General features: G+C 59.2%; 51 protein-coding genes and 2 pseudogenes (2 of these 53 running past the window's edge). 23 read left to right on the forward strand and 30 right to left on the reverse strand.

The genetic code is table 11. From position 1 onward, the window contains the following. From CKW32_RS02170 to CKW32_RS02185, 4 genes are all read right to left on the reverse strand, one after another. Positions 1–1,043 carry the 5' portion of a glucan biosynthesis protein gene (locus CKW32_RS02170; protein ID WP_095183936.1) on the reverse strand. Its footprint begins 589 nt before the window's first position, so the window shows 1,043 of its 1,632 coding nt (coding positions 1–1,043); the start codon lies at positions 1,041–1,043; its stop codon lies off the left edge, out of view. A gap of 232 nt (positions 1,044–1,275) precedes the next feature. Then, positions 1,276–2,670: an ATP-binding protein gene (locus CKW32_RS02175; RefSeq protein WP_095183937.1), complete on the reverse strand. Its 1,395-nt coding sequence runs from the start codon at positions 2,668–2,670 to the stop codon at positions 1,276–1,278. After that, complete coding sequence (locus CKW32_RS02180) at positions 2,667–4,481, reverse strand: DAHL domain-containing protein (protein WP_095183938.1); 1,815 nt, start codon at positions 4,479–4,481, stop codon at positions 2,667–2,669. Before CKW32_RS02180 ends, CKW32_RS02175 begins: the two co-directional genes overlap by 4 nt. Before the next feature lie 10 nt (positions 4,482–4,491). Further along, positions 4,492–5,415, reverse strand: coding sequence for a cytochrome-c peroxidase (locus CKW32_RS02185; protein WP_371260767.1), 924 nt, complete (start codon positions 5,413–5,415; stop codon positions 4,492–4,494). A 380-nt stretch (positions 5,416–5,795) separates the two neighbouring features. On the opposite strand from CKW32_RS02185, the gene CKW32_RS02190 reads away from it, so the two are divergent. The 3 genes from CKW32_RS02190 to CKW32_RS02200 are packed head-to-tail and all read left to right on the forward strand — an operon-like array spanning position 5,796 to position 8,088. Further along, positions 5,796–7,112, forward strand: coding sequence for an HD domain-containing phosphohydrolase (locus CKW32_RS02190; protein WP_032891839.1), 1,317 nt, complete (start codon positions 5,796–5,798; stop codon positions 7,110–7,112). Positions 7,113–7,143: 31 nt separating this feature from the next. After that, complete coding sequence (locus tag CKW32_RS02195; protein ID WP_095183939.1) at positions 7,144–7,557, forward strand: NUDIX domain-containing protein; 414 nt, start codon at positions 7,144–7,146, stop codon at positions 7,555–7,557. A gap of 24 nt (positions 7,558–7,581) precedes the next feature. Next, the gene (locus CKW32_RS02200) at positions 7,582–8,088 is read left to right on the forward strand and encodes a GNAT family N-acetyltransferase (protein WP_032891836.1); all 507 of its coding nucleotides are present in this window, start codon (positions 7,582–7,584) and stop codon (positions 8,086–8,088) included. Positions 8,089–8,204: 116 nt separating this feature from the next. Here the strand turns inward: CKW32_RS02200 and metR are convergent, their stop codons facing one another. Further along, positions 8,205–9,122: a transcriptional regulator MetR gene (metR, locus tag CKW32_RS02205; protein ID WP_032891832.1), complete on the reverse strand. Its 918-nt coding sequence runs from the start codon at positions 9,120–9,122 to the stop codon at positions 8,205–8,207. Positions 9,123–9,304: 182 nt separating this feature from the next. Here metR and CKW32_RS02210 point away from each other — a divergent pair, with 182 nt between their 5' ends. The 5 genes from CKW32_RS02210 (at position 9,305) to CKW32_RS02230 (ending at position 12,898) form a co-directional block, all read left to right on the forward strand. Further along, entirely contained in the window at positions 9,305–10,324 is a 1,020-nt protein-coding gene (locus CKW32_RS02210; protein WP_032891831.1) for an alpha/beta fold hydrolase, read from the forward strand. 54 nt (positions 10,325–10,378) lie between these two features. After that, entirely contained in the window at positions 10,379–11,032 is a 654-nt protein-coding gene (locus CKW32_RS02215; RefSeq protein WP_095183940.1) for a DsbA family oxidoreductase, read from the forward strand. Between the two features lie 179 nt (positions 11,033–11,211). Continuing rightward, positions 11,212–12,132 (forward strand): arginase family protein, encoded by a 921-nt coding sequence (locus CKW32_RS02220; protein WP_095183941.1) that lies wholly within the window; start codon positions 11,212–11,214, stop codon positions 12,130–12,132. After that, entirely contained in the window at positions 12,129–12,509 is a 381-nt protein-coding gene (locus CKW32_RS02225; RefSeq protein WP_032891828.1) for a transporter, read from the forward strand. Before CKW32_RS02220 ends, CKW32_RS02225 begins: the two co-directional genes overlap by 4 nt. Continuing rightward, positions 12,506–12,898, forward strand: a complete 393-nt coding sequence (locus CKW32_RS02230; RefSeq protein WP_032891827.1) for an EamA family transporter — start codon at positions 12,506–12,508, stop codon at positions 12,896–12,898. The genes CKW32_RS02225 and CKW32_RS02230 overlap by 4 nt, the downstream gene beginning before the upstream one ends. 52 nt (positions 12,899–12,950) lie before the next feature. Here the strand turns inward: CKW32_RS02230 and CKW32_RS02235 are convergent, their stop codons facing one another. Further along, positions 12,951–13,706, reverse strand: a complete 756-nt coding sequence (locus CKW32_RS02235; protein ID WP_095183942.1) for a MipA/OmpV family protein — start codon at positions 13,704–13,706, stop codon at positions 12,951–12,953. A gap of 226 nt (positions 13,707–13,932) precedes the next feature. Between CKW32_RS02235 and CKW32_RS02240 the strand changes: the two genes are divergently transcribed. From CKW32_RS02240 to CKW32_RS02265, 6 genes and pseudogenes are all read left to right on the forward strand, one after another. Continuing rightward, on the forward strand, positions 13,933–14,631 hold the full coding sequence (locus CKW32_RS02240) for an MtnX-like HAD-IB family phosphatase (RefSeq protein ID WP_032891825.1): 699 nt from the start codon (positions 13,933–13,935) through the stop codon (positions 14,629–14,631). Next, a complete protein-coding gene (locus CKW32_RS02245; RefSeq protein ID WP_032891824.1) occupies positions 14,624–16,018 on the forward strand; it encodes an aspartate aminotransferase family protein in 1,395 nt (464 codons plus the stop codon). Before CKW32_RS02240 ends, CKW32_RS02245 begins: the two co-directional genes overlap by 8 nt. Beyond that, positions 16,015–16,845 (forward strand): annotated as a pseudogene (locus CKW32_RS02250) (alpha/beta hydrolase); the annotation flags it as partial. The gene CKW32_RS02245 and the pseudogene CKW32_RS02250, both read left to right, overlap by 4 nt. A gap of 942 nt (positions 16,846–17,787) precedes the next feature. Next, entirely contained in the window at positions 17,788–18,915 is a 1,128-nt protein-coding gene (locus CKW32_RS02255; RefSeq protein WP_095183943.1) for a GNAT family N-acetyltransferase, read from the forward strand. Beyond that, positions 18,912–20,681 (forward strand): HAMP domain-containing sensor histidine kinase, encoded by a 1,770-nt coding sequence (locus CKW32_RS02260; RefSeq protein WP_095183944.1) that lies wholly within the window; start codon positions 18,912–18,914, stop codon positions 20,679–20,681. The genes CKW32_RS02255 and CKW32_RS02260 overlap by 4 nt, the downstream gene beginning before the upstream one ends. After that, the gene (locus CKW32_RS02265) at positions 20,671–22,068 is read left to right on the forward strand and encodes a sigma-54 dependent transcriptional regulator (RefSeq protein WP_095183945.1); all 1,398 of its coding nucleotides are present in this window, start codon (positions 20,671–20,673) and stop codon (positions 22,066–22,068) included. The genes CKW32_RS02260 and CKW32_RS02265 overlap by 11 nt, the downstream gene beginning before the upstream one ends. Before the next feature lie 124 nt (positions 22,069–22,192). Here CKW32_RS02265 and CKW32_RS02270 read toward each other — a convergent pair whose 3' ends face one another. The 11 genes from CKW32_RS02270 to CKW32_RS02320 all read right to left on the reverse strand — a co-directional run bounded on the left by CKW32_RS02270 (position 22,193) and on the right by CKW32_RS02320 (position 34,617). Then, entirely contained in the window at positions 22,193–22,531 is a 339-nt protein-coding gene (locus CKW32_RS02270; protein WP_095183946.1) for a GlpM family protein, read from the reverse strand. Then, on the reverse strand, positions 22,531–23,868 hold the full coding sequence (locus CKW32_RS02275) for a sigma-54 dependent transcriptional regulator (protein WP_032891818.1): 1,338 nt from the start codon (positions 23,866–23,868) through the stop codon (positions 22,531–22,533). The genes CKW32_RS02270 and CKW32_RS02275 overlap by 1 nt, the downstream gene beginning before the upstream one ends. Beyond that, a complete protein-coding gene (locus tag CKW32_RS02280) occupies positions 23,865–25,766 on the reverse strand; it encodes an ATP-binding protein (RefSeq protein ID WP_032891816.1) in 1,902 nt (633 codons plus the stop codon). Before CKW32_RS02280 ends, CKW32_RS02275 begins: the two co-directional genes overlap by 4 nt. 170 nt (positions 25,767–25,936) lie before the next feature. After that, positions 25,937–26,671: an amino acid ABC transporter ATP-binding protein gene (locus CKW32_RS02285; protein WP_032891813.1), complete on the reverse strand. Its 735-nt coding sequence runs from the start codon at positions 26,669–26,671 to the stop codon at positions 25,937–25,939. Then, positions 26,668–27,339 (reverse strand): amino acid ABC transporter permease, encoded by a 672-nt coding sequence (locus CKW32_RS02290; RefSeq protein WP_032891811.1) that lies wholly within the window; start codon positions 27,337–27,339, stop codon positions 26,668–26,670. The genes CKW32_RS02285 and CKW32_RS02290 overlap by 4 nt, the downstream gene beginning before the upstream one ends. Further along, positions 27,339–28,085 (reverse strand): amino acid ABC transporter permease, encoded by a 747-nt coding sequence (locus tag CKW32_RS02295; protein ID WP_095183947.1) that lies wholly within the window; start codon positions 28,083–28,085, stop codon positions 27,339–27,341. Before CKW32_RS02295 ends, CKW32_RS02290 begins: the two co-directional genes overlap by 1 nt. A gap of 193 nt (positions 28,086–28,278) precedes the next feature. After that, complete coding sequence (locus CKW32_RS02300; RefSeq protein WP_032891807.1) at positions 28,279–29,205, reverse strand: glutamate/aspartate ABC transporter substrate-binding protein; 927 nt, start codon at positions 29,203–29,205, stop codon at positions 28,279–28,281. A 314-nt stretch (positions 29,206–29,519) separates the two neighbouring features. Beyond that, a complete protein-coding gene (glpD, locus tag CKW32_RS02305; protein ID WP_095183948.1) occupies positions 29,520–31,058 on the reverse strand; it encodes a glycerol-3-phosphate dehydrogenase in 1,539 nt (512 codons plus the stop codon). Positions 31,059–31,336: 278 nt separating this feature from the next. Beyond that, entirely contained in the window at positions 31,337–32,092 is a 756-nt protein-coding gene (locus CKW32_RS02310; protein ID WP_032891803.1) for a DeoR/GlpR family transcriptional regulator, read from the reverse strand. 83 nt (positions 32,093–32,175) lie between these two features. Beyond that, positions 32,176–33,681 (reverse strand): glycerol kinase GlpK, encoded by a 1,506-nt coding sequence (gene glpK, locus CKW32_RS02315; RefSeq protein ID WP_032891801.1) that lies wholly within the window; start codon positions 33,679–33,681, stop codon positions 32,176–32,178. Positions 33,682–33,762: 81 nt separating this feature from the next. Beyond that, complete coding sequence (locus CKW32_RS02320) at positions 33,763–34,617, reverse strand: MIP/aquaporin family protein (protein ID WP_032891800.1); 855 nt, start codon at positions 34,615–34,617, stop codon at positions 33,763–33,765. Positions 34,618–34,944: 327 nt separating this feature from the next. Here CKW32_RS02320 and ybaK point away from each other — a divergent pair, with 327 nt between their 5' ends. Beyond that, on the forward strand, positions 34,945–35,415 hold the full coding sequence (ybaK, locus tag CKW32_RS02325; RefSeq protein ID WP_032891799.1) for a Cys-tRNA(Pro) deacylase: 471 nt from the start codon (positions 34,945–34,947) through the stop codon (positions 35,413–35,415). Positions 35,416–35,550: 135 nt separating this feature from the next. Here the strand turns inward: ybaK and CKW32_RS02330 are convergent, their stop codons facing one another. Next, positions 35,551–36,660, reverse strand: a complete 1,110-nt coding sequence (locus CKW32_RS02330; RefSeq protein ID WP_095183949.1) for an ABC transporter ATP-binding protein — start codon at positions 36,658–36,660, stop codon at positions 35,551–35,553. Next, entirely contained in the window at positions 36,657–37,577 is a 921-nt protein-coding gene (argF, locus tag CKW32_RS02335) for an ornithine carbamoyltransferase (protein WP_032891794.1), read from the reverse strand. The genes CKW32_RS02330 and argF overlap by 4 nt, the downstream gene beginning before the upstream one ends. A 433-nt stretch (positions 37,578–38,010) precedes the next feature. Between argF and CKW32_RS02345 the strand changes: the two genes are divergently transcribed. Both CKW32_RS02345 and grxD read left to right on the forward strand, forming a co-directional pair. Next, on the forward strand, positions 38,011–40,119 hold the full coding sequence (locus CKW32_RS02345; RefSeq protein ID WP_095183950.1) for a molybdopterin oxidoreductase family protein: 2,109 nt from the start codon (positions 38,011–38,013) through the stop codon (positions 40,117–40,119). A gap of 77 nt (positions 40,120–40,196) precedes the next feature. Continuing rightward, positions 40,197–40,535, forward strand: a complete 339-nt coding sequence (gene grxD, locus CKW32_RS02350; protein WP_032891789.1) for a Grx4 family monothiol glutaredoxin — start codon at positions 40,197–40,199, stop codon at positions 40,533–40,535. Positions 40,536–40,614: 79 nt separating this feature from the next. Here the strand turns inward: grxD and bfr are convergent, their stop codons facing one another. Together bfr and CKW32_RS02360 are read right to left on the reverse strand one after the other, a co-directional pair. Further along, a complete protein-coding gene (gene bfr / locus CKW32_RS02355) occupies positions 40,615–41,085 on the reverse strand; it encodes a bacterioferritin (protein WP_017526353.1) in 471 nt (156 codons plus the stop codon). A gap of 201 nt (positions 41,086–41,286) precedes the next feature. Beyond that, positions 41,287–41,505, reverse strand: coding sequence for a bacterioferritin-associated ferredoxin (locus CKW32_RS02360; protein WP_010564137.1), 219 nt, complete (start codon positions 41,503–41,505; stop codon positions 41,287–41,289). A 243-nt stretch (positions 41,506–41,748) separates the two neighbouring features. On the opposite strand from CKW32_RS02360, the gene CKW32_RS02365 reads away from it, so the two are divergent. Next, positions 41,749–42,351, forward strand: coding sequence for a peroxiredoxin (locus tag CKW32_RS02365; RefSeq protein WP_003172097.1), 603 nt, complete (start codon positions 41,749–41,751; stop codon positions 42,349–42,351). 66 nt (positions 42,352–42,417) lie between these two features. Here CKW32_RS02365 and rnt read toward each other — a convergent pair whose 3' ends face one another. Together rnt and pyrC are read right to left on the reverse strand one after the other, a co-directional pair. Then, the gene (gene rnt / locus CKW32_RS02370; protein ID WP_032891788.1) at positions 42,418–43,089 is read right to left on the reverse strand and encodes a ribonuclease T; all 672 of its coding nucleotides are present in this window, start codon (positions 43,087–43,089) and stop codon (positions 42,418–42,420) included. Continuing rightward, on the reverse strand, positions 43,086–44,132 hold the full coding sequence (gene pyrC, locus CKW32_RS02375) for a dihydroorotase (RefSeq protein ID WP_032891786.1): 1,047 nt from the start codon (positions 44,130–44,132) through the stop codon (positions 43,086–43,088). The genes rnt and pyrC overlap by 4 nt, the downstream gene beginning before the upstream one ends. 156 nt (positions 44,133–44,288) lie before the next feature. On the opposite strand from pyrC, the gene CKW32_RS02380 reads away from it, so the two are divergent. From CKW32_RS02380 to CKW32_RS02390, 3 genes are all read left to right on the forward strand, one after another. Further along, on the forward strand, positions 44,289–45,197 hold the full coding sequence (locus tag CKW32_RS02380) for an OmpA family protein (RefSeq protein WP_095183951.1): 909 nt from the start codon (positions 44,289–44,291) through the stop codon (positions 45,195–45,197). 129 nt (positions 45,198–45,326) lie between these two features. Beyond that, positions 45,327–46,544 carry an argininosuccinate synthase gene (locus CKW32_RS02385; protein WP_012722490.1) on the forward strand — a complete coding sequence of 406 codons (1,218 nt, stop codon included), beginning with the start codon at positions 45,327–45,329 and terminating at the stop codon, positions 46,542–46,544. 625 nt (positions 46,545–47,169) lie between these two features. After that, on the forward strand, positions 47,170–47,802 hold the full coding sequence (locus CKW32_RS02390) for a response regulator transcription factor (protein WP_032891784.1): 633 nt from the start codon (positions 47,170–47,172) through the stop codon (positions 47,800–47,802). Between the two features lie 83 nt (positions 47,803–47,885). On the opposite strand, the gene CKW32_RS02395 is transcribed toward CKW32_RS02390, so the two are convergent. The 5 genes and pseudogenes from CKW32_RS02395 to metG form a co-directional block, all read right to left on the reverse strand. After that, positions 47,886–48,068: a PA3496 family putative envelope integrity protein gene (locus tag CKW32_RS02395; RefSeq protein WP_032891782.1), complete on the reverse strand. Its 183-nt coding sequence runs from the start codon at positions 48,066–48,068 to the stop codon at positions 47,886–47,888. Positions 48,069–48,175: 107 nt separating this feature from the next. Then, positions 48,176–48,814 (reverse strand): endonuclease III, encoded by a 639-nt coding sequence (gene nth, locus CKW32_RS02400; RefSeq protein WP_095183952.1) that lies wholly within the window; start codon positions 48,812–48,814, stop codon positions 48,176–48,178. A gap of 720 nt (positions 48,815–49,534) precedes the next feature. Further along, positions 49,535–49,900 (reverse strand): annotated as a pseudogene (locus tag CKW32_RS28760) (RnfABCDGE type electron transport complex subunit B); the annotation flags it as partial. 17 nt (positions 49,901–49,917) lie between these two features. Then, positions 49,918–50,088 carry a hypothetical protein gene (locus tag CKW32_RS02410; protein ID WP_177434246.1) on the reverse strand — a complete coding sequence of 57 codons (171 nt, stop codon included), beginning with the start codon at positions 50,086–50,088 and terminating at the stop codon, positions 49,918–49,920. 117 nt (positions 50,089–50,205) lie between these two features. Further along, positions 50,206–52,257, reverse strand: a complete 2,052-nt coding sequence (gene metG / locus CKW32_RS02415) for a methionine--tRNA ligase (protein ID WP_095183954.1) — start codon at positions 52,255–52,257, stop codon at positions 50,206–50,208. Positions 52,258–52,429: 172 nt separating this feature from the next. Here metG and apbC point away from each other — a divergent pair, with 172 nt between their 5' ends. Beyond that, complete coding sequence (gene apbC / locus CKW32_RS02420) at positions 52,430–53,524, forward strand: iron-sulfur cluster carrier protein ApbC (RefSeq protein ID WP_095183955.1); 1,095 nt, start codon at positions 52,430–52,432, stop codon at positions 53,522–53,524. 498 nt (positions 53,525–54,022) lie between these two features. On the opposite strand, the gene fdxA is transcribed toward apbC, so the two are convergent. Further along, positions 54,023–54,346: a ferredoxin FdxA gene (gene fdxA / locus CKW32_RS02425; RefSeq protein ID WP_095183956.1), complete on the reverse strand. Its 324-nt coding sequence runs from the start codon at positions 54,344–54,346 to the stop codon at positions 54,023–54,025. A gap of 142 nt (positions 54,347–54,488) precedes the next feature. Further along, positions 54,489–57,068: a DNA mismatch repair protein MutS gene (gene mutS / locus CKW32_RS02430; RefSeq protein ID WP_095183957.1), complete on the reverse strand. Its 2,580-nt coding sequence runs from the start codon at positions 57,066–57,068 to the stop codon at positions 54,489–54,491. 98 nt (positions 57,069–57,166) lie between these two features. On the opposite strand from mutS, the gene CKW32_RS02435 reads away from it, so the two are divergent. Beyond that, positions 57,167–57,208 carry the 5' portion of a hypothetical protein gene (locus CKW32_RS02435; RefSeq protein WP_143499311.1) on the forward strand. Its footprint extends 891 nt past the window's final position, so the window shows 42 of its 933 coding nt (coding positions 1–42); it begins with the start codon at positions 57,167–57,169; its stop codon lies off the right edge, out of view.

Consider the following 57,208-nt stretch of genomic DNA (forward strand, 5'->3'; position numbering starts at 1 on the left):
TAATTCACGCCATCGAGGTAGTGGTCAAAATTGCGGTCACGTTGTAACAGGCCGAAGCCCTTCGGTTGATGGTCGCTGAACGCCGAAACCACAGTGCGCGGCGGGTTGTTCAGAGGGCGCCAGATGCGCTCGCCGTTGCCGGTCCAGAGCGCCAGTCCGTCGCTGTCGTGGACTTCGGGGCGCCAATCTGCGGCGGTTCGCTTGGCGGTTTCACTGAACCAGAACATCGAAGTCAGCGGTGCAATGCCCAGCCGGCGGACGCTCTTGCGCAGGAAGAACGTACAGTCGACGTCCATGATCACGCCCTGCGTGCGGTCGATCACGAAACGGTAGGCGCCGCAGATACTGGGCCCGTCGAGCCGCGCAAAGAGGGTTATGGACGTGGCGTGCAGGTCCTTCGGCGGTTCGAACCAGATCTGGGTGAAGGCAGGAAATTCTTCAGCCTTGCCGGCCTCAGCCACGTCCAGGGCAATCGCCCGTGCCGACAGACCGTACTGGTACAACTCGCCGATAGCCCGGAAGTACGATGCGCCAAGAAAGGCCACCCAGTCGTTCTGTTGCCACGGGAGTTTGGTCTGGTTGCCCAGACGGCTTTCCTGGATGCGAAAACCGGCGAATCCACTGTTACGGGGCAAGGCGTGGGCCGGGCTGTCGCCGGGCATGTCGAAGTTCGCCGGGTCGTAAACGATCTCGCGGGCGACGCCGTTGTCCAGCGCATACACCCTCACCGGTGTGCGAAAAAATGATCCCAGATGGAAGAAGGTCACGGGAAACTGCCCCGGCCCCTTGGCAAACAGAGCCAACTCGGGTTTGAAGCGGATCTGGCCGTGGGCGGCGTAGTCGAGTTTCGTCAACAGCGCGTCCGAGTCCGTGTTGGGATAACGGTAGGGTTTCAAGGCATCGACTTGTGCCTGTTCGATCAAGCCGTCGAAGGAAAAGGGGCCGGCCTGATCGGCACTGTCGGCAGCCAGGGCGCCCTTGCCCAGATGCGTGAGCAGGGCGGTCAGCGAAGCGTACGCCAGGAACTCGCGACGTGTGGACATGGTGACCATTCCTTGGACGAAGAGGAGCCATCTTCACGATCAACACGCCGCCGGCCTGCAACCGTGTTGCTTGCCAGGAGTTTCGAGGGGGGGAAGGTGGCTGTCTACTGTCAGAAATAACAGGTCCCAGAGGCAGCTGAGGAGCGGGGCAGGCGCGCGGCGCTTGTCATCAGCGCTTATTCAATAGGTCCTCGTTTGGGGCGAGTCCGGAAAAAACGAGACGTGAGGCTGATTACGATGGCGTGTCCCGCGCCACCGTCTGCCGAATCGGCAACACCACGCGAAACGTCGTGCCCTTACCCAGCTCGCTGCTGACGGAAATATCACCACGGTGTTTCTTGACGATGCCGTAGGAGAGCGACAATCCCAAGCCCGTCCCTTCGCCCACCGGCTTGGTGGTGAAGAACGGATCGAAGATCTTTTGCAGCGCGTGCGGTGGAATTCCGCAGCCGTTGTCTGCCACTTCCAGCCAGATGTTTTCGCCCTCCACGCCGTTGCTGATGGTTATGGTGCCGCGCTCCGGCCCCATGGCTTGTGCGGCGTTGATCACCAGGTTCATCACCACCTGATTGAGCTGCGAAGCCAGGCATTCGATGTCCGGCAGCGGCGCGTAATGCTTCACCACATCGGCCTTGTACTTGAGTTCACTGGCGACGATGTTCAGCGTCGAGTCGATGCCTTGTTGCAGATTGGCAAATTGCCAAGTCTGATCGTTGTCCACCCGCGAGAAGTTCTTCAGGTCTTTGACGATCTGGGCCACACGACCTATGCCCTCCTTGGATTCGCGGATCAGGAGTGGAATGTCTTCCTTGAGAAAATCCAGCTCCAGCTCGTTGCGCAAGGCCTTCAGTTGATCGCGTTGTTCACCCGGTGCGAGGCTTTCCTCGGCCTGGCGGTAAGCGTCCAGCATCTGTTGCAGCTGGTTGAAGTAGGTGTCGAGGCTGCTGAGGTTGGACGAGATAAACCCCACCGGGTTGTTGATCTCATGGGCCACACCCGCCGCCAGTTGCCCCAGGGACGCGAGTTTTTCCGACTGCACCAGCTGGCTTTCCAGCTGCTTGCGCTCGTCGATTTCCAGTTGCAGCGCCTGGGTGCGTTGCTCCACCAATTGCTCCAAGTGGATGGTTTTCACCGAGGCGCGCCGGGCCATGTCCCATTTGTTAGCCAGGGTGTTGGCCATCTGCTGGACTTCGATATTGTCGAAAGGCTTTTTCAGGATCAGCAAGCGATCGTGGCCATGCAGGCGATACAGCAGGTCATCCCAGGAATAATCCGAATACGCGGTGCACACCACCACCTGCAGGCCGGGGTCGATTTTCCACAACTCCTCGATGGTTTTGGCCCCGTCCCACCCCTGAGGCATGCGCATGTCCACAAAGGCCAGCGCGTAGGGTCGTTGCTCTGTCATCGCGGTGATGAGCAGTTGCAGGCCTTCTTCGCCGCCGTAGGCCGAGTGCAGCTCGAAGGTTTGCACCGTGGGTTTGCTGGTGTCGCCAAACAGCGCCGACTCCATCTCATCCAGCGCCTCGTTCGACTCGACAGCGGGCATCAGGATCTTGCGAAAGTCGTCGTGAATCGAGGGGGTATCGTCGATCAGCAAAATACGCCGGTTAGGGGGCTGGTTCATGGCGGGCTTCCGGCAAGGGTGAGAGGGATTTTCAAGGTGAACACCGCGCCCAGGCCCGGCCCGTCGCTGTGGGCGCTGAGCTGGCCGTTCATTTCCACTGCGGCCAGGGCGCAGCTGTGCAGACCGAAGCCGTGGCCTTCCTTGCGGGTGGTGAAACCGTGGGTGAAGATCCGGGTCATGTTTTCGGCGGGGATGCCTTCGCCCTCGTCCTTCACGCTTATCTGCAAGGTGCTGTCCTCCAGTTGTTGCACCGCCAGGGTCATCTGTCGTGGCCGTTCGGTGAGGTTGGACATGGCGTGCTTGGCGTTGCTGATCAGGTTGACCATGATCAACAGCAACCGGTGTTTGTCCGCCATGATCTCCGGTACCCGCCCATATTCCTTGACCACCGTGACGTTGTGGCGGCTAAGCGAACCGGCGTTCATGCGCAAGGCGTCCTCCATCAAATCGCTGATGTGCACCGGTTCCATCAGCGTGGACACGCCGGCATAGGATTGCTGGGTGGAGACGATGTCCTTGATGTGGTCGACGCTTTTGCTCAGTTGCGCCAGCTCATCGGTCATAGCCTGTTGTTCGACGGCAATGGCGTCCACCAGTTGGTTCAGGTAGCCCGGCAGCAGCTTGCCTTTTTCATCCAAGGTCAGGAAGGCGCCGAGGTCTGCCTGGTGCTCGTTGATCAGTTGCATGGCCTTGCCCAGGCCCAACGCCTTGCTGCTGCGCAGTTTGCGGGTGACCAGCTCGGCGGAGATATTCACGCTGTTGAGCACGTTGCCAACGTTATGCAGCACGTTGGTGGCGATCTCCGCCATGCCAGCCTGGCGCGCGCTGTCCAGCAGTTCGCTCTGCGCATCCTTGAGCTGCTGGGTGCGGCGTTCCACCCGTTGTTCCAGGGTTTCGTTGGCGGCCTGCAACGCTCGGTTGACTCGATTGATCTCGGCAAAACTACGCAACAGGCGCACGGCCAGGTAGAGCAGCAGCACCACCAGTAACGTCGAGAAAACCAACAGGTAGCGGTGATATTGATGGTCGATCAGGTCAGATGCTTGCTGGTCCTGATCGAGGTGGGTGGTCAAGTCGTCCAGGCGCTCGGCCACGGGTATGGAGGCAATGTGTTCGAGCAGGCTGTTGACCACCGGCTGCTCACGCAGAATCAGCGAAATGTGGTTGCTGAGGATGTCTATCGGGCCCTGGAACTCAGCGGGCAGGCTCTCCTTGTTGATTGTCAGCTTGCCCAACCCCACCAGAATATCTGCGGCGCGATCGTCGCTGGTGACCTGGGCGAATTCGAGGCTACTGAGCAACAGGTCGTAAATGTCGGTGGCCACATCCTGCAGTTGCAGGCGGCCTTCATTGTCAATGCGATTGAACTGGGCCTGGATGTCGTCCTCGGCTGTTGGCAAAAACGCGAGGGAATTGCGCAGCACCGCGTTGTGGGACTTGAACTGGTCGACCAGCCTGGCTTTTTCCTGGATCGCCGCCTGATAAGCCTCCTGGCTGGTTTGCCAGCGACTCAGGTCTTGCGGGTCGTGGTAGGTATCGCGGGTATTGAGTTCGGCCCAGAGCCGGGTCATTTCCGTGAGTGGGGTGACCAGCGGATCGTAGTTGTGAGTGATCGCGATCCGCGCCTTAAGCACTTCGCTGTCCCATTGGGCGTTGAGCTGCTGCAACTGGCGGATCAGATCCCTCGATTGGGTGTAGCCGGCGGTCTGGTCGCGTGAGGATTTGAGGTACAAAAACACCAGCGTAGAGGCCAGCAACAGGGTGATCAGGCCAAGCAACACTTGGCTGGTGCGACGGCGGGAGGGGGTCATGACGGTATGCTCATAGGGGCTTGCCTGCCCATTCGCCGGTCAGGGTCTTGAGAAACTGGATAATCAGGTCTTTGTCTTCCTGGGAAGGGTTGCGCCCCAACTGGTACTTGAACATCACATCCACCGCCGCTTCCAGGGTCTTGGCCGAGGCATCGTGGAAGTACGGCGCGGTGACGGCCACGTTGCGCAGGCTGGGCACCTTGAACACGTGGCGATCTTCTTCGTCCAGGGTCAGCAGGTAGCGCCCCAGGTCGGACTCCACCGGGTTGCCGCGCGCCTTGAAGTAATCACCCATCACGCCGAACTTCTGGAACATGTTGCCGCCGATATTCACGCCCTGGTGACAAGCGATGCAGCCGTAATCCTTGAAACGCTGGTAGCCGTATTTTTCCTCGATCGTGAGAATCTCCGTGTTGCCCAGCAGGTACTGATCGAACCGCGAGTTAGGGGTGAGCAGCGTGCGTTCATAGGTGGCCAGGGCGTTTTGCACATTGTCGACGGTGACGCCGTCGGGGTACGCCTGCTTGAAGGCGCTCTGGTAGGCGGGCACGTCTGACAGTTTCTGCACCACGGTTTTCCAGTCGCTGCCCATCTCCACGGGGCTGATAACCACTTGTTCGACCTGCGCTTGCAACGTGTCTACGCGGCCATTCCAGAACTGCTTGAAGTTCAGGCTGGCGTTCAAGACCGAGGGGGTATTGATTTGCACCGGTTTGCCGTCGAAACCTATTGAGAACGGCTTGTCGTCAGCGCCGCCGGAGGCCAGTCGGTGACAGCTGGCACAAGACAGGGTGTTATTCACCGACAGGCGCGGCTCGTTGAACAGTTGCCGACCCAGCTCGACTTTGGCTGAGTCCAGTACTGGAACCGTCGGCAAAGGTTTGAGTGCCTCATCCAGCGGCGCGGCCATCAGTGACACACTGAGTCCCATCATAAGGACCAGGCCGAAACCGTGAGTTGCGACGTCGCTCAAGCGAGCACTCCTTGCATCGTGTGGACTATTGATAGGTTATCGGCATGGCGCAGCCCAACTGCAGCCATTGGGCAAAATCCTTTGTCGACGCGGCCTTGCTGAATAGAAAACCCTGGCTCTCTTCGCTCTCCCGGGTTTTGAGGAGGGCCGGTTGCCCAGCAACGTGCTGTTGGGCAACTTGGCGCGGCGGGGCACTGACCTGATGTCACAGCTTAGTCGAGCTCCCTTGAATTCGGCGGCCAGTTGGCGTCAAATCAAGCCCGCGCCTTGGGCGAGGGAACACGGCTTAGTACCAGGGTTCAATTCAGCTCCATTCAGTTCAATGTGAAGGCGCAGTAGGCATGGATGAACAACTTGCGACGAAACCCACTATTTTGCTGGTCGACGATGAAGAGTCGATCCTCAACAGCTTGCGCCGCCTGTTGCGCGGCCAACCCTTCGATGTAGTGCTCGCGGGCAGCGGCGCCCAGGCCCTGGAGATCATGGCCGCCCAACCCATTGACCTGGTGATGAGCGATGCGCGCATGCCGGGCATGGACGGCGCACAATTGCTGGCCGAGGTTCATCGCCTTTATCCCGCTACCAGTCGCATTCTGCTCAGCGGCTACGCCGACCTGCCGACCATCATCAAGGCGATCAACGAAGGGCAGATCCACCGCTATATCGGCAAACCCTGGAACGACGACGAACTAAAGCTGATCTTGCAGCAGGCTCTGGAGCATCAGCGCCTGGAGCGCTTGACCCAGGAGCAGAACGAGCAGCTCAAGGCGCTCAACAACACGCTGGAAAAACGGGTGGCAGCGCGCACGTCCGAGTTGCAGCAAACCGCCGATATGCTCGATCTGGCCTATGACGAGCTCAAGCGCAGCTACGTGACCGGCACCGAAGTGTTTTCGTTGTTGGCCAACCTGCGTCTACCCAAGGACAAACAGACCAACCGCGCGCTGATCGAACTGGTGCGTGTGTACTGCACCGCCCAGTCCATAGACGACGCCAGCGCCCGTGACTTGGCCATGGCAGCTGCGTTGTACAACATCGGCAAGCTGAGCTGGAGCGACAGCATGTTGATCGAACCGGCCGACAAGCTGCACAGCACCGATCGCGAACGGTACCGCGGTTATCCGACCCAGAGCGAATCGCTGTTGATGACCCTGGAGCCGATGAAGGATGCGGCGCGGATGATTCGTCACCATCAGGAGCGCTGGGACGGCAGTGGTTTTCCCGACCACCTCAAGGGCGATGCGATTCCGTTCGGTTCGCGCCTGCTGAAGCTGGCGGTGGACTTTATCGAACTGCAGAAGGGCCTGATCCTTGAGCGGCATCTGAACAGCGATGAAGCTCTGTTATATATCCGCAAATACGCCGGGCGCCTCTACGATCCAGAGCTGATCGAGGACTTCGTCCAGGCTTGCGCGGCATTTCTCAGTGATGTGACCCTGGGCGACCCGACCGTCAAAGTGTTGAGCACCCGGGAACTGGCCGATGGCATGGTCCTGGCGCGCAACCTCAATGCCGACAACGGGATGTTGCTGCTCAACGCCGGCAAGGTGCTGAACCTGCCGTTGGTGGACAAGCTGATTGCGTTCGAAGCGATGGAAGGCGCCAAGTACAGCGTGTTTATCAAGAAGCCGGACGACACCGAAGCAGTGCTCCAATAATGTTTATTTTTGAATTCAAGGTGTTCAATTCATGCCTACCACTATCCGTATCGCCGCCGCCCTGCTGATCGGCGCTGACGGCCGAACCCTGCTGGTGCGCAAGCGCGGCACCCAGGCCTTTATGCAACCCGGTGGCAAGATCGACGCCGGTGAACAACCTGCCGAGGCCCTGGCCCGTGAGTTGTACGAAGAGCTGAACCTGCACATCAAACCCAGCGACGCGGTCTACCTGGGTAACTTCTCGGCCCCTGCGGTCAATGAGCCGGGATTTACCGTGCAAGCTCAATTGTTCCAAGTGCAGATCGATGCGCAGGTCAGTCCGGCTGCTGAAATCGAAGAGGTTCGCTGGATCGACCCTGCCGGTGATGGCGGCCTGGTGCTGGCGCCCTTGACCCGTGACCAGATCCTGCCGTTCTATCGCTCATTGCTGGCCATTACTGCCTGACGCTCAGGCGCAAAGGACTCAACCGTGATCATCCGTACGCTGGGCGGCAACGACGCCGAGGCTTATCGAGCGTTGATGCTGGAGGCGTATGGCGCTTATCCCCAGGCATTCACCTCCAGTGTGGCCGAGCGCGCAGCGATGCCGTTGAGCTGGTGGGAAAAGCGTCTGGACGGGCGCCAGGATCGTTTGCTCGGCGCGTATTCAGGGGATGAACTGGCTGGCATCGTCGGCCTGGCGTTCGAGCTTCGGGAGAAGGCGCGGCACAAAGTGACCTTGTTTGGGATGTACGTGACCGAGGCTTATCAGCAGAAGGGCTTGGGCCGACGGTTGGTGGAAGCGGCGCTGGATGAAGCGCGCCAACATCCGCGCCTCAAAGTCATCCAACTGACCGTCACCGCCGGCAACGATGCAGCGTTTGCGCTGTACCGACGTTGCGGGTTTATCCAGTACGGCCTGGAGCCGCTGGCGGTGCGGGTAGGCGTGGATTACTTCGATAAAATCCACATGTGGCGCGAACTCAAGGCTGACTGAGAGCCAATGAGGGAGGGTGGCTTGCGCCCCCGATAGCAGAGTGTCAGCCAACAGAGATGTTGAACGTGCAATCGCCATCGGGGGCAAGCCCCTCCCACAGTTGGAACTGTGTGGTTTCAACGCACCGCGCTGACTCCGTCCAAAGTGGAAAACGACGTGTCCTTGGCCGTCAGCAAAAAGTCGCGCATATACGGCGCATCCAGCATGTCCGCACGAATCCCCGCATACAGCGTCGCAAACAAACCTTTCTCACCCAGGCGCTTGGCCTTTACGTAGCCACGCGAGCTGTATTCATGCAGCGCCCAATGGGGCATGCCGCACACGCCACGGCCGCTGGCGACCAGTTGCATCATCATCACCGTCAGTTCCGAGGTTCGCACCTGGGCCGGCTCGATGTCGGCGGGCTCCAGGAAGCGGGTGAAGATGTCCAGACGATCGCGCTCCACCGGGTAGGTAATCAAGGTTTCGGGAAGCAAGTCTTCGGGCACGATGAACGACTTGCTCGCCAGCGCGTGCTGGTTGGCCACCGCGAGCATGGCTTCGTAAGTGAACAGCGGCACATAGGTGATGCCCGGCAGTTCCAGAGGGTCGGAGGTCACCACCAGGTCGAGGTCGCCGCGGGCGAGGGCCGGCAGCGGCGCGAAGGCGAAGCCTGAAGCCAGGTCCAGTTCGACTTCGGGCCAGGCATCGCGGAACTGGTCGATGGTTGGCATCAGCCACTGGAAGCAACTGTGACACTCGATCGCCATGTGCAGACGCCCGGCGGTGCCGCCGGCCAAACGTGCGATGTCGCGCTCGGCGCCGCGCAGCAAGGGCAGGGTGGCGTCGGCCAGTTGCAGCAGGCGCAGACCGGCGCTGGTGAAGCGCAGCGGTTTGGTCTTGCGCACGAACAGTTGCATGCCCAGGCGTTCTTCCAACTCCTTGAACTGGTGGGACAGCGCCGATTGCGTCAGGTGCAGGCGCTCAGCGGCTTCCACCAGGCTGTCGGCTTCGCGCAGGGCGTGCAGGGTCTTGAGGTGACGGATTTCGAGCACGTGCTCTCCATGAAGACAATTTGTGACGAAGTTGAATAGCGTGAGTTTGTCTCATGTTGCAAGGCATGTCGACCACGACCACTGGGCACTCTTCATCAAACTGTCATGGAAGTGTGGCAGCGCGCTTGAACAAACTTCATCAGACTCGCGCTCTACTGGGGTTCTGCGTTTCGGTGTTTTTCATGCGCGTGTTGCTTTTACTGGCCGCCTTATTGTTCGGCCTGCCGTCTTTTGCGGCGTCTCGATGTGATGTCAATGTCCCGACCCAAACGGTCGACCTGGAAAAGGTGAGCATCGCCTACCAGAGTATCGGCCGTGCGTCCGACCCGGCCTTGCTGCTGGTGATGGGCCTGGGCGGGCAGTTGATCCACTGGCCGGACGAAGTGGTGGTTGCCCTCTGCCAACAAGGCTTTCGGGTGATCCGCTATGACAACCGGGATGTCGGCCTGTCCACTTGGCGCGAGGCGCCGGCCAACGCCAATCTCACGTTTGAAGTGCTGCGCTACAAGCTCGGCTTGCCGGTGGCGGCGCCTTACACCCTGACCGATATGGCCGATGATGCGCTCGGGCTGATGAGCGCGTTGCAGATTCAACAGTTCCACGTCCTCGGCGCGAGCATGGGCGGCATGATCGCCCAGCACTTGGCGGCCATGGCGCCGCAGCGGGTGGAGAGCCTGACCTTGATCATGACCAGCTCTGGCGCTGAAGGCTTGCCGGCACCGAGTGCGGCGCTGGTGCAACTGTTGTCACGGCGCGGCGCGCCCAATCGTGAAGTCGCTTTGGAGCAACAGGCTGACTTGCTGGCCGCGCTGGGCAGTCCGACTATCAAGGATGATCGCCAAGCGTTGCTGCACCAGGCGGCGCTGTCCTACGACCGCGCCTTCAACCCGGAGGGCGTGAAACGCCAGATCATGGCGATTCTCGCTGAGCCGAGTCGCGTGCCGTTGCTCAACCAGTTGCGCGTGCCGACCCTGGTGGTCCACGGCACCGCCGATCCGTTGTTGCCGGTGATGCACGGCGTGCACCTGGCGGCGCATATCCAGGGCAGCCAATTGAAGCTGATTCCCGGCATGGCCCATCGTTTTCAGGAAGCCTTCAAGGCGCCGCTGCTGACGGCCGTGTTGCCGTACCTGCAAGCTCATCGTGAAGACGCGGCCCATTGGGCGCAGATTGATCAGGCGGCGCCTGCGAAGCTGCTGTGAGGTGGTGTATCGTGCAACCTTTGCGGCGTATGACTGCCAACGAGGTTGCCTACCATGAGTACTCCCCTGAAAATCGATTTCGTCAGCGACGTGTCCTGCCCCTGGTGCATCATCGGCCTGCGCGGCCTGACTGAGGCCCTCGACCAACTGGGCACCGAGGTGCAGGCCGAGATTCATTTCCAACCGTTCGAACTGAACCCGAACATGCCCGCCATGGGTCAGAACATCGTCGAACACATCACTGAAAAATACGGCTCGACCGCCGAAGAGTCCCAGGCCAACCGTGCGCGTATCCGCGACATGGGCGCCGAGTTGGGCTTTGCTTTCCGCACCGATGGCCAGAGCCGTATCTACAACACCTTCGATGCCCACCGCCTGTTGCATTGGGCTGGCCTTGAAGGTTTGCAGTACAACCTCAAGGAAGCGTTGTTCAAGGCCTATTTCACCGATGGCCAAGACCCGTCCGACCACGCCACCCTGGCGATTATTGCTGAGCGCGTCGGCCTGGATATCAAGCGCGCCGCCGAGATTCTCGCCTCCGACGAGTACGCCGCCGAAGTCCGTGAACAAGAGCAGTTGTGGACCTCCCGTGGCGTGACGTCGGTGCCGACCATCGTGTTCAACGACCAGTACGCCGTCAGCGGTGGCCAGCCGGCGGAAGCCTTTGTGGGCGCGATTCGCCAGATCATCAACGAAGCCCGAGCCTGACCGTGTTCCCATGTGGGAGGAGGCTTGCTCCCGATAGCTGAGTGTCAGTCAACACCTGTATTGACTGAACCACTGCTATCGGGAGCAAGCCCCCTCCCACATGAGTTCTGTGTGAATCTGAATATCTCGCTGGCCCGCCCCTTGCATTGACCCCCTAAAGCCATAGGGGAAACATTACCTTGAACATTCTTGACCTCGACCACAGCCTCACCGGTCAGGCACCGATTGCCCGGCGTTTGGCCAGTGGCCGTGCCACGCGCATCGACCTGCTCGACCTGGGCCCGAAGTTGCGCCTGTGGTCCACCGAAAAAACCTGGAAGCGCTTTGCCGAACGCCTGGCCCAGCGGCCACGGCCCACGGATGCGCGACCGGAAATCCTGTTTGTCGGCTCCGGCGATTATCACCACCTCACGCCAGCATTCCTTGCCGATCTCAAAGAACCCATCAGCCTGATCCACTTCGACAACCATCCCGATTGGGTGCGCTTTGCGCCCAAGCGCCACTGCGGTTCGTGGGTCAATCGCGCGCTGAAGATGCCAGCGATCAAACGCATCGTCACCCTCGGCCCGTGCAGCGATGATTTGCACAACCCGCAGCTTCGCGGCGGCAACCTTGGTGCGCTCAAGCGCGGGCATTTGCAGCTGTTCCCGTGGCAACACCCGCCGTCGAAAGTGTGGGGCAGGGTCGGCGATGGCGCCGGTCACCAACAGCAGGAAAACCACCTGCACTGGCGCAACCTTGCTGAGCTGGATTGGGCTGCATTCCTGGAGCAGATGATCAGCAGCCTGCCCACTGACGCGATCTGGATTACCGTCGACAAAGACGTGCTCGCCAGCGAAGACGCGGCGACTAACTGGGACCAGGGCGGCATGCGCCTGACCCACTTGCTGCAAGCCTTGCGCGCGCTGGCGGCACGCAAGCGCATCATCGGTATCGACGTGTGCGGCGAGTTCGCTACACCGGCCTTCAGCAATGCTTTCAAGCGCTGGGAAGCCAAGTCTGACCAGCCTCCAGCGGAGCGTTGGAGCCCCGAGGATTTGCAGCGCAATGCCGCCACCAATGAGGCCCTGATCGACCTGTTTGAGGAGCTGTTCCCGTGACGTTGACCGTGGTGTTGCTGGTGGCGTTTTCCATCGTGCTCGATGTGATCGGCCAGTTATGTTTCAAGCTCGGCCTGGACCGTTTGCCGGAGCTGGAAGGTGGCTTTCGCCTGAACGCGTTCTGGGGCCAGGTGTTTAATGCGCCGTTGCTGTGGGCGGGGATCGGGGCCTACGTCATTGAGTTTTTTATCTGGCTGGAAGCCTTGTCCCGCGCGCCGTTGAGCCTGTTGTTTCCAGCCGCTGCGCTGGCGTATTGCGGGGTGGTGCTGGCGGGCAAAGTGGTGCTGGGCGAAACCGTCAGCCGCCGCCGTTGGCTGGGCACGCTGGTGATTACCTTGGGGGTGATGCTGGTGGCGATTGCAGGGAGTCAGGCATGAATTCGCACGCGTGGTTGCATGGGCGTTTTGGCACCGTGGTGCTATGGGCCTTACTGATCTGCACCGAGAGCGCCGGGCAGTTATTTACCAAAGTCGCCGGTGACCAGCTGGGGCAAATGGATTTCAACTGGCAGTGGCTGGCCGACGTGGCGCGGAACCCTGGGATCCTCGCAGCGATTGCCTGCTACATCGGCGCGTTTTTCGTGTGGATGCTGATCCTGCGGCGCAGCAGTTTGTCCTTGGCGTTTCCGCTCAGTTCACTGGTGTTTGTGGTGGTGCTGCTGGGGTCGTGGCTGGGGCTGGGGGAACATATCAGCCCGCTGCACTGGGTAGGCGTGGCGGTGATTATCGGTGGGATAGCGCTGCTGGCCGAAGGCGAAGAAAACTGAAATGCGGCCCCATGTGGGAGGGGCAAGTCCCTCTCACATGGGGCCGAAGTGATCAATCGAACGTGTAGCTGATCGCCGTCTGTACCTGGCCCTGGTTCACGTCGCCGGTCTGCTTGACGATGCTGCTGTTGGCCGCCGAGCCCACCAGGTGCACCCAACTTGCGCTGGTCAACAGTGACCAATTGGGCGCCAGGGGGAATTGGAAACTCTGGCTCAGGGTTACGTTTTGGAAGCCGCCACTGGCGTTGTAGGCCTTGAAGCCTGTGGCCGCCGCTTCGTTATCATCCACCCCGAAAAACGTCTGGGTCTGGCGTGCATCGGCGAAATGCGCCACCAGGCCGCTGCTGCCGATGATTCCACCGCCCAACGGGTAACCGAGCTCACCGCCGACCTTGCCCAGCGCGCCGCTCTGGGAATGCCCGCCACCGACGGCCTGGCCCAACTGGGCGTAAACCCGCCAGAAGTCAGCCGGCGCGTACTGGATAAAACCCCCGACCTCGGCCATGTCCGACGCATTGCGCATCCCCTGCAGCGAACCGTTGGAGGTGCGCCCCTGCAAGTAATTGATATACGGACCGGCACTTAAACCCTGTGTGTTCAGCGCGCTCCATCTCAGCCCGTCGTCGGTGCTCAGGCTCACGTTGCCCCAGTCGAGGTCGAGATAGGGCACGGGCCGGGTTTCGTAGCGGCTGCCGGTCGGATCGTGGGGTTGGTAGCTGACGCCTGCGCCGACGTCACCGCTGATGCCTTCGGCCTGAGCGGCGAGGCTCAGTAAACCGGCGAACGCCGCGCATGTGATCCTCAACATGGTCACAGTTCCTAAGTGAATACACGCGCATGAACGCGCAAACCATCGCCCCCATGCAAGCACTCATCTTGTTTGTAGCAAGCTACAAAAATTGTAGCTCTGACGACACAAATTCCCCGCTCACACCCGTTAAACCCCCAGCCCTGCGGGGCTTTAACCAATTGGCACACTCCCTGCTCTAGCCCTGATGAAAGCGCAGACAGCGCACTCCATCAAGGTAACCACAATGATTGATTGGCATATCGTGTGCGACTTCGACGGGACCATCACCCCCACCGATGTCATCGACAACGTCCTCCAACGCTTCGCCGGCCCCGAATGGGAAACCATCGAGCAGCAATGGCTGGATGGGCATATCGGTTCACGCGAATGCCTGAGCCGCCAACTGGCGTTAATCAAGGCCACCCCCAGCGAATTGCTGGCGTACTTCGACAGCGTTGAGATCGACCCGGATTTCCCGGATTTCGTCGATCACGTGATCGGCCTGGGCGCGTCCATTGAGGTGGTCAGCGACGGCATCGAGCAAGGCATTGCGCGGATCCTGTCGCGCAACTACGTGACCTTGCTGCCGATCCTCGCTAACCGCCTGCGCCAGGTCGACCAGAACAGTTGGCGCATCGATTTCCCCTATTCCAGCGATGCCTGCCGCGCCGCGTCCGGCAACTGCAAGTGCAAATCCACGCCGCGCAACAAGCGCGTGCTGGTGATCGGCGACGGCAAGTCCGACATGTGCGTGGCGTCCACCGCCGACTTCGTGTTCGCCAAAGGCAGCCTCGCCCAGTACTGCGAGGCCAACAACATCCCTCACGCGCGCTTCGACACCTTCGCCGAAGTGCCTGCGTTGCTGGCCCGACTGCCTCAGGGCATCGCCGCCAACGCTACCTCCTTCACTGCCGACACTCAGGAAATTTTCCACCATGTCTGATATCCGCATCGCTACCGCCGAAGACCAGGTCCTCCTGGATAAAGAAGCCAAGTACTGCTCCTACGGCGACACCGTTCACTACATCGAACCGCCGCGTATTTTCAGCCGCTGCGAAGGCTCCTATGTGTGGGACACCGAAGACCAGGCCTACCTCGACCTGCAAATGTGGTACTCCGCGGTCAACTTCGGCTACGCCAACCCGCGCTTGAACAATGCGCTGAAACAGCAGATCGACACCCTGCCGCAAATCGCCAGCCAGTACCTGCACAAGGGCAAGATCGAGCTGTCGGAAATGATCGCGGTGGACGCCAAGAAGAAATTCGGCCTCGACGGTCGCGTGCACTTCAACGTCGGCGGCTCGCAGTCGATCGAAGACTCCCTGAAAGTGGTGCGTAACGCCACCAACGGCAAAAGCTTGATGTTCGCCTTCGAAGGCGGCTACCACGGGCGTACCCTCGGCGCCTCGTCGATCACCTCCAGCTACCGCTACCGCCGCCGCTACGGCCACTTCGGTGAACGCGCGCAGTTCATCCCGTTCCCGTACCACTTCCGGGGCCCCAAAGGGATGACCAAGGAAGAGTACGGCAGCCACTGCGTGCAGCAATTTGCCCGCCTGTTCGAGACCGAATACAACGGCGTGTGGGACCCGAAAGTCGGCCAGAGTGAATACGCCGCGTTCTACGTCGAGCCGATCCAGGGCACCGGCGGCTACGTGATCCCGCCGATGAACTTCTACCGCGAACTCAAACACGTGCTGGACCAGCACGGCATCTTGATGGTGTCCGATGAAATCCAGATGGGCTTCTACCGCACCGGCAAGTTGTGGTCGATCGAACACTTCGACGTGCAGCCGGATGTGATCGTGTTCGGCAAGGCGCTGACCAACGGCCTCAACCCACTGGGCGGTATCTGGGCCCGTGAAGAGTTGATCAACCCGAAGATCTTCCCGCCGGGTTCCACCCACTCCACTTTCGCCTCCAACCCGTTGGGCACGGCGGTGGGCCTGGAGATGTTCAAGATGACCAACGAAGTCGACTACGGCGCGATGGTCATGGCCAAGGGCAAGTTCTTCCTCGAAGGCCTGCAGGACCTGCAGAAACGTTTCCCGATCATCGGCGACGTCGACGGTCTGGGCCTGGCGCTGCGCTGCGAAATCTGCGGACCGGATGGCTTCACCCCGGACAAGGCGACCCTGGACTACATGGTCGAAGAAGGCATGAAGGGCGACATGGTGGTGGATGGCCAGAAACTCGGCCTGATCCTCGACGTGGGCGGTTACTACAAAAACGTGATCACCCTGGCACCGTCCCTGGAAATCAGCTACCCGGAAATCGAACTGGGCCTGAAGCTGCTTGAGCAGTTGCTGGTGCGAGCGACCAATCGGTGAACAGTGCAGAGATCGACCTCGGTGAAGGTGATGCCGGATTCGTTCTCGGTGATGGTCCGGTCGGGATCCTGTTGATCCACGGCCTGACCGGCACTCCGACTGAATTGCGCCAGGTCGCTAAAGGCCTGGCCAAGGCCGGCAATTGCACGGTGTACGTGCCGACGCTGGCGGGGCACTGCGGCGATAACAGCGACCTGCAGGCCACCGGCTGGCGCGACTGGTATGAAGGCGTGCGCAAGACCTTCGTACAGATCAAGCGGCGCCACGCACAGGTGTTCGTTGGCGGTTTGTCCATGGGCGCGGTGATGTCGATGTACGTGGCCTCGGAACACCCGGGGCAGGTCGCCGGGCTGCTGATGTACTCGACCACCTTGAAGTACGACGGTTGGAGCATCAACAAAATGGCGTTCATCACGCCGTTGCTGATCCGGATTCCCTTTGGTGTGCGTCTGTTTCGCTTCACTGAGAAACCGCCCTACGGCATCAAGAATGAGCGCCTGCGGGCGATTGTTGAACGCCAGATGAAAGAGGGCGAGAGCAGCGAAGCGGGGTTGTTGACCATGGAAGGCGTCACCGTGCGCGAGTTGCACTGGATGAACGCAGTGGTCAAAAAACGCATGCCCCGGATCAACGTGCCGGCGCTGGTGCTGCACTCCATCGAGGACGACATCACCAGCCGCTGGAACGCCGACTATGTAGAGCGCCACCTTGGCGGCCCAGTGACCAAGATTCTGCTGGATAACTGCTACCACATGATCACCGTCGACCTGCAATACCGGCGGGTGATTGAGTTGAGTGCTGCGTTCATCGAGCGGCATACATCCGCAGCGGGCTCCGGCTCAGTGTTTGCTGAGCAGGGGTTTTGTGGTGGGCAGGGCTGTAGTGGTGAGCAGAGGGGGTTTGGTGTGCAGGGCTGTGGTGGTGAGCAGGGGTTTTGTGGTGGGCAGGGCTGTAGTGGTGAGCAGAGGGGGTTTGGTGTGCAGGGCTGTGGTGGTGAGCAGAGGGGTTTTGGTGTGCAGGGCTGTAGTGATGAGCAGGGATGTTTTGGTGTGCAGGGCTGTAGTGGTGAGCAGAGGGGTTGTGATGTGCAGGGTTCCAGTCGTGAGCAGGCTTGCCCTGCGCTGGGGGGCGAAGCCGCCCCAAAACCTGCCATTGCGGTCTAGCTGGAGAAACTCGTTGCCTGGAGTGGGGCTGCTTCGCAGCCCAGCGCGGGGCAAGCCCGCTCACCACAAAAAGTACCATTCACCACAAAAAAGTACCGCTCACCACAAAAGGTGCCATTCACCACAAAAAGTACCGCCCACTACAAAAGGTGCCATTCACCACAAAAAGTACCATTCACTACAAAAAACCGTTCATCACAGATAGGCCCATTCACCTCAAAAAATCGCCGGCCCCAGGCCCTGAATATGGAAACGATGTGATCACCACCCAAGGCTTACCCACCCTCCGGACCCTCCAGAGTGTTGTGGTGTGCAGGGCTCTAGTGGTGAGCAGGCTTGCCCTGCGCTGGGTGGCGAAGCCGCCCCAAAACCTGCCATTGCGGTCTAGCTGGAGAAACTCGTTGCCTGGAGTGGGGCTGCTTCGCAGCCCAGCGCGGGGCAAGCCCGCTCACCACAAAAGGTGCCATTCACCACAAAAAGTACCGCTCACCACAAAAGGTGCCGCTCACCACAAAAAGTACCATTCACTACAAAAAATCTTTCATCACAGATAGCCCCATTCACCACAAAAAATCGCCGGCCCCAGGCCCTGAATATGGAAACGATGTGATTACCACCCAAGCCTTCCCCACCATCCGGGCCCTCCAGCGCAGTGCGTGGAACGATTGCTTCCCCGGTGCCCTGGAAGACTGGGACTATTACGTCGCCGTGGAAAACGCGGCCCTCGATGATTTCCAGTGGCGCTACCTTGCGGTCTACGAAGACGGAACCCTGGTGGCAGTCGCACCCGCGTTCATCACCCATTACCGCCTCGACACCACGATTTCAGGCGTCGGCAAGCGTTTCACCGAACGCCTTGAGCGACGGTGGCCGGGGGTTTTGACATTGGGCCTCTATGCCATCGGCTCGCCGGTGGCCGAGCGCTGTGATGCCGGATTTGCCACCCACGTCCCCGAGTCGCGCCGCCCGTTGTTGCTCAAGCATGTGCTGGACGCCGCACGCCACGACGCCGATGACTTCGGTATCGGCCTGGTGGCGGTCAAGGACGCGCCGAGCAACGATCCGCACTGGGCCGACAGTTGTCGCGCCGCCGGTTTCCAGACCATGCCGAGCCTGCCCACCGGTGTGTTGCCGTTGCCCTACGGTTCAGTGGACGCCTACCTGGGCTCTCTGGGCAAATCCACGCGCAAGGATCTGCGTCGCAAACTGCGCGCACCGGGGCCACGGGTGGAGTGGCGGCGCAACATCGACGATGTACTGCCTGAGGTCATGCGCCTTTACGAAGCCACACTCACCCGAGCCGAGCTGCAGTTCGAACGCCTGCCTGCGGGCTACTTCACCGGTGTGCTTGAACGCCTTGAGTCACGCGCGGTGTGTGCGCTTTACTGGGTGGACGAGCAGTTGGTGGCGTTCAACCTGATGCTGGTGGATGAGCATCGGCTGGTGGACAAGTTCTTCGGGCATGACGTGAACTTCACCCGCGACTACAACCTGTATTTCCGTAGCTGGCTGACCAACGTCGACTATTGTATTGAGCACAATATTGCGATGTACGAGTGCGGGCAGGCCGGGTATGCCAGTAAGCTGCGCCTGGGCTGCGAGTTCCAGGGCAACAGTGTGTTTTTCCGCCACCGCAACCGGCTGGTCAATGGCCTGCTCAAGCTTGTAAAACTGTTTATTCGACCGGACCGTTCCGACCCTGCCATGGCTGCTGCGATAAGCGAAACCCGATGATCACCAAGACCCGCCAGAAAGCCCGTCCCTTTGCCATTTCGCGCTGGAGTGTCCAGCGCAAGCTGGTGCTGGCGTTCTGGTTGGTCAGCGTGATTCCGACCATGATCGCGGCGGAGTTGGCCGCCACCACGCTGTCGCAGATTTTCGACAGCAACGTGCGGATCTGGCTGCAGGAGTCGACCAAGATCGTCAAGGACGAGATCGGCGACATCCTTCATGACAACGCGCGCATGGCCAAATTGTTCCTGCGCTACACCAGCCCGCCGGAGAACCGGCAAGCTGCCCGGCACGACCGGCTGACGGCCGACATCGCCGATGCCACGGACATTGACGTGGTCGCGTTGATTCGCGTCAGTGACCACAAAACGGTGTTCAGCACCGCCTCCGACGACATCGTCAAGCAGATCAGCCTGACCAGCAACGCGGTGTTGCAGACGGTGCAGGTGGCGGGCGTGAGCACGGGCATTGTGGTCTCTACGTTCGACACTTCCCGGGACGGCGTCGACTACCAGTTGCTGGTGGCCACTTACCTGGACAGCAGTTTCCTCACCAGCGTGGCCGATGTGCACTCCCTTGACCTGCGCCTGTACCTGGCCAACCCCGAGGGCTTCTCGGAAATTTTCTCGACCCAGCGCTTCGAGGATCACCCGTCGCGCATCCCCAAAAATGTCGAAGCGGCTATGCGCAGCACCAAACAGCCCAGCGAGCAATTCACCAATAACTACAGCGGTTTGTACTGGCCGATCTTCAACGACGCGGGCGATTTGCAGGGCGTGATTTTCAGCGGCCTGCTGCGCCATAGCAGCCTGGTGGGGCTGGTCAACCAGAGCAATCTGTTCGTCTTGATATTCCTGGTCAGCTCGGCGCTGTCATTGGCGGCGGGGGTGTTGGTGTCGCGGCGCTTGACCCGGCCGCTGCGAGACTTGTCCCAAGGCGTGAGTGCGGTGATTTCCGGCAATTACACCCATCGCGTAGCGGTCAGCGGCGGCGATGAGCTGGCGCAATTGAGCAGCACCTTCAACCATATGACCGAGCGCCTGGGCGAGTTGCATCACCTCGAAGCCCAGTTGCGCCGCCGCGATCGCCTGCATGCACTGGGCGAAGTCGCCATGGGCCTGGCCCACGAGATCCGCAACCCCCTGGGCATCATCAAGACCGCTACCCAGTTGCTGCACCGCCGCGCCGACCTGGCGGACACCGATAAGCGCCACCTGGAGTACGTGATCAGTGAAGTCAGCCGCATCAACGACCTGATCACCGAGTTCCTCGATTTCGCCAAGCCCAATCCGCCGCTACGTGTGGTGCAGCCGGCACGTCCGCTGGTGGAGGAAATCTTCGGTTTCTGCGCCCCGGAACTGGCTACTCACAACATCGATGCGCAGATCGACGACCAGGCACCGGGCGCGACTATTTACGCGGATGCCAAGCAGCTCAAACAGGCGTGCCTCAATCTGATTCTCAACGCCATCGACGCGATGCCCGAAGGCGGGCGTCTGACCGTGGGGATTCGCACGGTAGGCGACAACACCGTTATCAGCATTGCTGACACCGGCCAGGGCATTCCGGCAGAGATGGTCGAGCGCATCTTTACGCCCTTCGTCACCACCAAGGCCTCGGGTACTGGCTTGGGTCTGGCCAAGGTCTATTCGATCATGGAAAGTCACGATGGCAGCATCGAATGCGCCAGCGAGAAAGATGCCGGCGCCACCTTCAGCCTGTACATTCCGGCGATGGGCGAAGACGACGAGGACAGTCATGACGCATAACATTCTAGTGGTCGACGACGAACCCAAGCTCTGTGATCTGCTGGCGTCGGCCCTGAGTCAGAACGGCATCCAGGTATTTATCGCCGGTAACGGTCTGCACGCGCTCAAGGTGCTGGAGCAGGAAGACATCGACCTGGTGATCAGTGACTGGCGCATGCCAGGTATGGACGGGCCGGCGCTGCTGGCGGAGATCAAGGTGCGCTACCCCCATGTGCCGGTGATTGTGATGACCGCCTACAGCACGGTGAAAAACGCCGTGCAGTCGATGCGCAACGGCGCCTATGACTACATCGCCAAGCCGTTCGATATCGACGAGCTGGACATCACTGTCAGCAAAGCCTTGCAGTTTCGCGACATCATGCGCGACAACGCACGCCTGCGCGCCGAGCTGGATGAGCATGCCCAGTTCGACAGCCTGGTGGGTGACAGCCCGGCGTTTCGCACGGTGTTGCAAGCGGTGGAATCGGTGCGTGACAGCAGCGCCACTGTCCTGCTGACCGGCGAAAGCGGCACCGGCAAGGAAATGGTCGCCCGTGCCATCCACAAACACGGCAGCCGTGCCGACAAACCCTTCGTGGCGGTCAACTGCGCCGCAATCCCGGAAGGGCTGCTGGAAAGCGAGATGTTCGGCCACCGCAAAGGCGCCTTCACTGGCGCGGTAGGGGACCGGGTAGGGCGTTTTATGCAGGCCGACAAAGGCACGCTCTTCCTTGATGAAGTCGGCGATATGCCTCTGGCGTTGCAGGCCAAGATCCTGCGTGCATTGCAGGAGCGGGTCATCGAGCCGGTGGGCGATCCCCGCGAGCGCAAGGTGGATGTGCGAGTGATCGCGGCCACCAACAAGAACCTGTTGGAAGCGGTGGCCAACAAGGAGTTTCGCGAAGACCTGTATTACCGCCTCAACGTGTTCCCGATCCCTTTGCCGGCCCTTCGCGAGCGCGTCGAAGACATCGCGCCCCTGGCCCGCCACTTCGCCCAGACCCTCAGCGCCACTGCGGGCAAACGCATCACCGGCTTCAGCCCCGAAGCATTGCAGGCGATGGCCGCGTATCACTGGCCCGGCAATATCCGCGAGCTGCAAAATTGTGTGGAACGCGCAACGATTGTAGCGGCCTCGCCGGTCATCGAAGATATCGACCTGCCGGGTTACCTGTTTGCGTCGAAGCCGAGCGAGCTGGGCGTGACGACGATTCTCAGCGACGGGCCAGGGATTCCTCAGGACTTGGATGCGGCGCTGGCGGAGGTGGAGAAGGCCTACATACTGGCGGCGTTGCAGGAGAGTAATGGCGTGCAGGCTGCGGCGGCGGCGAAGATCGGGATCTCTGAGCGCAGTTTCTGGTATCGCCTGAAGAAGCTGGGCATCCAGGTCGACAAGATAGTCCGCTGACACACCTCGATTAAAAATGTGGGAGGGGGCTTGCCCCCGATAGCGGTGGATCAGTTAAAGATGAGCTGACTGACACACCGCAATCGGGGGCAAGCCCCCTCCCACATTTTTTGACCGAGTCGGGTCAGGTATGGAGGCGTACCCAGATACTCACCAGGATCGTCGCGGCGATCAGCCACGCTACCGCGGCTACGGCTAAAGAGGCCTCCAGCCGCATGCGGTCAACCATCACATACAACGTCGCCAGATACACAAAGTACGGAATGATCGACCACATCCCAAACAGGATCGTGGTCTTCAAATCGTCTACCGAACGGCCCTTGCCGACGATGTAATGGGCGATCAGCGCAAAGGTCGGAAACAGCGGTACCAGCCCCGCGATGTAATAGTTTTTGGTCTTGGCCAATGCGGCCAATATCAGTACCACCGCCGCGCCGAGGGCGGCTTTCAAGAATAGATCCATCAGTGGCTCAACCCGTATTTCTTGACCTTGTCGAAGAGGGTGGTCTTGGCCATCCCCAGTTCCTGGCTGGCCTGGGTCAGGTTGCCGCCGCTGCGTTGCAGGGCGTCGCTGAGCAGGTTGCGCTCAAAGGCTTCCACCGCTTCGGTAAACGCCAGGCCGTGGCTGCCACTGCTGGCGCCGCTTTTTTTGAAGGCGGGCAGGCCGAGGGCGAAACGTTCGGCGACGTTGCGCAGCTCACGCACGTTGCCGGGCCAGTCATGGCTCATCAGGCTGGACAGGGTCTGGTTGTCCAACTCCGGCGCGGTGCGGTCGAAGCGCAGGGATGACTGCTGCAGGAAGTGTTCGAACAGTTGCAGGATGTCTTCGCGGCGCTCGCGCAACGGCGGCAGTTCCAACGTGACCACGTTGAGGCGGTAGTACAGGTCACTGCGGAACTGGCTGGCGCGGCTCAGTTCGTCGAGGTCGGACTTGGTGGCGGCGATCACGCGGCAATCCACGGCCACGCTCTGGTTCGAACCCAGGCGTTCCAGAGTACGTTCCTGCAACACCCGCAGCAATTTGATCTGCAGGTTGATCGGCATGCTTTCTACTTCATCGAGAAACAGCGTGCCTTCGTGGGCGTGCTCGATCTTGCCGATGCGCCGCTTGCCGGCGCCGGTAAATGCGTTGGCTTCGTGGCCGAAAATCTCGCTTTCGAACAGGTTCTCCGGCAGACCGCCGCAGTTGAGGGCGACGAACTGGTGCGAGTGGCGCCGGCTGAAATCATGCAGGCAGCGGGCGACCAGTTCTTTACCCGTGCCGGTCTCGCCTTCGATCAGCACGTTGGCTGAGGTGTCGGCGACGTTGGCGATCAGCTCGCGCAGGTTCTGCATGGCGGGGGAGCGGCCGATGATGCGGCCTTCCAGGGAGTCACGCTCGGCCAACTGACGGCGCAGCGACCAGACTTCCCGCGCCAGTGCGCGTTGCTCAAGGGCACGACGAGCGACATCCACCAGGCGTTCGGGAGAGAAGGGCTTCTCCATGAAATCGTAAGCGCCATTGCGCATGGCGCCGACGGCCATGGAGATATCGCCGTGCCCGGTGATCAGCACCACCGGCAGGCTTTTATCCAGGGCCTTGAGGCGGGTGAGCAGCTCCAGGCCGTCGATGCCCGGCAGGCGAATGTCGCTGATCACGATGCCCGCGAAGTTCTCGCCGATGCGCTTCAACGCCTCTTCGGCACTGCCCACGCCTTCGCTGGGAATATCTTCCAGCGCGAGGGCCTGCTGGCAGCCGAGCAGCACATGGGGGTCGTCTTCGACGATCAGCACGGTGAGGTCTTGAGGATCAATATTCATGTCGACTCAGCTTGTTGAGCGCCTACCAGCGGCAGGCTCAGGACAAAAGCGGTACCACCACTGGCCGGATGCTCAACGGCGAGCGTGCCGCCGGTGGCCGCCGCGAGGCTGGCGGACAGGGTCAGGCCCAAGCCCAGACCTTGCTCGCCGGGCTTGGTGGTGAAGAACGGTTCGAACAAATGCTTGCGCGCCTCGGCGTCGATGCCGTGGCCGTTGTCGCGTACATGCAGGCGGTATTTTCCTTCGGCGACACTGCCTTCCAGCCACAACTCGGGAGCGGGTTGTGCCTGCATGGCGTCAAGGGCGTTGCCGATCAGGTTGACCAGGATCTGCTCCAGGCGTGTCTGGTCGATCTGCAAATGGGCCGCAACGAAGTCGCGATGCACGGTCAGCGGCAGGCTGTCCAGGCGCGCGCCCAGTACCTGGAACGCGGCGTCCACCGCCTTGGCGAGGTTGGCTTCGCCCTGGTCGTCACCGCGCCGGGCAAAGGAGCGCAGGCTGGCAGTGATGCGGCCCATGCGGTCGATCAGTTCGTTGATGGTCTTGAGGTTGGCGCTGGCGGTGTCCAGGGCGCCGCGCTCCAGGAAGCGCACGGTGTTGCCGGACAAGGTGCGCAGCGCGGCCAACGGCTGGTTCAATTCGTGGGCAATGCTGGTGGACATCTGGCCGATGGCCGCCAGTTTCCCGGCCTGCACCAGCTCATCCTGGGCACGGCGCAAGGTTTCTTCGGCCTGGCGTCGTTCGCGGATCTGGCCTTTGAGCCGTTCGTTGCTGGCGCGCAGGTCGGCGGTGCGTTCGGCAATCCGACGCTCCAACTGGCTGTTGGCTTCCTGCAAGGCTTCCCGTGCGGCGAGGCGGGTGGCGATGACTTTGCGTCGCTCATTCCAGGCAATCAGCAGGAATGCCACCAGACCAAATGCGACAGCCACCAGAATGCCTTGGTTGATCGCTGCGCGGCGCAGGTCATTGAGGGGAGTGAGGAGGGTGAAATTCCACGGTGTATCGTTGAGCGGTCGGGTTTGCGCCAGGTAGCTGACTTCGTGCTCGTCGTTGACCACTTCGCTGTTGGCCGGAAAGGTCAGTTTTTCGGTGCCTTCGTTCAAGCGCTCACGGGCCAGCGGTTCCAGCTCGTTCAGCGTGGCCCAGTAATATTGCAGGCTGTGGGCCAGGCGATCCTTGGTTTCATTGCTCAACGGACGCACGGCCTTGAGGCGGCGGGCCGGGTCGCTGGAGAGGATGATGATGCCGTTCTCGTCGCTGACGAAGGCTTCCAGGCGCGCACGTTGCCAACGTTCTTCCAGCGCTTCAAGGCGTACCTTGACCACTGCGACGCCGATGATCTTGCCGTGCTCTTCCAACCCGTGGGCCAGGTAATAACCGGGTTCGCCATTGGTGCTGCCGATGCCGTAGAAACGCCCGGGCTGGCCGCGCACGGCGTTCTGGAAATAGGCGCGGAAGGAGAGGTCTTCACCTTGGTAACTGTCGGCATCGCGCCAGTTGCTGGTGGCCAGCACCCGACCGGTGGTGTCCATCACGTAGATGGCCCGACTGCGACTGCGTCGGTTCAGGCCTTCGAGGTAATCGTTGACGTTTTTGCGGGTTTCCTGGCTCGGGTCGGCGAGCAGCTGCGAGACGCTGGTCTCCAGCTCCAGCAGGCTGGGCAGGTAAGTGTATTTGCTGAGTTCACTTTCGACGGTGCGGGCATGCAGCTCCAACTGGCGTTCGCCTGTGTCGCTGAGGGTGCGGATGCCGTAGTACTCGCTGATCCAAAAGCCGATATAACCCAAGCCGATCATCAGGGCGACGATCAACGGCGGCAGGAACAGTTGGCGAATCAGACGAGGCTTCACGGCAAGTGATGGCGGTGCGGCGCGAAATTGGTTGGGGTCGCATTTCATCACAGATGCCTTGGGTCAACCAGAGCTGCCAGCCTGTGCGGTCCAGCATGGGAGGGGGCTTGCCCCCGATTGCAGTGTGTCAGTCGGTATATCTATCGCTGATCCACCACTATCGGGGGCAAGCCCCCTCCCACATTGGCCCGGTTTCTACAGCAGGAGCTATGTAGTGCTTAGTGCTGCAGGATTTTCTCAAGGAAGTGCTGCGCACGCTCGGAGCGGGCGCTGATGTCGCCGAAGAATTCTTCTTTCGGGCAGTCTTCGATGATCTTGCCGGCGTCCATGAAGATCACGCGGTCGGCCACTTTACGGGCAAAGCCCATTTCGTGGGTTACGCACATCATGGTCATGCCTTCCTGGGCCAATTGCACCATCACGTCCAGCACTTCGTTGACCATTTCCGGGTCCAGGGCCGAGGTCGGTTCGTCGAACAGCATGACGATCGGGTCCATGGCCAGGGCGCGGGCAATCGCCACACGTTGTTGTTGGCCGCCAGAGAGTTGGCCTGGGTGCTTGTGGGCGTGCGCCGACAGGCCGACGCGCTCCAGCAGTTGCAGGCCTTTCTTGGTCGCCTCTTCCTTGCTGCGGCCGAGCACTTTGATCTGTGCGATGGTCAGGTTTTCGGTGATGGTCAGGTGCGGGAACAGTTCGAAGTGCTGGAACACCATGCCCACGCGCGAGCGCAGTTTCGGCAGGTTGGTCTTCGGGTCGGCGATGGAGGTGCCGTCGACCTCGATGTCGCCTTTCTGGAACGGTTCCAGCGCGTTGACGCATTTGATCAGGGTGGATTTACCCGAGCCCGAAGGCCCGCACACCACGATCACTTCGCCTTTTTTGACCTCGGTGCTGCAATCGGTCAGCACCTGGAAGTCGCCATACCACTTGTTGATGTTCTTGATAGAGATCATACGGCAAACCTTTTTTGCAGACGCTTGACCAGCAGCGAGGCGGAAAAGCTGATGATGAAGTAGACGACACCGGCAAAGATCAGGAACTCATTGGAGCGGCCGATGATGTCGCCGTTGGAGCGGGCGGAGTTGAGGAAGTCCACCAGGCCCACGGTGTAGACCAGCGAGGTGTCCTGGAACAGGATGATGCTCTGTTGCAGCAGCAACGGGGTCATCTTGCGGAACGCCTGGGGCAGGATAATCAGACGCATGGTCTGGCCATAGGTCATGCCCATCGCTTGCGCTGCGCCCATCTGGCCCTTGGGAATCGACTGCACGCCGGCCCGCACGATCTCACAGAAATACGCGGCTTCGAACATCATGAAGGCCACGACGCAGGAGGTGAACGCTCCGATGGGGGTGTCTTCGCCGGTGATCCAGCGCAGTACGAACGGTACGGCCAAGTAGAACCAGGTGATCACCAACAGCAACGGGATCGAACGGAAATAGTTCACATAGGCGCCGGCCAGGCGCGACAGCAGTTTGCTGGACGACAGGCGCATCAGCGCCAGGATCGTGCCCAGGGCGATACCGCCGATCACGCCCATGACCATCAACTGCAAGGTCATGACCATGCCGTTCCACAGGCCTGGGATCGCGGGGATGATGCCGCTGAAATCGAGTTCCATTATTTACCCCCCACGGAGATCAGGCCGGGCACTGCGACTTTCTTCTCGACCACGCGCATCAGCAGCATCAGGCTCATGTTCAGGGTGAAGTAGATCAGCGTGGCCAGGGTGAAGGCTTCAAACAGGTTGGCCGAGAACTCGGCGGTCTGCTTGGTTTGTGCCAGCAGTTCCATCAAGCCGATCAAGGACGCCACGGAGGAGTTCTTGAACACGTTGAGGAATTCCGAGGTAAGCGGCGGAATGATGATGCGGTAGGCCTGCGGCAGCAGCACGCTCCAGTAGATCTGCGGCAGCTTGAAGCCCATGGCGCGCGCAGCGGATTCCTGGCCACGTGGTAACGCCTGGATGCCGGTGCGCACTTGCTCACACACGCGGGCGGCGGTGAACAGGCCAAGGCATACGACGACGCTCAGGTAGGCCGAGGTGGTCGGGTTCAGGTCTTGTTTGTACCAGTCCTGCAGGTTTTGCGGCAGCAGGTCGGGTATCAGGAAATACCAGATGAACAGCTGAACCAGCAGCGGCACGTTACGAAACAGTTCCACGTAGCAGGTCGCGATGCCCGATACGAGGCGGTTTGGCACAGTGCGCATGACCCCCAGAATGGAGCCCAGCAGCAAGGCGATAATCCATGCCACGACAGCGATGGCAATGGTCCAGCCCAAGCCGGCGATGTACCAGTCGAGATAAGTCTCGCTGCCCACGCCGGTGGACTTGAAGAACACGCCCCAGTCCCAGTTGTAATTCATTAGGGTCTCCCCTCGAGATCGATCGATGTACAAGCACCCGCTTGGGGAAAATCCATTCCCTCCTGGCGATGAACGCCAGGCACACACGATCGGCTCGAAAACCGCCAGGTCGAGTGTTCCAAGTTAAATCCAGCAGGTAATTACAGACGCCTGAGGGAGGGTTGCTCCCTCAGGAGATAAGGTTAGATCAGTGTCAGATTTTTACGTCAGGCGCTGGCTTGTCGCTTGGGTTGGCGATCAGCTCTTTAACCTTGTCACTCATTGGGAAGTTCAGGTTCAGGCCTTTAGGTGGAATCGGGCTCTCGAACCATTTGCTGTAGATCTTGTTGATTTCACCGGATTTGTACAGGGCGGTGATGGCGCCATCTACGGCTTTCTTGAAGTCTGGATCGCCTTTGCGAACCATGCAGGCGTAGGCTTCGAAGGACTGTGGAGTACCGGTGATTACCCAATCATCCGGCTTCTTGGCCTTGGCTTCTTCGCCGGCCAGCAGGGCGTCATCCATCATGAACGCAACGGCGCGGCCGCTTTCGAGCATTTGGAAGGATTCGCCGTGGTCTTTGGCGGAGATGACGTTCATGCCCATCTGCTTGTCGGCGTTCATCGCTTTGATGATGCGCTCGGACGTGGTGCCAGCGGTGGTCACGACGTTCTTGCCTTTCAGGTCGGCAAAGTCGGCGTAAGACGGCTTGCCGTCCTTGTCTTTCTTGACCAGTAGGCGGGTGCCGATTTCGAAGATGTTGACGGTGAAGTCGACTTGCTGAGCGCGCTCGGCATTGTTGGTGGTGGAGCCGCACTCAAGGTCCGCAGTGCCGTTCTGGATCAGCGGAATACGAGTTTGCGAGGTGACCAGGTTGTACTTGGTCTTCAGGTCGGGCTTGTTCAGGTCTTTTTTCAGTTGCTCGACGACAGCTACTTGGATGTCGTGGGAGTAGCCAACCGGTTTGCCCGAACCATCCGCGATGTAGGAAAACGGAATGGAGCTGTCGCGGTGCGCGAGGGTGATGGTGCCGGAGTCGTTGATTTTCTTCAGTGTGCCGGTGAGTTCGGCGGCAAAAACTGGAGTGCTGATCAGAGCAGCAGCGATAGCTGCGCCCAGGATATGGGGAACGATGCGCATCAATACTTCCTCGACATTTGTTTTTTTTATGAAGCCAGTTAGACGGCTCTCTTGTACAGCGAATGCCCGTGACGGCTCCTGAGGCGTCCCAGGCAATCGTCCAAGAGTGTAGAGCATGAGTCGTGCCAGGCCAGGGTTAAATGGCTAACCGTATGATTTATATGATGATTAACTTTGTGTGACGATAAGTATGTAACTGTACGGTCCGGCAAACCGAATAGCTTGCAGTGTTGCGTTCGGAAAACCGAATGACTTGGCGCGCATAAAAAAGCCCCTGGGCCTCGCGGCGCAGGGGCATTTGTATGAAGAGTCTGTCAGGCCGCCTGAGTCTTGCTGCGGTTCTGCTCAACTTGGGACAGGTAACGTTGCAGGTTGTCCTGTTCTTCCGGTGTGGTGAACAGGCCAAGCTTGGTACGGCGCCACAGCACGTCCTGAGGTTGGGTCACCCATTCTTCGGCGCACAGGTAGTCGACTTCTCGGGTATACAGGCCACCACCCAAGTGGTCGCCCAGGTCGGCCAGCGATTGCACGCCTTCCAGCAGGCGCCATGTGCGGCTGCCATAGGTGGTGGACCAACGGCGTGCGATCTCGCTCGGCACCCAGTCGAATTTGTGGCGAATGGCTTCGGCCAGGGCTTCTGGTGAGGTCATGTCTTCGCCACCCGGCAGGCTGGCCTTGGCGGTCCAGCTTGGGCGCATTTGGGTGAAATACGGGGCCAATTGCGCCATCGCCGACTCGGCGAGCTTGCGATAGGTGGTCAGCTTGCCGCCGAACACCGACAGAATCGGTGCCTCGCCTGCGCCGCCCGACACCGACAGGGTGTAATCGCGGGTGATCGCCGATGGGTTATCCGACTCGTCGTTGCACAGCGGTCGTACGCCGGAGTAGGTGTGGACGATGTCATCGCGGCTCAGTTGTTTCTTGAAGTGCGCGTTTACCACGTTGAGCATGTAGTCGGTTTCACCTTCGGTGATCGCCACTTTCGCCGGATCGCCGGTGTATTCGCGGTCGGTGGTGCCGATGATGGTCAGGTGGTTCAGGTACGGAATAGTGAAGACGATGCGCTGATCTTCGTTCTGCAGGATGTGCGCGTGGGCGCCTTCGTACAGTTTCGGCACGATCAGGTGGCTGCCCTGGATTAAGCGGATGCCGTAGGGCGAATCCAGCTTCAGGTCTTCCTTGATGAACTTGGCGACCCACGGGCCGGCGGCATTCACCAAAGCGCGGGCGCGGATCGAGAACAGGCTGCCGTCGGCGCGTTCCATGTTCATATCCCACATACCGTTGCTGCGGTGCGCGCTGATGCAGCGGGTCTGGGTGTGAATGTGCGCGCCTTTTTCGCGAGCGGCCATGGCGTTGAGCACCACCAGGCGGGCGTCATCGACCCAGCAGTCGGAGTATTCGAAACCCTTGGTGATTTCGCTTTTCAGCGGGCTGTCAGCGCCAAACTTGAGGCTTTTGGAGCCGGCGAGCTTTTCGCGTTTGCCCAAGTGGTCATACAGGAACAGACCTGCGCGGATCATCCACGCCGGGCGTAGGTGCGGGCGGTGCGGCAATACAAAGCGCATCTGCTTGACGATGTGCGGGGCCTTGGCCAGCAGCACTTCGCGTTCGGCCAATGCTTCACGCACCAAGCGGAACTCGTAATGTTCGAGGTAGCGCAGGCCGCCGTGGATCAGCTTGCTGCTGGCGGAGGAGGTGTGGCTGGCCAGGTCGTCCTTTTCGCAAAGGAATACTGACAAACCGCGACCGGCTGCGTCTGCTGCAATGCCGACGCCGTTGATCCCGCCACCGATTACGGCAACGTCATAGACTTCGGCAAGCGGTGATGCAGGCAAGGTGGAAGGGTTCATCGGCTGGCCTCGCGATTTTTTCGTCTTGGAATTCGAACATTAATGTTCATTTGCGAAAATGGTAGCTGATAAACGCGCGCACAGCCACTCGACTTTGATTGAAAAAACTCATCAAAGGGCGGGAAAAGGAAGAATTGTGAACATGAGCCTTGGAAAGGCTTGAGGAAAAGGGTGTGTGATGGCGCGCCATTGTGGGAGTAAGCCCCTTCCCACATTCGAGCGTATTCACAGCTCGAAGGGTGGGAGGGGGCTTGCCCCCGATGACGTCAGTGCAGACGCTATACGACTTCCAGGCGAACCTTATGGTCATTCAGCAACTGCACCAGCGCCGGCACCGGCTGCTGATCCGTCACCAGGCAGTCCACCAGGCTGATCGGCCCTAAACGAATCATGGCATTGCGCCCAAATTTGCTCGAGTCCGCCGCCAGGATCACTTTGCGGGCATTGGCGATGATCGCCTGGGAAACCCTGACTTCCTGGTAATCGAAATCCAACAAGCTGCCGTCTTCATCAATGCCGCTGATACCCACCAAGGCAAAGTCGACCTTGAACTGGTTGATGAAGTCCACGCTGGCCTGGCCCACCACACCGCCGTCACGCCGCACGTTGCCGCCAGTCAGCAGCACGTCAAAGTCATCCTTGGCACTGAGCATGGTGGCGACGTTGAGGTTGTTGGTGATGATTTTCAGGTGGTTGTGATTCAACAGCGCACGGGCGATGGACTCGGTGGTGGTGCCGATATTGATGAACAGCGAGGCGTGGTCGGGGATTTGCGCGGCAATGGCCTCGCCGATGCGCTGTTTCTCGTCGCGCATCTGGTCGGCACGCATGGCGTACGCGGTGTTTTCGACACTGGAGTCATAGGCCGCGCCGCCGTGGTAGCGGCGCAGCAAATTGGCGTCCGCCAGCTGATTGATATCGCGGCGGATGGTCTGCGGGGTGACAACAAATAGCTGCGCCATTTCCTCGATACTGACGTAGCCGCGCTCGCGGACCAGTTCGAGGATTTGTTGTTGGCGGGGAGGCAGATTCATGGGGCGTCCTTTGGGCTGCCATACAAAAGTGGCCCATGATGACGCAGGAATCCGCTCCCGGCCAGTTACAACCGGAGCTTGGCTTATTCGGCGCCTTCGTGCGGTTCCCAGTCGCGGGTGCGGCTGACAGCTTTTTGCCAGCCAGCGTAGAGTTTTTCTTTGGCTGCTTCATCGAGCTGTGGTTCGAATTCGCGCTCGATCACTGCCTTGCCTCGCAACTCGTCCAGGCTGCCCCAGAAGCCACAGGCCAGGCCGGCCAGATAGGCGGCGCCCAATGCCGTGGTCTCGCGCATTTGCGGGCGCTCGACCTGGGTGCCGAGGATATCGGCCTGGAACTGCATCAGGAAGTTGTTGGCTACCGCGCCGCCGTCCACACGCAGGGCCTTGAGGCGTTCGCCGGAGTCCTGCTGCATGGCATCGAGAACGTCACGGGTTTGGTAGGCAATCGACTCCAGGGCTGCACGAATAATGTGATCCACGCGTACGCCACGGGTCAGGCCGAACAGTGCGCCACGGGCGTAGGGGTCCCAGTAAGGAGCACCCAGGCCGGTGAAGGCCGGGACCAGGTACACGCCATTGCTGTCCTTGACCTTGCCGGCGAAGTATTCGGTGTCGGTGGCGTCGGCAATGATCTTCAACTCGTCACGCAGCCACTGCACAGTGGAGCCGCCGTTGAACACCGCGCCTTCGAGTGCGTAGGCCACTTCGCCACGCGGGCCGCAGGCGATGGTGGTGAGCATGCCGTGCTTGGATTTCACCGCTTTGTCGCCGGTGTTCATCAGCAGGAAGCAGCCGGTGCCGTAGGTGTTCTTGGCCTGGCCGGCTTCCACGCACATCTGGCCGAACAGCGCCGCTTGCTGGTCACCGGCGATACCGCCGATGGCGATGCCGCTCTTGGTGCGGCCGTAGATCTCCGAAGAGGACTTCACTTCCGGCAGCATTTCGCGAGGAACGTCGAGGATCTCCAGCATCTTCGCATCCCACTCCAAGGTGTGGATGTTGAAGAGCATGGTGCGCGAGGCGTTGGTGTAATCGGTGACGTGGGTTTTGCCGCCGGTAAATTTCCAGATCAGCCAGCTGTCCACGGTGCCGAACAGCAGTTCGCCGTTGCGAGCGCGCTCACGGCTGCCTTCGACGTTATCGAGGATCCACTTGAGCTTGGTACCGGAAAAGTACGGGTCGGTGACCAGGCCGGTGGTGTCGTTGATGTATTGCTCGTGGCCGTCACGCTTGAGCTGCTGGCAGATCTCGGTGCTTCGGCGGCACTGCCACACGATGGCGTTGTAGATCGGGCGGCCGGTGATTTTGTCCCACACTACGGTGGTTTCACGCTGGTTGGTGATACCGATGGCGGCGACCTGGTCGTGGTGCAGGCCGGCTTGTGCCAGGGCTTCGACCATCACCGCGCTCTGGGTAGCGAAGATTTCCATCGGGTCATGTTCAACCCACCCTGGCTGTGGGTAGTGCTGAGTGAACTCACGCTGGGCGGTGCAGACCACGTTGGCGTCACGATCGAAGATGATTGCCCGGGAACTGGTGGTGCCCTGATCAAGGGCAATGATGTAGTTCTTATTCTGAATGTCGGTCATGTCGATTGCCTTGGACGAGAAATAAGGGAGTGGATCAACAGCCTGGGCCACTAAAAGGGCAGTAGGGACCAGGCGGTATTATCAGGAAATACGGGTTTCGCCAGTGACGGCGGTGTCTTGGGTTTCGGCGACAGCAGGTGCGGCGCTCGGCAGATGACGGGCAATCAGCCCGCGATAGGCCGCAGCACCCAGGCATGCGCCGACAATCGGCGCGAAAATCGGCACCAGGAAGTAAGGAATATCGCGGCCGCCAGTGAAGGCCATTTCACCCCAACCAGCGAAAAAGGTCATCAGCTTGGGCCCGAAATCCCGCGCCGGGTTCATCGCAAAGCCGGTCAACGGGCCCATGGCGCTGCCAATTACCGCAATCAGCAGGCCGATCAGCAGTGGCGCCAACGGGCCGCGTGGCAGGCCGTTGTTGTCATCGGTCAGGGCCATGATCACGCCCATCAGAATCGCCGTAATGACCATTTCCACCAGGAAAGCCTGTGCAGTGCTCAGCAGGGCATGAGGGTAGGTGGAGAACACCGACGCCAATTCCAGGCTGGCTTGAGTGCCGCGTACCAGATGATGGGTTTGTTCGTAATCGAAAAACAGATTGCTATAGAGCGTGTACACCAGCGCCGCTGAGCAGAATGCGCCGGCCACTTGGGCGAGGATGTAGAAGGGCAATTTGCGCTTTTCGAAATCGGCGAAAAGGCACAGGGCGATGCTGACGGCTGGGTTGAGGTGAGCCCCGGAAATACCGGCGCTCAGGTAGATCGCCATGCTGACGCCGATACCCCAGATGATGCTGATTTCCCATAACCCAAAGCTGGCACCCGCGACCTTGAGGGCAGCGACACATCCTGTACCGAAGAAGATCAGAAGCGCAGTCCCCAGGAACTCGGCCATGCATTGGCTCGAAAGTGAAGGCTGTTGAAGAGCAGTTGTCATGGAAAACCTCAATTGTTGTTCTTGTCTGGCGCACTGCCTCAACGGGCGGTGGCGCGATTTTCACCGTGACGAGGATCCCCATCCAAGGCACGGCTTACTGCTGGAATACTGTAGGTGTATTACTACAGTGTTCGTAAGCGAAAAAATATAGACAAGAATGACCGCTGTCAAAGGTCGAAAGTGAACGGTCAGTCACTTTCGAACTATGGGTTTGATGAATGATCATGCTTGCCCTACGGACTATCGTTGGAAGAGAGGTGCGCATTAGAGCGTTTTACGCGGGCTTGGCCTAGAATTGGCCACCTGTTTGCCACCGCCGGAGACGCCATGACCCCCGCATTGGATTTGTTGAAAAAAGTTCGCGCCGAACATCGCATCCACAGTTATGAACACGATCCCAAGGCCGCCTCATATGGCCTGGAGGCCGCAGAAAAGTTGAGCCTCGACCCGGCGCAGGTGTTCAAGACCTTGTTGGCCAGCAGCGAAAAAGGCGAATTGTTGGTGGCTGTGGTGCCGGTCGTCGGAAGTCTGGACTTGAAAGCCCTGGCGCACGCGGCGGGGGTGAAAAAAGTAGAAATGGCCGACCCCGCCGCGGCGCAGCGTTCGACCGGTTATCTGTTAGGTGGCATCAGTCCGTTGGGGCAGAAGAAGCGTTTGCGCACGTTTATCGATGTGACGGCGCAGCCGTTCACGACAATTTTTGTCAGTGCGGGGAGGCGGGGTTTGGAAGTGGAGTTGTCGGCAGCGGTGCTGGCGGAGCACACCCAGGCCATATTCGCAGAAATTGGCCGGGCGTAATCCCCGGCTCCTGGAGAGCCCATGTGGGAGGGCGCTTGCTCACTATCGCTGTAGGTCAGCCGGTGTATCTACAGCTGACCCACTGCCATCGGGAGCAAGCTCCCTCCCACATGATGACCAGTATTCTTCAAATACTCAGTGTGCCGGGTTGTAGCGCCGTACGCCCGACTCGGATCGAGGGATCTGCGCCGCGGTGCTGCCCGAAGCCTGAAACAGCACCAGATGCTCAGCGGCTACACGAATCCCCACATCCGCCCCCACCTGATGGTCGGCATGACTGGGGAAAATCGATTCCAATTGCGCGCCGGTCGGCAACTGCAGACGGTACAAGGTGGATGCACCGAGGAACGTCTTACCGACGATCCGGGCTTTCAATGCACTGTCCGGCGCGTAGACGATGTCATCCGGGCGTAGCAACACATCCACCGCACCACCGGTCGGCCAGGTGTAGGCGCGATTGCCGCGCAGGTCACCCAGTTCGGTGCTGACTGACTCGGGCGAGCTCAATTGACCACGAATGAAATAACCCTGGCCGATAAAGCTGGCGACGTAGGGTGTCTGAGGTTCGTGATAGAGGTTGTAGGGCGTGTCCCACTGCTCCAGACGGCCCTCCTTGAAGACGCCGACCTGATCACTCACGGCAAACGCTTCTTCCTGGTCATGGGTGACCAGAATCGCACTGGTGCCGCGCGCCTTGAGAATGTCGCGCACCTCATGGCTGAGCTTGCGCCGCAGTTCGCCATCAAGGTTGGAGAAGGGTTCGTCCAGCAGCAACAGTTGCGGCTCCGGCGCCAGGGCGCGGGCGAGGGCGACACGTTGCTGCTGGCCGCCGGACAGTTCGTGAGGGAAGCGCTTGCCCAGATTCTTCAGGTTGACCAGTTCCAGCAACTCGGTAACCACGCGATCCTTTTGTGGATGCTTGCGGATGCCGAACGCGATGTTGTCGGCCACGCTGAGGTGGGGAAACAGCGCATAGTCCTGGAACACCATGCCGATGCGACGCTTCTCCGGTGCCAGGGTGAAACCGGCACTGGAGATCACTTCTCCTGCCAGGCTGATTTCGCCTTCATGCACCGGCTCAAAACCGGCAATCGCGCGCAGAGTGGTGGTTTTACCGCAGCCTGATGAGCCGAGCAGGCAGCCGATATCGCCCGCGTTCAGGTGCAGATTGAGGTTCTGCACCACCCGTTGATCTTGATAGCCGCATGCCAGATTGCGCAGGTTCAGCAGAAGTGGCTGGCTCATGCGTGGTGGTACGAAGGCGGGACGAGGAATTCGAGCAGAGCCTTCTGAGCGTGCAGGCGGTTTTCGGCCTGGTCCCAGGCGACCGAGCGCTCATCGTCAAGCAGGTCGAGGCTAATTTCTTCGCCGCGGTGAGCGGGCAGGCAGTGCATGAACAGCACATCCGGTGCAGCCAGGTCGAGCAGGGCCCGATTTACCTGGTACGGCGCGAACAGGGCCAGGCGCTGGGCGGTTTCGTCTTCCTGGCCCATGGAGGTCCAGACGTCGGTGCTGACGAGGTGCGCGCCCAGCACGGCGTCACGTGGGTCACGCACCAGGGTGACGCGATCGCCGGCCTGTGCCAGGAAGCGCGCGTCAGGCTCGTAGCCTTGCGGGCAAGCAATGCGCAGTTGGAAGTCGAATTGGATCGCCGCTTCTATATAGCTGTTGCACATGTTGTTGCCGTCACCGATCCAGGCCACGGTCTTGCCTTGGATGGAGCCACGGTGCTCAAGGAAGGTTTGCATGTCAGCCAGCAACTGGCACGGGTGCAGGTCATCGGACAGGCCGTTGATCACCGGAACTCGTGAGTTGGCGGAAAATTCGGTGACGGTGCTGTGGGCAAAGGTACGGATCATCACCGCATCCAGCATGCGCGACATGACGCGGGCGCTGTCGGCGACAGGCTCGCCACGACCCAGTTGAGTGTCGCGCGAAGACAGGAAGATGGCTTGGCCACCTAGTTGGATCATGCCGGCTTCAAAAGACACACGGGTGCGGGTCGACGACTTCTCGAAAATCATGCCGAGGACGCGGTTTTTCAAAGGCTCGAACAGTACGCCGCGGTTACGCAGGTCTTTAAGCTCAATGCCTCGACGGATCACGCTGACCAGCTCTTCGGGCGTGCAATCCATCAGGGAGAGAAAGTGCCTTGCGCTCATCATTAACTACCTTTTTGCAACAGACCGCAGATACTCAAAGCCTTGTTTATTGTGACAACGGGCGAGACCTGCGGCGAAAGCCGCACGGGGCGACGAAATAGGGGAAGGCGCGATATTGACATTAAATGTCGCGTCTTACCAATAGGGCTACGTTTTTAGGGGTGTTCAAGAAGGGCGCGAGAGCGCTTTTGAAGACGATTTCCTGACGGCAGCGGGCCATTTGTACACTGGCGTCGCAACCTTTTGCAATGCGCGGGGGCGGGCTCGGATCAGGCTGCGTCGGTTTCCGGGGCTGTATACAGGGTTTTGTAACATTTGCTCATGCTTGGTCATGGCCTGGCCTAATGCTCGCCGATTCACAGGACGAACGATACTGGCGTCTGTCATGGTCGCGGCCCATAGTCAGACCAAAGCCCCTATAAAGAGACTGGCCATGACCAAGACTCTCCATCACCGTGCGTGCCATCTATGTGAAGCCATCTGTGGCTTGACCCTGGAAACTACCCAAGCCGAAGACGGCAGCCTGGCGATCACCTCGATCAAGGGCGACGCGTTGGACACCTTCAGCCGTGGTCATATCTGCCCAAAGGCGGTGGCGTTGCAGGATATCCAGAATGACCCGGACCGCCTTCACCAGCCGATGTTGCGAACGGGCAGCGAATGGCGAGCGATCCCTTGGGACGAAGCGTTTTCCTTGGTCGCCGAGCGGCTGTCGGGTATCCAGGCCCGGCACGGGCAGAATGCGGTGGCGGTGTATCAGGGCAACCCCAGCGTGCACAACTATGGGCTGATGACTCACAGCAACTACTTCCTCGGCCTGCTCAAGACGCGCAATCGGTATTCCGCGACCTCTGTGGATCAGTTGCCTCATCACCTCACCAGCCACTTGATGTACGGCCATGGCCTGCTGCTGCCGATCCCGGACATCGATCACACCGACTTTATGCTGATCCTGGGTGGCAACCCGCTGGCTTCCAACGGCAGCATTATGACCGTACCAGATGTGGAGAAGCGCCTTAAAGCCATTCAGTCCCGGGGCGGCAAAGTGGTGGTGGTAGACCCTCGGCGCAGTGAAACGGCGGCGATTGCTGATCAACACCTATTCGTGCGGCCGGGTGGAGATGCGGCGCTGTTGTTCGGTGTGCTCAACACCTTGTTTACCGAAAACCTGACACGCGCCAGTCATTTACCGGTAGACGGTCTTGAGGACGTTCGCCGTGCTATCGCAGGCTTTACTGCCGAGGCCATGAGCCGCCAGTGTGCGGTGCCTGCCGAACAGATCCGCCAATTAGCGCGGGACTTTGCCGCAGCGGACAAGGCCGTGTGTTATGGGCGTATGGGTGTGTCGACCCAGGCGTTTGGCACGCTCTGCCATTGGTTGGTGCAGTTGATCAACCTGGTCACCGGCAACCTGGACCGGGTTGGCGGCGCCTTGTGCACCACCCCCGCGGTGGACCTGGTAGCGTCGACCGGTGGCGGGCATTTCAACCGCTGGCAAAGCCGGGTTTCCGGGCGTCCGGAGTACGGCGGCGAGTTGCCGGTGTCGGCCCTGGCTGAAGAAATGCTTACTGACGGCGAAGGGCAGATCCGCGCATTGATCACGGTAGCGGGCAATCCTGTGCTGTCGACCCCTAACGGTCGCCAGTTGGAGCAGGCGCTGGATGGGTTGGAGTTCATGGTCAGTATCGATCTTTACATCAACGAGACCACTCGGTACGCCGATCTGATTTTGCCGTCCACCTCGGCCTTGGAAAACGATCACTACGACACCACCTTCAACATGTTTGCGGTGCGTAACGTCACCCGTTTCAACCGCGCGATCTTGCCCAAGCCCGAAGGGGCCTTGCATGACTGGGAAATTTTCGTCGGTCTGGCCACCGCCTTTGCGGCGCAGACCGGTGTTGTGCTTAAACCGACGATGCCGCCGGCCAAGATGATCGACTTCGGACTGCGTGCCGGGGCGTATGGTGATGCGTCGAGTCATAAACTGTCGGTTGCGATGCTGGCCGATCACCCCCATGGCATGGATTTGGGGCCGTTGCAGCCCAATCTTTCTGCGCGCTTGAAAACGGCTGACGGCAAGGTTCAGGCCGCGCCTGCTGTGATTCTTGCCGACCTGGCGCGCTTCGCCGCGCAGCCGCTGCCCATGGCTGACGAACTGCTGCTGATTGGCCGTCGGCATGTGCGCAGCAATAATTCCTGGATGCATAATTATCATCGCTTGGTGAAGGGCAAGCCCCGACATCAATTGCTGATGCATCCCGATGACCTTGTCAGTCGGCAACTGAGTGATGGTCAGCGGGTTCGCGTGAGTTCGCGCATTGGCATGATCGAGGTAGAGGTGCTGGCCAGTCTGGAGATGATGCCCGGGGTCGTCAGCCTGCCCCATGGCTGGGGCCACGCTCGCCCGGGCGTCCAGATGACCATCGCCAGCGGGCAACCGGGGGCGAGCGCGAATGACTTGACCGACGAGCGGCAGTTGGATGAGCTATCGGGGAACGCTGCGCTCAATGGCGTTCCGGTCCAGGTAGCAGCGGCCTGAGCACCCGGCTGGAATTTTGCGTTACAATGCGCCACCGTGCCGACCTGTGAGTCGCAAAGTTCCAGCCGAGGTGTTCCATGGATATCATCGAAACGATCAAAGAGCAGATTGCCAATAACACCATTCTGCTTTACATGAAGGGCGCCCCTAACGCTCCTCAGTGCGGTTTCTCCGCGAAGGCTTCCCAGGCTGTTATGCAGTGTGGCGAGAAGTTCGCTTACGTGGATATCCTGCAAAACCCGGAAATCCGCGCCAACCTGCCGAAGTACGCCAACTGGCCGACTTTCCCACAGCTGTGGGTAGCCGGTGAGCTGGTTGGCGGTAGCGATATCATCACTGAAATGGCAGCTGATGGTTCGTTGCAGACGCTGATCAAAGACGCAGCGGCAAATGCGGCGGCCAAGACTGACGCTTGATTCGCCTGCAATAAAAAGCCCCGCTTCTCGTGAGAGAGCGGGGCTTTTTTGTGGGGGTTTACCGGCAAGCCGATAAGGCTTATTCGCCCATCTGCGATTGCAGGTAATTTTCCAGGGTGACCTTGTCGATCAGGCCCAATTGGGTTTCCAGCCAGTCGATGTGTTCTTCCTGATCTTCCAGGATATCTTCCAGCAATTCACGGCTGCCGAAATCGCCTTGGGCTTCGCAGTGAGCGATGGCCGCCTTGAGGTCGCTGTGGCTCTTGCGTTCAAAACCCAGGTCGCTGCCGATCATTTCCTGGGTGTGCTCGCCGATGTTCAGCTTGCCCAGGTCCTGGACGTTCGGTAGGCCTTCCAGGAACAGAATGCGCTTGATCAGCGCGTCTGCGTCCTTCATGGCTTTGATGGATTCTTTGTATTCGCGCTTGCCAAGCTTTTCCAGGCCCCAATCGTCGTACATGCGTGCATGCAGAAAGTACTGATTGATCGCGACCAGTTCATTGGCAAGGATTTTGTTAAGTTGCTGGATGACTGAGATGTCGCCTTTCATGACTGGGGTCCTGCCCTGTAATAGCTGTGTATAGGGCGGAGTTTGAGCGGCGAAAACCTCAGTGTCAAACCTAAGTTATTGAATAATAAATGAAAATTAATCGGAATAAGAATGTTTGTGTTCCGCGTCTTGGGGCTAACTAATTGAATTACAGACATAAAAAAACCGGACACTAAGTCCGGCTCTTTAAAACACGCCTATTTAAGCGTGTGTAAATTCTGCTGAGTAGGGGAGTGCTGCCTGGGCTGTCTGCAGCTGCGTCAGGGTTTCCCGTACCACTTGCTTGGCGAGGCAGGCACATTTGCCACATTGGCTGGCAACGCCGGTGGTTTCACGTACTTCCTTATAGCTGCAGCAACCTTCATAGATTGCTTCGCGGATTTGTCCGTCGGTGACGCCAGTACAGAGGCACACATACATAGGGAGAACCGTCGCGGGGTTAAGGCTTAAGTGCGATGGATCTTAATGTTAACGAGAATGATTGTCAAAGTAGATTCGTAGGGTATTTGCCCGCACCGCCCTCACGCTGACGAACGGTTTTTTCAGTGTATGATGGTCGGTCTTCACGAAGCGTGACTGCGTCACAGGGCTGTCGCTTGAATGCGGCAGACTCAGGGCCGGTCCTTTTACTTCAATCGTCACCCTTACATCAGGAGATACCTAATGAGCGTACTCGTCGGCAAACAAGCCCCGGATTTCGACGTACCTGCCGTGCTCGGCAATGGCGAAATCGTTGACAGCTTCAAACTGTCTGAAGCCATTAAAGGCAAATACGGCCTGGTGTTCTTCTACCCGCTGGACTTCACTTTCGTCTGCCCTTCGGAGCTGATCGCTCTGGACCACCGCATGGACGATTTCAAGGCGCGTAACGTTGAAGTGGTCGCCGTTTCCATCGACTCCCATTTCACCCACAACGCCTGGCGCAACACTGCCATCAACGATGGCGGCATCGGCAAAGTCAAATACACCATGGCTGCCGACATGAAGCACGACATTGCCAAGGCTTACGACGTTGAGTCCGAAGGCGGCGTGGCTTTCCGTGGCGCGTTCCTGATCGATGACAAAGGCGTTGTCCGCTCGCAGATCATCAACGACCTGCCGCTGGGCCGTAACATGGAAGAGCTGATTCGCCTGGTCGACGCTCTGCAATTCCACGAAGAGCACGGCGAAGTGTGCCCTGCCAACTGGAAGAAGGGCGACAAAGGCATGAACGCTTCGCCAGAAGGCGTTGCGGCTTACCTGACCGAGAACGCTGGCAAGCTGTAAGCCAGAATCGAGGTACAAAAAAACCGGCCTGTAACAGGCCGGTTTTTTTATAGGCGGGATTTGAACTCAGTCGCCGAAGTCTTCCCAGCCGCCCATCTGCTTCCAGCGGTTGACGATGCCGCAGAACAGATCAGCGGTCTTTTCTGTGTCGTATCGGGCCGAGTGGGCTTCGCGACCGTCGAAATCGATACCGGCGGCCTGGCAGGCTTTGGCCAATACGGTCTGACCGTAGGCGAGGCCGGCAAGGGTTGCGGTGTCGAAGCTGGAGAACGGGTGAAACGGGTTGCGCTTCATGTCCAACCGCGCCACGGCTGCGTTCAGGAAACCCAGGTCGAAGCTGCTGTTATGCCCGACCAGGATCGCGCGTTTGCAGCCATTGGCCTTCAACGCCTTGCGCACTCCACGGAAGATATCGGTCAGCGCTGCTTCTTCACTCACCGCCATGCGCAGTGGGTGATCAAGCTTGATCCCTGTGAACTCCAGGGCTGCCGCTTCAATGTTGGCACCTTCAAACGGCTCGACGCGGAAGAAGTGGGTGTGTTCTGGATACACAAAGCCCTGTTCGTCCATGCCGATGGTCGTCGCGGCAATTTCCAGCAGCGCGTCGGTGGCGCAATTGAAACCGCCGGTTTCTACGTCGATAACGACAGGCAGATAGCCACGGAAACGTTCGGCCATTGGGTGGCGCGAACCACCACCGCCGTGTTCCTGGTCGTCATCGTAATGGTCTTCACTCACTTGCTTTCCTCCAGCAGGCGCCAGCGCAGTGTTTCACCGGCGCGCAGCGGGATAACGGTCAGCTCGCCAAATGGCAGGCTGGCAGGGGCGGTCCAGTCTTCACGGACCAGGGTAATGCGGTCGGTATTCGCCGGCAGGCCATAGAAACGTGGGCCGTTGAGGCTGGCGAAACCCTCGAGTTTGTCCAAGGCGTTGCGTTGTTCGAACGCTTCTGCGTACAGCTCGATAGCGGCATAAGCGGTGTAGCAACCGGCACAGCCGCACGCGGCTTCCTTGGCGTGCTGGGCGTGAGGCGCGGAGTCGGTGCCGAGGAAAAACTTCGGATTACCGCTGGTCGCGGCATCCAGCAAGGCCACCTGGTGGGTATTGCGCTTGAGGATTGGCAGGCAATAGAAGTGCGGCCGAATCCCGCCCACCAGCATGTGGTTGCGGTTGTACAGCAGGTGATGGGCGGTGATGGTTGCGCCTACGTTGGCCGAGGCCTCGGTGACGAACTGCACGGCATCGGCCGTGGTGATGTGCTCGAACACCACCTTGAGGGTCGGGAATAGCTCGACCACGCGGCGCATGTGCTCGTCGATGAAGATCTTCTCGCGATCGAACACGTCCACGTCGCCACGGGTAACTTCACCGTGGATCAGCAGCGGCATGCCCACTTCGGCCATGGCTTCGATAGCGGGCAGGATCTTGTCGATACTGGTCACGCCGGAGTCGGAGTTGGTGGTCGCGCCAGCCGGGTACAGCTTGGCGGCGTGCACATAACCGCTGGCTTTGGCCTCGCGAATTTCTTCGGGCTGGGTGCGGTCGGTGAGGTAGAGCACCATCAACGGTTCGAAGCGGCTGCCGGCCGGTCGTGCAGCGAGGATACGCTGGCGATAGGCATCGGCTTCAGCGGCGTTACGCACCGGTGGTACCAGGTTAGGCATGATGATGGCGCGGCCAAACGTACGCGCTACATCGGCCACGGTTTGGGGCAACGCAGCACCATCGCGAAGATGAATATGCCAGTCGTCGGGACGCAGCAGGGTCAGGCGGTCGGACATTGGGGATTCCAGGCGGGTCAATCTGGTGGGAATGCTACCGGAAAAGACTCTTGCAGGCACTCGCTATCAAGTTTTGCAGGATGCATCCGATAGCCTTTCGTATGCCTTATCGATGTATGACGCTTTGAAGTGTTGTAGAAACCAGTGGAGCCTCCCGTGCGCCAGCATTATCTAGCCCTGCTCAGTGTGTTCGCCAGCCTGCCTGCGATGGCCCTCACGTTCCAGACACGTCTGGAGAATATTGAGTGGAAAGTAGAGGGCGACAAGTTCGAGTGCCGCCTAACCCAACCGATCACCGATTTCGGTTCGGGTGAGTTCGTGCGCCGGGCGGGTGAGCAGGCGACGTTCCGTCTGAAAGCCTATAACGGATCGCTGGGCGCAGGATCGGCCACCTTGTTGGCTGCCGCTGCCCCTTGGCAGCCCGGTCGGGGTGACATCAACCTCGGTGCCGTACGTGCTGGCAGCGGTGATGTGCTGTTCAACAGCTCTCAAGCCCAGGCTGGGCGTCTGTTCAACGGTTTGCTCGATGGCCGCTCGCCCACCGTGCGGCACTATGGGCGTGAGGGCGGCTATTCAGAAATTCGCCTGCTGCCGGTGAAATTCAACAAGGCCTACGGCGACTATCAGCTGTGCACGGCCAAGTTGTTGCCGATGAATTACGATCAGGTCAAGCAGACTGAAGTCGGCTTCCCTGGGGGGGGCATCGAGCTCGACGCCGCGGCCAAGCAGAAGCTGGCAGTGATTCTCGAATTCATGAAAGCGGATCCTACCGTCAACCATGTCGAATTGAATGGCCATTCGGACAACAGTGGCAATCGCCTGAGCAATCGCGATGTTTCACGCCGCCGCGCGCTGGCGGTAATGGACTACTTCAAGGCCAATGGTATCCAGGAGTCCCAAATTACCCTGCGTTTCCATGGCGAAAGTTACCCCTTGGCGCCCAATACCAATGCCGCCAACCGGGCCCGCAACCGCCGTGTGAATATTCAGCTCGAACGTGTGGCTGTCCCCGAGAAACCGGCGCCCCAGGCGGCGGGGCCGAGCAACCCAGCACACACCTCCTGACGTGCGACCATCGGTCGCTCACTCGACATAATCTGTCGCTTTATCTTCATTTGCTGTCGCGCCCCTGTAAATCCACGGTTTTGATCGGTAGAATCGACGCCTTTCCGTACAACCCCGTGGAGTGATGGCATGGCCGACGTAAACAAGGTCGTTCTCGCGTATTCCGGCGGCCTGGACACTTCGGTGATCCTCAAGTGGCTGCAGGATACTTATAACTGTGAAGTGGTGACCTTCACCGCTGACCTGGGTCAGGGCGAAGAGGTCGAACCTGCACGTGCCAAGGCGCAAGCCATGGGCGTGAAAGAGATCTACATTGACGACCTGCGCGAAGAATTCGTCCGCGATTTCGTCTTCCCGATGTTTCGCGCCAACACCGTCTATGAAGGCGAGTACCTGCTGGGTACCTCCATCGCACGTCCGCTGATCGCCAAGCGCCTGATCGAAATCGCCAACGAAACCGGCGCTGACGCCATTTCCCATGGCGCTACCGGCAAGGGCAACGACCAGGTACGTTTCGAGCTGGGTGCCTACGCGCTCAAGCCCGGCGTGAAAGTGATTGCCCCTTGGCGCGAATGGGACCTGCTGTCCCGTGAAAAGCTGATGGATTACGCTGAAAAGCATGCAATCCCGATCGAGCGTCATGGCAAGAAGAAATCCCCGTACTCGATGGACGCCAACCTGCTGCACATCTCCTATGAAGGCGGCGTGCTGGAAGACACCTGGACCGAGCACGAAGAAGACATGTGGAAATGGACCGTCTCCCCGGAGAACGCTCCAGACAAGCCGCAGTACCTGGAGCTCACCTACCGCAACGGCGACATCGTCGCACTGGACGGCGTCGAAATGACCCCGGCCACTGTGCTGGCGACCCTGAACCGTATCGGTGGCGAACACGGTATCGGCCGTCTCGACATCGTAGAGAACCGCTATGTGGGCATGAAGTCCCGTGGCTGCTACGAAACCCCAGGCGGCACCATCATGCTGCGCGCTCACCGCGCCATCGAGTCCATTACCCTGGACCGCGAAGTGGCTCACCTCAAAGACGAGCTGATGCCCAAGTACGCCAGCCTGATCTACACCGGCTACTGGTGGAGCCCAGAGCGTCTGATGCTGCAACAGATGATCGACGCCTCCCAGGCTCACGTGAACGGCGTTGTGCGCCTGAAACTGTACAAGGGTAATGTGATCGTTACCGGCCGCAAGTCTGATGATTCGTTGTTCGACGCCAACATCGCCACCTTCGAAGAAGATGGCGGCGCTTACAACCAGGCTGACGCAGCAGGCTTTATCAAGTTGAACGCATTGCGCATGCGCATTGCCGCTAATAAAGGCCGCTCGTTATTCTGAGTGTTTAGCTTGTTTTGAAGAATGGCCCCTTGTTCAAGGGGCCATTTTTTTTGCCTGAGTATTCTAAATAGATCGGTATTGTTTAACGTTGTTTAGTCAGTGTTCAAACTTATTCGAATAATGTGTTTTTTCTCGATTGCTGTGTGCTGTCTGCGATTTTTTGTAGGGAGGAATGAATTTTTTACATCTGCATAGGAACTAGTCTTACAGATAATTCACTCATGTGGGTGCGGGAGAACATGTGAGAGACCTAAGACTCTGTAGTAAATAGGGATGTAAAAAAATATGTTAAATGGAACTGAAACTACCGACTTTTCTCCACCAGCTCCAGTATCCGTAGTCGAAAGACAAGGGGCATTTCCTGATAGTTGTGTGGGGCTCGTTCACGTTCTGCCCTTGGTAACCTGGAAATTTTACTCAAAATGTGTGATGGGACGGAAAGGTCTGAAAGGCTCCATAAAACCGGAAACATTCGAATCGGTGTTTTTTGTAGGGCGTTTCCTTTATCGCTGTGGGTTGGGTCTCTGCTTGCTGTTGCTCGGGGGGGGGACGCTATGCCAACTATGAAACGACTAGGCTATTGTGCTTGCTCTAAATAATTCGAACAGCGAAATTGGACTTTCTCATGAATAAAGTGCTGATCGTGGATGATCATCCCGTCATTCGTCTTGCTGTGCGTATGCTAATGGAGCGTCATGGTTATGAGGTCGTTGCCGAGACCAATAACGGTGTCGATGCGTTGCAACTTGCGCGGGAGCATATGCCGGACATTGTCATATTGGATATTGGGATTCCCAAACTCGATGGCCTGGAAGTTATTTGCCGGTTGTCGTCTGCCAAACAACCTATACCCTTCAAGGTGCTAGTGCTCACATCCCAGGCCCCAGGTCACTTTTCCATGCGTTGTATGCAGGCGGGCGCTGCGGGTTATGTGTGCAAACAGCAGGACCTGACCGAATTGCTGAGTGCGATCAAAGCGGTTTTGTCGGGTTACAGCTACTTTCCAAACCAGGCACTCAACTCGGTACGCTCCACCATGGGCAACGCCAGTGAGGCTGATATGGTCGAGCGGTTGTCAGGCCGGGAAATGATGGTGTTGCAGCAACTGGCTCGGGGCCGGACGAACAAAGAAATCGCCGACGGTATGTTCCTCAGCAACAAGACAGTCAGCACCTACAAGACTCGCTTGTTGCTTAAGCTCAATGCTCGCTCCCTGGTGGATTTGATCGAACTGGCCCAGCGCAACGGCTTGGTATAGAAGACTTGCAGGCTGCACCTAGCCCAGCATAGTCCGCAGAAAAAAGCCTCCGTAAGGGAGGCTTCCGGCCCTCGACCGCTGGCTTAGAGATCGAAGTCGTAGTCGGCCAGTTGTTTTTGCAAGCGTCGTTCTTCCAGAAGATTGTCGATAGTACGGCGTTTGCTCAGATTGGTCTTGGCGACCTCTATCACGGGAGCCTCTGCACCATCATCATCCGACTCAACGAGGTCGTCTTCCACATCCAACTGTTCTTTGTCAGTGCTCATAACGTTAGCTCCGGAGTAAGACTGCCGTTGGCGCTCCTTATAACGATAATCCATGAACGGGTAAAAAAGATTTTTTCAATCGACTGATCGAGAAAACTAATGCCGCCTCAATCGTCCGACGTTTTGTCCTTGTATTCGCACAGGTCTTCGATGCGGCAGCTGCCGCAGCGTGGCTTGCGTGCCTGGCAAACATAGCGCCCGTGCAGGATCAGCCAATGGTGTGAGTCGAGCAAGTAGGGCTTTGGTACGAACTTCATCAACTGCTTTTCTACCTCAACCACGTTCTTGCCACGTGCAATGCCCGTTCGGTTGCTGACCCGGAAGATATGAGTGTCCACGGCAATGGTCAGTTGCCGGAATGCAGTGTTGAGCACAACGTTGGCGGTTTTGCGACCCACACCCGGCAAGGCTTCCAATGCTTCACGGGTTTGCGGCACTTCGCTTCCATGCAGCTCTACCAGCAGGCGGCAGGTCTCAATGACGTTTTTGGCCTTACTGTTGTAGAGGCCAATGGTCTTGATGTATTCCGACAACCCATCCACGCCTAACGCATAAATCGCCTCTGGCGTGTTTGCCACGGGATACAGCTTGGCCGTGGCCTTGTTGACGCCAACGTCCGTGGATTGGGCCGACAGGATCACCGCAATCAGCAACTCGAACGGCGAGGAGTATGCCAGTTCGGTCTTGGGTTCCGGATTGTCTTCGTGAAGTCTGCGGAAAATTTCCAGGCGTTTTGCGGCGTTCATGAGGCAGAAGATTCCTTGTTGGCGAGCAACGTGGTTTCGAATAGTGGGCCCAAGCCTGGAACCCTGCTACCAGTCACCGCGAAGTCTGAATTCCGAGCGCCCATCGATAGCGTGAGTACAACCATACTTGGCGGCGTGCCCAGCCACACGTCAAGCACCATGGGCATCTACCTGACGCTGGGCTTCATCGAGCTTGTTTTGCGCATCGGCCAATTGTTGTGCATCGGCCTGTTGATCCTGGGCTTTCTTCAATTCGGCGCGGCGCATCGCCAGTTGGATTTTGGCGCGCTTGAGGCCAGCGGTGTTGCTCACAGGCGCTGCGGGAATGTTGGCGGGTTCAAGTTTGGCCAGTGCCTGCTCAGCTGCCTCAAACTGTTGTTGTAGGACGATCAACTGGGATTGCTGGTCAAACGTCGGCGGATGCCCGAAGGCTTTCAATGATTTATGCAACTGAGCGCGGCTCATCGCGACATTGACTTTGGCTTTTTTCATCGCCGCGTCCTGTGCGGCCTGTGCTCCATCCAGCGGCACAGGCGTCACCTGCGCTGGACGTTTGGCCCGCGCCAGACGTTCTGCGAGCTTGTGGTCCTCTTCCCGTTGCAGGCGCGCGTTACGTTGCTCGAAGCGCCAACGTGCGCGATTGCGCTTGATATCACGTTCATGCCGCTCTTCGTCGTTGGCCGCCAAGCCACCTACGATAGGCAGTACGGTGATCGGAGGACGCATCTCGATGCAGTCTACCGGGCAGGGCGCGACGCAGAGGTCACAGCCCGTGCACTCGTCGATAATCACTGTGTGCATAAACTTGGCAGCGCCGACGATGGCATCCACCGGGCAGGCCTGGATGCACTTGGTGCACCCGATGCACTCGGCCTCGCGGATATACGCAACCTGCGCAGGTGCCTCGCCACGGGTGGTGTCCAGTTCCAGCAGCGGCAGGCTCAGCAACTGCGCGAGGCCCGCAATCGTTTCATACCCACCCGGCGGGCACTTATTGATGGCCTCGCCCTGGGCGATGCCCTCGGCGTAAGGCTTGCACCCTGGGTGTCCGCACTTGCCGCATTGGGTCTGCGGCAGCAGTGCGTCGATACGTTGAATCAGGCTCATGTTTTGATCATTGCATTGAAGCCCCGGAATGCTAGCGCCATCAGCTCGACCGGTAGGCCGCGAAAAGGTAGGAAAATGTCATTGCCCGCGATCTGCTGGCGTAAGTCGCTGAACAGTCTCAGCAACGGCCAAAAACCGAGACCGGTGTCCAGGCTCATCGCGAACATGTGAGGTAGGACCTTTGCGTGTGAGTCCACAGCAATACCAGGCCCAACACGCCCGCGTTATCCAGCCATAAGCTATCTATAGCCCTGTCGCCGAGACGACAGGGCTGTATTGCAGCGTTACTTGATGCGCTGACCCGGCTTGGCGCCGCTATCAGGGCTCAGCAGGTAGATCTCTTCGCCCCCAGGGCCGGCCGCCATCACCATGCCTTCGGAGATACCGAACTTCATTTTTCGAGGCTTGAGGTTGGCGATCATCATGGTCAGGCGACCATCGAGTTTGGACGGATCCGGATAAGCGCTCTTGATCCCGGAAAACACATTGCGTTGCTCGTCACCGATATCCAGCGTCAGGCGCAGCAGTTTGTCGGCACCTTCTACGGCTTCCGCCTTGATGATCAGCGCAACACGGAGGTCAACGGCGGCAAAGGCGTCAAACTCGATTTCCGGAGAAAGTGGGTCTTTGGCCAATTCACCATTTCCTGTTGGTGCAGTCGAACCGGTGTCGGTCTGGCTAGCAACGAGGTCTTCTTTCGAAGCGTCGGTCATGGCTTGGACTTTCACGGGATCGATGCGGGTCATCAGCGGCTTGAACTCGTTCAACTGGTGGTTGCTGAGCAAGGTGGTGTGGTCGTTCCAGGTCAGTGGCGCAACATTGAGGAACGCCTCCGCGTCGGCTGCCAGCAACGGCAGAACCGGTTTGAGGAAGATCACCAACTGGCGGAACAGATTGACACCTGTGGCGCAGATCGCCTGCACTTCCGCCTGCTTGCCTTCCTGCTTGTTCAACGACCACGGGGCCTTATCGGCGATCCAGGCGTTGGCGCGGTCGGCCAGGCCCATGATCTCGCGCATCGCGCGGGCAAAGTCGCGGGCTTCATAGGCGTCGGCGATGCTTGGCGCGGCGGCCCGGAACGCAGCGGTCAGTTCCGGTGCGGCATTTTCTGCCACCAGTAAGCCGGCGTTGCCCTTTTGGATAAATCCGGCGCAACGGCTGGCGATGTTCACGACTTTGCCCACAAGGTCCGAGTTGACCTTCTGTACGAAGTCTTCCAGGTTCAGGTCGAGGTCGTCGACGCCACGGCCCAATTTGGATGCGTAGTAGTAGCGCAGGTATTCCGGGGACAGGTGGTCCAGGTAGGTGCGCGCCTTGATGAATGTGCCACGGGACTTGGACATCTTCTGCCCATTGACCGTCAGGTAGCCGTGCACGGCAATGCCAGTAGGCTTGCGGTAGCCCGAACCTTCGAGCATCGCTGGCCAGAACAGTGCGTGGAAATTGACGATGTCCTTGCCGATGAAGTGGTACAGCTCGGCGGTGGAGTCCTTGCCCCAGAACGCGTCGAAGTCCAGCTCCGGCGTACGGTCGCAGAGGTTCTTGAAACTGGCCATGTAGCCGATCGGTGCGTCCAGCCACACATAGAAGTACTTGCCTGGCTCGTCTGGGATCTCGAAGCCGAAGTACGGCGCGTCACGCGAGATGTCCCACTGTTGCAGGCCCGCATCCAGCCATTCGGCGATCTTGTTGGCCACGGCATCCTGAAGGGTGCCGCTGCGGGTCCAGGTTTGCAGCATCTGCTGGAAATCCGGGAGCTTGAAGAAGAAGTGTTGGGAATCCTTGAGCACCGGTGTGGCGCCGGAGATGGCCGACTTCGGATCCTTCAGATCGGTGGGCGCATAGGTCGCACCGCATTTTTCGCAGTTGTCGCCGTACTGGTCTTCGGTGCCGCATTTCGGGCAGGTGCCCTTGATGAAGCGATCGGCCAGGAACATTTTCTTTTCCGGGTCGAAATACTGTGTGATCGAACGCTGGGCAATGTGCCCGGCGTCGCGCAGCCGCAGGTAGATCTGGTTCGACAGTTCGCGGTTTTCTTCAGCGTGAGTCGAGTGGAAGTTATCGAAATCCACCAGGAACTCGGCAAAGTCGGCGCTGTGTTCAGCCTGCACATTGGCGATCAGTTGTTCCGGGGTGATGCCTTCCTTTTCGGCGCGCAGCATGATGGCCGAACCGTGGGCGTCGTCCGCGCAGACATAAATGCATTGGTTGCCGCGATGCTTCTGGAAGCGCACCCACATATCGGTCTGGATGTACTCAAGCATATGGCCAAGATGGATAGAACCATTGGCATAGGGCAGGGCGCTGGTGACGAGGATCTTGCGTGGCTCGGACATGGGGCTCGGCTACTTGATGAAACGGAGGTCGGCCACTATAAAGCGCCAGGAAATTTATTTCACCCCGTGGCGCTGTTTCAGCATCTTCCCCATCTTCGAAAGCATGCCGTTAAGCGGCCGGAACGGTTAGGATAGCCGCCTGTTTCAGTCAGTCTTTTTTCGGGAGTAGCCCATGAGCGCCGTGAATCGCGCAGCGGTGGAAGCCGTTCTTCGCCAGTACACCGACCCCTATTTGAATCAGGACCCGGTCAGTGCCGGTTGTGTGCGCGCCATTGAGGTCCAGGGCGATCAGGTGTCGGTCCACCTGGAGCTGGGCTATGCCGCCGGTCTGTTCAAGAGTGGGTGGGCGCAGATGCTGCAAATCGCCATTGAAGGTCTGGATGGTGTGACATCTGCCAAGGTCGACATCCAGTGCGTAATCGCGCCGCACAAGGCTCAGGCGCAGATCCCGGGCCTGGCTAACGTCAAGAATGTAATTGCCGTGGCGTCCGGCAAGGGCGGCGTGGGGAAATCCACCACGGCTGCCAACCTTGCCCTGGCGCTGGCACGTGAAGGCGCTCGAGTGGGCATTCTAGACGCTGATATCTATGGTCCAAGCCAAGGCGTGATGTTCGGAATTGCAGAAGGCACGCGGCCGAAGGTCAAGGATCAGAAGTGGTTCGTGCCTATCGAATCTCTTGGCGTGGAAGTCATGTCCATGGCGTTCCTGACCGATGACAACACGCCGATGGTATGGCGTGGCCCGATGGTCTCCGGCGCCTTACTGCAATTGGTTACGCAGACCGCCTGGGGCGATTTGGATTACCTGGTCATCGACATGCCGCCAGGCACCGGCGATATCCAACTGACCCTCGCGCAGAAAGTCCCTGTGGCCGGCTCGGTGATCGTGACCACGCCCCAGGACTTGGCGCTGCTCGATGCCAAAAAAGGTGTGGAGATGTTCCGTAAGGTCAACATCCCGGTGCTGGGTGTCGTGGAGAACATGGCCGTGCACATTTGCTCCAACTGCGGCCACGCTGAGCATCTGTTTGGTGAAGGCGGCGGTGAAAAGCTGGCGACCCAGTACGGGGTTGAGTTGCTGGCTTCGTTGCCGTTGTCGATGGCGATTCGAGAACAGGCCGACGGCGGTAAACCTACTGTTGCGGCCGAGCCTGATGGTCAGATCGCCATGGTTTATCAGGAGCTGGCCCGTCACGTGGGTGCGCGGATCGTACTGCAGGAAGCATCAGCACCGGCAATGCCGACGATTACGGTGAGCGAAGACTGAAAAGGTTGCAGCGAAAAAAGCCTCGCGTTGTCGGGGCTTTTTCTTGCTCGCAAAACCGCCCACGAATATTAGTTGCGCATTTACGCAATCAGGCGTGTAAGCAATCGCCTACTTTTGCGTAAGTGTTTGGGTTTTTTACCTGGCGTGTGCGGCTAAAATCGATGAAGGCATTTTCTATCTGTATGAAATATAAAGATTATTTATCGTCGCCAGAGAGCGATCACGTGTCGGTCGGCGATTTGGATCCCATTGAACTTCCCTTGGAACTCTCTAACATCAGTCCTGTGTCCACGGATTGACACAGCCATTAAGGAACGATGGCTCAGGGAACGTCGCAGGATGCGATTCATCAGGATGATGAAAAGGAATAAAGGGACTAGGGAAAAAATGTGGGCGGGGTCATACCGCCCCTTTTTTTTGCCTGCAAAAAAGTAAATGCCTGCTCCAGAATGCAAAAAAGCCCCGGAAAGGGGCTTTTTCAGTTGGGCGGCGGCGCTATTAGCGCTCCAGGTGTTTGATCTTGCCTTTTTTACCATCCCAATCTTCTGCGTCAGGCAGCGAGTCTTTCTTCTCAGTGATGTTCGGCCAGATCTCCGCCAGCTCGACGTTCAACTGAATAAATTCCTGCATATCCGCCGGGACTTCATCCTCGGAGAAGATAGCGACGGCCGGGCATTCTGGTTCACACAGGGCGCAATCAATGCACTCATCCGGGTGGATGACCAGGAAATTCGGGCCTTCGTAGAAGCAGTCCACCGGACACACTTCGACGCAGTCGGTGTACTTGCACTTGATGCAGTTGTCGGTAACGACGAAGGTCATTTCTAATTTTCTCCTCAGGCGGCGGCAGCGAAACCCTGTGTGGCAGGGCTCGCGAGGTTCGGGAGCGATAGTCTGCAGGCCAGGCTAAGAGCCCGCAGCATCCCAAACCGCGCGAGAGTCTACCAGCTTGCAAGCGTCTGCGTTATATCCGAACTTGCAGTGCATATAACATTTCGAGCGCTTTACGCGGTGTTAAGCCGTCCAGGTCAAGCTTGGCCAGCTCATCCAGCACGGGGTGTGGCAGGCTGGCGAACATATCGCTTTGGTGAGGCGCGGAAGGTTTGTTGGCGGTCTTGGCTGGGCTGGTAACCACGGTTTCATGGGGCAGAGCCGTGGTTTCCAGGCGACTGAGGTGTTCACGGGCACGCACGATCACGTCGTTCGGCACTCCGGCCAATTGCGCCACCGCCAGTCCGTAACTTTGGCTGGCGGGCCCAGGCAACACATGATGCAGGAACACGATGCGTTCGTTGTGCTCCGTGGCATTGAGGTGCACGTTGGCCACCAGTGGCTCGCTTTCCGGCAGCACCGTCAGTTCGAAGTAGTGGGTGGCAAACAGTGTGTAAGCCCGCAGATGCGCCAATCGCTCGGCGGCTGCCCATGCCAGGGACAAACCGTCGAAGGTGCTGGTGCCGCGACCCACTTCGTCCATCAGCACCAGGCTGCGTTCGGTGGCGTTGTGCAGGATGTTGGCGGTTTCGCTCATTTCCACCATAAAGGTCGAGCGGCCACCGGCCAGGTCATCGCTGGAGCCGATCCGGGTGAAGATGCGGTCGACCAGGGACAGTTCGCAACTGGCCGCCGGCACGAAGCTGCCGATATGCGCCAGCAACACGATTAAAGCGGTCTGGCGCATGTAGGTCGATTTACCACCCATGTTAGGACCGGTGATCACCAGCATGCGTGTATCGTCGTCCAGGGACAGGTCGTTGGCGACGAATGGCGTAGTCAAGACCTGTTCCACCACCGGATGGCGGCCCTGCACGATGCGCATGCACGGTTCGCTGACAAAGCGTGGGCAGTTGAGATCAAGGTTCAACGCACGTTCGGCAAGGTTGCTCAATACATCCAGCTCCGCCAGGGCGGCGGCAGTGTCCTGCAGCGGCGCCAGTTGGCTGATCAAGTCTTCGAGCAAGGCCTCATAAAGCATTTTCTCGCGAGCCAGGGCACGGCTCTTGGCTGACAGCGCCTTGTCTTCGAACTCTTTGAGTTCCGGTGTGATAAAGCGCTCGGCGCCTTTGAGGGTCTGGCGACGTTGATAATCGATCGGTGCCGACTCGGCCTGCTTGCTTGGTAACTCAATAAAGTAGCCGTGCACGCGGTTGTAGCCGACCTTCAGGTTGGCGAGGCCGGTGCGGGCTTTTTCGCGGGCTTCCAGGTCAATCAGGAACTGCCCGGCGTTTTCGCTCAGGGCTTGCAGTTCATCCAGCTCATTGTCGTAACCGGTCTTCAATACACCACCGTCACGGATGATCGCCGGCGGGTTATCGATGATGGCTTTTTCCAGCAACGCGGCCAGTTCCGGGTAGGTGCCCGCCGTGATTGCGAGCTGTTGCAGGTGCGGCGTGTCCAGCTCGGTCATCGCCACTTGCAACTGCGGCAGGGCGCCAAGGGCGTCGCGCAGGCGTGCCAAGTCACGAGGGCGCGCATTTCGCAGTCCAATCCGTGCCAGGATCCGCTCAATGTCACCGATTTCTTTCAGCTGTGGCTGGAGCTTTTCAAAGCGATAGCCATCCAGCAGGCAGGTAATAGAGGTTTGACGCGCTTGCAGCACGCTCAGATCCCGCAGCGGACGATTCAGCCAGCGCGTCAGCAGACGGCTGCCCATGGCAGTCTGGCAACGGTCGACCACCGATTGCAGCGTGTTGTCACGCCCGCCGGACAGGTTGGTGTCCAGTTCCAGATTGCGACGGCTGGCACCATCGAGCACCACGGTATCGTCCAGGCGCTCATGGCGCAGGCTGCGCAAATGCGGCAGGGCAGTGCGCTGGGTTTCCTTGGCGTAGCTGAGCAGGCAACCGGCGGCGCCGATGGCCAGGGTCAGGGTTTCGCAACCGAAGCCTTTCAGGTCTTGTACCGAGAACTGCTGGCACAGGCTTTTGAGCGCCGAATCACGCTCGAAATCCCACGGCGCACGGCGCTTGGTCCCACGACGTTTTTCCGCCGGCAGGTCCTTCGGCCAATCGTCCGGGATCAGCAGTTCAACAGGATTGATGCGCTCCAACTCCGCCAGCAAGTTCTCCCAGCCCTTGATCTCCAGCACGCTGAAATTGCCGCTGGTGATGTCCAGCACGGAAAGGCCGAACAGCCGTTCATCGCCCAACACCGCAGCGATCAGGTTATCGCGACGCTCATCCAGCAGCGCCTCATCACTCACCGTGCCCGGTGTAATGATGCGCACCACCTGACGCTCTACCGGCCCCTTGCTGGTCGCCGGGTCGCCGATCTGCTCACAGATCACCACCGACTCGCCCAGCTTCACCAGCTTGACCAGATAGCCTTCCAACGAATGGTAAGGAATCCCACACATTGGAATTGACTGTCCCGCCGACTGCCCGCGCGCGGTCAAGGTAATGTCCAGCAACTTGGCGGCCTTCTTCGCGTCTTCGTAGAAGATCTCGTAGAAGTCGCCCATGCGATAGAACATCAACTGATCAGGGTGCTGGTTTTTCAGGCGCCAGTATTGCTGCATCATCGGGGTGTGGCTGGAGAGGTCGGACATACGGGGCTTTCAACTCTTCCTGTCTAATAGACAAATCAAATCTGTCTAATACTACAGGCAAAAGCTATGAGGCTGCGACCTGCCGAGGGCCTGAGCGCTTGATTCCATTCGAAGTATTTGATGATAGCATTGTGCCTAAT

The sequence above is a fragment of the Pseudomonas sp. Irchel 3H9 genome (genome assembly GCF_900187495.1).
Lineage (GTDB): Bacteria > Pseudomonadota > Gammaproteobacteria > Pseudomonadales > Pseudomonadaceae > Aquipseudomonas > Aquipseudomonas sivasensis.

Excerpts from the sequence above, each read along its gene's own strand:
- CKW32_RS02175 (WP_095183937.1), bottom strand. The coding sequence starts at position 2,670 with ATGAACCAGCCCCCTAACCGGCGTATTTTGCTGATCGACGATACCCCC.
- CKW32_RS02180 (WP_095183938.1), bottom strand. The coding sequence starts at position 4,481 with ATGACCCCCTCCCGCCGTCGCACCAGCCAAGTGTTGCTTGGCCTGATC.
- CKW32_RS02185 (WP_371260767.1), bottom strand. The coding sequence starts at position 5,415 with ATGATGGGACTCAGTGTGTCACTGATGGCCGCGCCGCTGGATGAGGCA.
- CKW32_RS02190 (WP_032891839.1), top strand. The coding sequence starts at position 5,796 with ATGGATGAACAACTTGCGACGAAACCCACTATTTTGCTGGTCGACGAT.
- CKW32_RS02195 (WP_095183939.1), top strand. The coding sequence starts at position 7,144 with ATGCCTACCACTATCCGTATCGCCGCCGCCCTGCTGATCGGCGCTGAC.
- CKW32_RS02210 (WP_032891831.1), top strand. The coding sequence starts at position 9,305 with ATGCGCGTGTTGCTTTTACTGGCCGCCTTATTGTTCGGCCTGCCGTCT.
- CKW32_RS02215 (WP_095183940.1), top strand. The coding sequence starts at position 10,379 with ATGAGTACTCCCCTGAAAATCGATTTCGTCAGCGACGTGTCCTGCCCC.
- CKW32_RS02230 (WP_032891827.1), top strand. The coding sequence starts at position 12,506 with ATGAATTCGCACGCGTGGTTGCATGGGCGTTTTGGCACCGTGGTGCTA.
- CKW32_RS02235 (WP_095183942.1), bottom strand. The coding sequence starts at position 13,706 with ATGTTGAGGATCACATGCGCGGCGTTCGCCGGTTTACTGAGCCTCGCC.
- CKW32_RS02240 (WP_032891825.1), top strand. The coding sequence starts at position 13,933 with ATGATTGATTGGCATATCGTGTGCGACTTCGACGGGACCATCACCCCC.
- CKW32_RS02245 (WP_032891824.1), top strand. The coding sequence starts at position 14,624 with ATGTCTGATATCCGCATCGCTACCGCCGAAGACCAGGTCCTCCTGGAT.
- CKW32_RS02260 (WP_095183944.1), top strand. The coding sequence starts at position 18,912 with ATGATCACCAAGACCCGCCAGAAAGCCCGTCCCTTTGCCATTTCGCGC.
- CKW32_RS02265 (WP_095183945.1), top strand. The coding sequence starts at position 20,671 with ATGACGCATAACATTCTAGTGGTCGACGACGAACCCAAGCTCTGTGAT.
- CKW32_RS02270 (WP_095183946.1), bottom strand. The coding sequence starts at position 22,531 with ATGGATCTATTCTTGAAAGCCGCCCTCGGCGCGGCGGTGGTACTGATA.
- CKW32_RS02275 (WP_032891818.1), bottom strand. The coding sequence starts at position 23,868 with ATGAATATTGATCCTCAAGACCTCACCGTGCTGATCGTCGAAGACGAC.
- CKW32_RS02280 (WP_032891816.1), bottom strand. The coding sequence starts at position 25,766 with ATGAAATGCGACCCCAACCAATTTCGCGCCGCACCGCCATCACTTGCC.
- CKW32_RS02285 (WP_032891813.1), bottom strand. The coding sequence starts at position 26,671 with ATGATCTCTATCAAGAACATCAACAAGTGGTATGGCGACTTCCAGGTG.
- CKW32_RS02290 (WP_032891811.1), bottom strand. The coding sequence starts at position 27,339 with ATGGAACTCGATTTCAGCGGCATCATCCCCGCGATCCCAGGCCTGTGG.
- CKW32_RS02295 (WP_095183947.1), bottom strand. The coding sequence starts at position 28,085 with ATGAATTACAACTGGGACTGGGGCGTGTTCTTCAAGTCCACCGGCGTG.
- CKW32_RS02300 (WP_032891807.1), bottom strand. The coding sequence starts at position 29,205 with ATGCGCATCGTTCCCCATATCCTGGGCGCAGCTATCGCTGCTGCTCTG.
- glpD (WP_095183948.1), bottom strand. The coding sequence starts at position 31,058 with ATGAACCCTTCCACCTTGCCTGCATCACCGCTTGCCGAAGTCTATGAC.
- CKW32_RS02310 (WP_032891803.1), bottom strand. The coding sequence starts at position 32,092 with ATGAATCTGCCTCCCCGCCAACAACAAATCCTCGAACTGGTCCGCGAG.
- glpK (WP_032891801.1), bottom strand. The coding sequence starts at position 33,681 with ATGACCGACATTCAGAATAAGAACTACATCATTGCCCTTGATCAGGGC.
- CKW32_RS02320 (WP_032891800.1), bottom strand. The coding sequence starts at position 34,617 with ATGACAACTGCTCTTCAACAGCCTTCACTTTCGAGCCAATGCATGGCC.
- ybaK (WP_032891799.1), top strand. The coding sequence starts at position 34,945 with ATGACCCCCGCATTGGATTTGTTGAAAAAAGTTCGCGCCGAACATCGC.
- CKW32_RS02330 (WP_095183949.1), bottom strand. The coding sequence starts at position 36,660 with ATGAGCCAGCCACTTCTGCTGAACCTGCGCAATCTGGCATGCGGCTAT.
- argF (WP_032891794.1), bottom strand. The coding sequence starts at position 37,577 with ATGAGCGCAAGGCACTTTCTCTCCCTGATGGATTGCACGCCCGAAGAG.
- CKW32_RS02345 (WP_095183950.1), top strand. The coding sequence starts at position 38,011 with ATGACCAAGACTCTCCATCACCGTGCGTGCCATCTATGTGAAGCCATC.
- grxD (WP_032891789.1), top strand. The coding sequence starts at position 40,197 with ATGGATATCATCGAAACGATCAAAGAGCAGATTGCCAATAACACCATT.
- bfr (WP_017526353.1), bottom strand. The coding sequence starts at position 41,085 with ATGAAAGGCGACATCTCAGTCATCCAGCAACTTAACAAAATCCTTGCC.
- CKW32_RS02360 (WP_010564137.1), bottom strand. The coding sequence starts at position 41,505 with ATGTATGTGTGCCTCTGTACTGGCGTCACCGACGGACAAATCCGCGAA.
- CKW32_RS02365 (WP_003172097.1), top strand. The coding sequence starts at position 41,749 with ATGAGCGTACTCGTCGGCAAACAAGCCCCGGATTTCGACGTACCTGCC.
- pyrC (WP_032891786.1), bottom strand. The coding sequence starts at position 44,132 with ATGTCCGACCGCCTGACCCTGCTGCGTCCCGACGACTGGCATATTCAT.
- CKW32_RS02385 (WP_012722490.1), top strand. The coding sequence starts at position 45,327 with ATGGCCGACGTAAACAAGGTCGTTCTCGCGTATTCCGGCGGCCTGGAC.
- CKW32_RS02390 (WP_032891784.1), top strand. The coding sequence starts at position 47,170 with ATGAATAAAGTGCTGATCGTGGATGATCATCCCGTCATTCGTCTTGCT.
- CKW32_RS02395 (WP_032891782.1), bottom strand. The coding sequence starts at position 48,068 with ATGAGCACTGACAAAGAACAGTTGGATGTGGAAGACGACCTCGTTGAG.
- nth (WP_095183952.1), bottom strand. The coding sequence starts at position 48,814 with ATGAACGCCGCAAAACGCCTGGAAATTTTCCGCAGACTTCACGAAGAC.
- CKW32_RS02410 (WP_177434246.1), bottom strand. The coding sequence starts at position 50,088 with ATGTTCGCGATGAGCCTGGACACCGGTCTCGGTTTTTGGCCGTTGCTG.
- metG (WP_095183954.1), bottom strand. The coding sequence starts at position 52,257 with ATGTCCGAGCCACGCAAGATCCTCGTCACCAGCGCCCTGCCCTATGCC.
- apbC (WP_095183955.1), top strand. The coding sequence starts at position 52,430 with ATGAGCGCCGTGAATCGCGCAGCGGTGGAAGCCGTTCTTCGCCAGTAC.
- fdxA (WP_095183956.1), bottom strand. The coding sequence starts at position 54,346 with ATGACCTTCGTCGTTACCGACAACTGCATCAAGTGCAAGTACACCGAC.
- mutS (WP_095183957.1), bottom strand. The coding sequence starts at position 57,068 with ATGTCCGACCTCTCCAGCCACACCCCGATGATGCAGCAATACTGGCGC.